Here is a 50,205-nt window from a genome sequence, read left to right as displayed (position 1 = left end):
TGTGTCGATATACGGGAGTGAGGGAAAGACAGAAAATGAAGAGAGTTTTGAGCATCAAGGTTCTTCTCTCAATGCGGATGGCACGATCAACATCACTGCCAAGAAAAAAGATGTGAAAATTGTTGGCTCTGACCTTGCAGGTGAGAATATTAACCTTTCGGCAGCGCATGATGTGAATGTGCTTGTTGGTCATAATAGCCATTCCTCAAGCTCAAAGGAAGAACGTACAGGCTTTGGCATTCAGTTTGAAAAGAGCAACAGCGGTGCTTCTGTAGGTGTTGGAATTGCAAGCGCCAAAGATACGGGCGATCAATGGGAAACCACTTCCACACAATCACACATCACGGCACGCCAAGATGTGCAGATTACTGCTGACAATGATGTGAATTTAAAGCAGCCATTGTTTCGGCGGATCGTGATGTCAACATGGATGCCGGCAATAATATCACCCTATCAGAAAGCTATGATACCTCTAACGCAAAAGAAAAGCATGAAAAGTCTTTTGCTGGTGTGACAACTTCCGTTGATATCGGTGTTCTTGGCACGGTACAAGGCTTAAAAGATTCAGCGGACCGTATGAACAATAAGGATGGCAATAACACCGTTATTAATGGCATACTGACTGGCATGAAAATCAATCACCTCTTTAATAAAGGAGAGAACTTTATTAATTGGCTGACTGGCAATACGGGGGAAAAGGGGAACACAACCAAAGGACTGAGTAGCTCATTAGGAGGATTGGGGGGCTCCACCAAGGATGCTCTTGCCAATATGGCTGGTGCATCTGGCAGTGTAACCGTGGGCTTTAAAACTGAGAAAACAGAAGCCTCTTCTCAAGTCTCCACAGCGGTGACAGATAGCATAGAAGGCGGACGCGCTGTTAACATGCAAGCCCACAAAGGCAGCATTCATGGTGTTGGCGCTGATATTATCGCTGGTACCAATCCAATCTATGTGCTGGAAAATGATGCACAGAGCGGAAAGATCACCATGGAAGCAGGTAAAGATATCATCTTTGAAAGTGCACAAAACACGCAAAGCACACAAAACAGCAGTGAAAGTTCTTCAATGAGTGTTGGCACCGGTTATGGCACGGGTGGCGCAGGGGCAACGGGTAGTGCTTCTTTTAGTCAAGGGGAAGGTTCCAGTGAGGAAGTTCAACACAAAAACAGCCATATTATAGGCACCGGCACTGTTCATACCACGAGTGGGGCAAACACCACATTGGCAGGCGCCGTGGTTTCTGGAGAGCGTGTAGAAATGGAAGTAGGGGGTGATTTTGCCATTACCAGCCGCAGTGATACGGGACAAACTTCCAGCAAGCAAAACTCTGTTTCTGTTGGGTTTGGTGCTGGACAAACGGGTGGTGGGGGCTCCATGAGCGCCTCTTTCCAAAACGATAAATCCTCCAGCGATTATCATAGTGTTGTGGAACAATCAGGCATCAAAGCGGGTGATGGCGGCTTTAATATCATAGTTAAAGACAAAACAACGCTGACCGGAGGCATCATTGCCAGCACCGCGCCGGCAGATAAAAACAGCCTGACCACAGGAAGCATTAGCACCAGTGATATCAGCAACAGTGCCCATGCTAAAGCCAGCAGCCATGGGTTTAGCCTTTCTGGGAATGACACGATAAAAAACATTGCCAAGAATGTTTTAAATCACGGCAAAGCCAAGGATGGAGCAGAAGGGGAAACCAAATCTGCTATCAGCGATGGGACTATCATTCTTACTGATACAACTGGACAGAGGGCGATGGGGCAAGATGCTGGACAAATCATTGGCTCTCTCAACCGCAACACCGCAGCAGCACACCAAGCAGTAGGACAGCTAGATGTCGCATCGCTTGAGGGGGTAGTGCATAATCGCGTAGATATGATCAATGATTTATCGGATGAAGGATTGGGATACTGGGACAAAGTGCGCGAAGTCGCAAATGTTAAAGAACATCCAGTAGGTGAGATTTTGCATGATGAAAATGGCAATGTCCTCTATTTAACCGATGAAAATGGAAAACCTATAAAAGACAGCGATGGAGAATATATTACGCTGTATCACTTTTTAAATGCTGAAGATGAGCAGCATTTACAAGCTGGCTCTGATGGCAACAGGCGTATGTTCTATAATGGTATTTTTAACACACCAGATGAAGCAGCCGGTAATGCTGTCCACTTAGCTGATAATGAACATGAACCCCTTTATTTTACATACCACCCACAAGCTAAAGACAGGCTCGTAGAGTACGGAGTAGCGATTTATGAATATTTTGGGAGATGGAGTAATTCGACCAAGAAGTTACAAGATTTTATCTATCGTTATGGCAATACAGGGGCGATTGTTAGTGCGCATAGCCGTGGTAGTTTGACAGTGGGCAATGGAATGCGTGACTTTGAACAGCGTGGCATTCACGGTATAGCAGAAAAAACAGATATCTATCTTTTTGGACCAGCTGATAACTCTCAATCAATAGCGAATGCACTCTATTATGTGAGTGATGGTAAAAAAGATCATATTTATTTACAAAACCATATATTCGATCCCATTGGTACAGGAATTGGTCACAATCTACCTACTTTTTATAAGGCACCCTTGAGGTTCCCTTATGCAATATTTCCACCAGCAACTCCAATGATAGAGCAAGGGAAAGCTCTAGGCGGCTTTAAATCTAGCACCCATAGGTGTTATGGTAATGCGTCGGCAGCATGTAAACGTGATTATGGAGCACATCATAATGATAATACAAAAATTTATGCACCTTATGCAATTTTAGATAATTTAGGTTTAGGTTATTTATGGAGAAAAAAATGAATACACTGTTTAAATTATTGAGTGGGATAGTTTTATTAAGTATAGCTGGATGTGACATTGAAAACATTGACAAACCTGCTCCAGGGTACGTGAATATGTGGGAGAAGACAGGAGCAGATTCTACTGAGATAGGAAAAGCCTTATTAGAATGTGGAATGCCGAGTCTTATCGATCCTGATTCAGAAAATAAAGAGGTAAACAATAATGGATGGGCAACAATTGATGCCTGTATGGTTCAAGCAGGATTCCACTATAAAGATAAATGGGGAGGAACTTGGTGTCAAAACTATAAAGCCGAAAACTTGCCCATTTGTCAGCCTGGTGCTGTCATCCCGAAGAGAAGTGTCGAAAAGCGCTTAAACAGCCCGTTTTGTAAAAGGTATAAAAATGCATCTGAATGCAAGCCTTAAGTCTTTCTTGTAATGACCAACAATGCGCCATCCTTGCCTTTGCTTGGAATGGCGCGATTGTTTCCTCACGCACATTATTTAACGGATGAAGAACAACAGAATTTACAAAAAGGTTCTGATGGCAAGGTTCATGTTTTTCTCAATGGTATTTTTACAACATCAGATGACGCAGCCCATAATGCGGTTCAGTTGGCTGATAACAAGAATGATCCACACTATTTTCTGATGTTTCCCCATAGCGATTCATTCTTGGTAGATTTGTTCATTGCAGGGTATCAGTATGCTCTAGAAGGTAAGTTGGGTATTTTGACCAATTCGACGAAGAAGTACCAGAATCTGTTGTATAGCCTTGGCAATATAGGATTGCATACTGATGCGCATAGCCGCGGCAGTATGACAGCGGGCAATGGATCGCATGATTTAGAAAAGCATGGTGTTCATGGTATAGCAAAGAAAACAACGATTAATTTCTTTGGACCAGCTTATAATACTCAAAACATGGCAGATACGTTATATATCTTAAGTGATGGAAAGCAGGATTACGTAAACTTGGAAAATCATAAAAATGACTTTGTTGGTACAAAGATTGGCAAAAATCCTTACACTTTTGAGCAAATACCTCCTGGAAGTGGTCCTTGGAAAGAAGCATGGCAAATATTTAAGGGCTACCCCAGTGTCCATGCTTGTTATGGTAATGCAGGTTCAATATGTCGACAGGCTTATGGATTACCTAATCGTACGCCAATTTATTCAAAATATTCAGGAAGAAAAAAATGAAACAAATCTTGAAATTATTAAGTGGTCTCATTCTGTTAAATATTGCTGGATGTAACATCGACAAGCCTCCACCAGGAGTTTTGAGTGCATGGGAGAAACCAGGAGCAGATTTTACTGAGGTAGGAAAAGCATTGTTAGAATGTGGTATGCCAACCCCTTATGATGTTTTTCCAGAAAATAGAAAGCTAAGCATCAATGCAGAGGCTTCCATCGATGCTTGCATGATTCAAGCAGGATTCCGCTACAAATGGGGAGGACCATATTGGTGTTATACTTTTAGAGCTGAAAACCTTCCCATTTGTCGTCCAGGTGCTGTCATACCACAGCGCAGTGTCAAGAAGCGTTTGAACAGCCCTTTTTGTAAAAAGTATAAAAATGCACCTGAATGCCAGCCTTAAGTCTTGCTTCAGCAGAGAAAGCCTTGAATTTACACCAAATAAAGCACCAGGTTGATGAGCTTGAGAAAGCCTTGTCCGTCCTTACGTGACAAGGTTTTCTTTTTATGCCGCGTCGTTATAACGTTGCTGTTTTGCTTGCTCGATGACATTCAAAAGATCCGATTGTAACCAACGGGACAAAAAACCAAATTTTAAAGGTTTTGGGAGAGAGCCATTGGTTACATGACGGCGGAATGTTGAANAAAAGATCCGATTGTAACCAACGGGACAAAAAACCAAATTTTAAAGGTTTTGGGAGAGAGCCATTGGTTACATGACGGCGGAATGTTGAAACACTCATATGAAGCAATTTTGCACTTTCACGGTCTGTTAAAAGAATATCATTTTCTGTCATATTAAAATCCTTTCACTATAAAAATGGTAACAAATCATAACTATTTATTAACCACATTTTGGTTCATTTAGAAAGATGTTTTATTCATAGAAAACAATATTTTATTATACAATTTCTGATGTGATACGTGATGAATCTTATTGAGAAAGAATGAGAGACAAGAGAGCTAAAGTTATCCACAGATAATGGGGTTATTCACCCCATATTTTAGGTTTGACCCGTGACATAAGCCGCCCATTTATCCATATAGACACGGCGCTGTTCTAGATAATCAGTACGACGATAGGCACGCTCTACTTTGCCGCCAACTGTATGACTTAGAATAGTTTCAGCGACCTCATAGGGGGCATCGGTTGTTTCTGCTAGCCAATCGCGTAAACTAGAGCGAAAACCATGGGGGCAAGCTTCAATTTTATTTTTTCTCATATACGCCGCCATCATCGTATGTGAAAGAGGACCACGACCGGTAAGTGAAAAGATGAAATCACTTTTAGAGATACAGCGGGCTTGTTCAATTACTTTTATTGCTTCAGATGATAGGGGCACGCGAAACTCTGTTGTGGCATCACGCTTGCCTTTCATATTCTCAGCAGGGATTGTCCATATATCACCTTCAATCTGATCTTCACGAATATGACGCAAAGGGTTGGTACGAACGCCTGTCAGGATAAGCAGACGCAAAGCTAAATGTTTTATAGTTGTTGTTTTGCAGAGAAATTGGTAAAAAGCCGGCACATCTCTCCAATCCATGGCTGGTAAGCTTTGTTTTTTATGACGTTGTTTGCCTAAGAGAGCGCGTGCTTTTTCTACTGCTTGTAAATCAACATCTAACCCTAATGCAGCCGCATGTTTGAGACAAAGATTAAGACGCATTAGTGCTGTTCGAGCAGTTCCAGCTTTTGTATGCCAAATAGGGGCAAGGGTATCGCGTATCTCTGTTTGGGTAATCTCTGAAACGGGCAGACAGCCTAATTTAGGGAGAATATGGAGGCGTAAATGTAAAAACCAATTACAAGACTCACCATCATTTTTTAATTCAGCTTTACGGCTTTCAAAAGCATCTAGAGCAATATCTTTTAAATAATGGAGATTGCGCATTGCCTCACGCTTTTGTTTGTTGCGTTCTTTAATAGGGTCACGCCCCTCACGTAAAACAGCCCGCCACCTAGTTGCCAATTCACGAGCTTGTTTTAAAGAAACATCTCGCAAGGCACCCAAGCCCATTTCACGGCGCCGACCATGAATGGTATAACGATAAAGCCATTGAGCACCACCATCTTTACGTTTGTGAAGAAGCAAGCCGGCACCATCATTATATTTACCAGCTCCCAATGTTGCTACAGCCCTTGCATTAAGACGATTCATAAGAACCATTTTTACTCCTTTCTTGTACAATTTTTACCCACACATCAACCCCGCTTGTGACGTGCAAGCAAGTGGTTTTGATTGATTCAAGATAAACAGATTTGAAATGAGAGAATCCTACGTTATTCGGGCGTCTAATTCAATATGAACAGAGCTAGATTATCATTATAAATCAATATCTTGTATCGTTAGAGTGTGTAATGAATATTCCTAAGTAAGGTTTGCTTATGACACCTAAAGGAGATTGTGTATTACTTTACGCTTTTGTTTCTTTCGTTCTTTAAGGGGAGAGCGTTCTTCATGCAAAACAAGATCTCCCAAACAAAATACACCTATGTTGTCAATTCATGCGCTTTTCTTAAAGAAATATTTATCAATTCTTCTAAACTTATTTTATGATAGTGCTCGTGAGTGGTATCACGAGAGAGTATCCATGAATAATATAACATCTATTCTGCGCCACTATCTTTATGCTTCATAAATAGAGAAAATTAGCATTATCATACGTTTTGTTAGCCTTTAATGTTTTAATAATTCTTGGCACTTAGGCATTTTCATTCTTTTCTTTAATATTCTTTCATTTACCAATTCTATTTGTGACGCATAAGAAAGCGATTTTGATTGTTTTAAATGTGATGAAGGTAATGAGAAAAAGGTATTTGGAATTGATGATTAAAGTAAAAAAACGATTATTTATCATTGTATATAAATATGTTATCCATAAATACAATCACGTAAAAAGGGGGTAAAACAAGGGGCTAACAAGAAGTTGGATTGTTTACACACGAGAGTTGGTCGGATTCTTCATCTTTTAGGAAAGTCAGTTAAAAAAATTGTTATGTTGTAAAAACGCATGATGAGGATTTTTTTATTATAGAGCAAATAGTATATATGTTATGCAATGCGTTTTTTCATATATTGGGGAGACTTGAGGATAACATGCGTTAAGTATTGTTATTTTATTTGCCTAGCTTCTAATGATGCTACAGCTCTTGTATTTAAAGAGAGTCGTTAAAATGCTTTCTTAAATATTTTTTATCCCTGTGCTAATCTTTTTTTGTGACACGATAAGAAAGTATTTTTTTGATTCAATTATAATGGGTCTTATTCCCTGTTGAATACGATTATAAATCATTATATCGTTTATACGCATGCATAAAAATTCATAAACCTATAAATATCCTTTAGATAAAATATCACTTTTATTTTTGTTTGTGAGAGAAGGCTAGAAATCAAGATCTGCATAGTGAGCACTTGCAACAATTCCGCGGACGCGATCTGTTAAAAGAGAACGAAAAGAAGGGCGTGATTTAATTCTCATATACCAGTCTTTGGCAGCAGGAGATTGTTCCCAGTCAATTTCCCCTAGAAAGTCAAGTACAGAAATAGAGGCTGCTGCTGCTAGATCTGCATAGGACAAGGCAGAACCGACTAAGCTATCGCGAGAGGCACAGAGCCAATTGAGATAGTTCATATGTGGTAAAATATTGGCACGTGCATTGCGTAAAATTTGTGAATTAGGAGCACCACCGCCAATGGCAAGTGGCATTTCACGTTTATGGATTCGTTCTCGTACGATATGGCGCGTTGCTTCATTTTCGAATTTATTTAAGAACCAGTCATTGAGACGGCGTACTTCCGCACGATCTAAAGGATTTTCTGGAAAGAGCTTATTTTCTTGTCGTAAACTTCCATGTGTTTCGTCTAAATATTCGCAGATAACAAGAGGACCTGATAATGGAACCTCGTGTTCATCGAGAAAAACAGGAACATGACCAGCGGGATTGAGGGCTAGAAATTCGTGTCTTCTTGCCCATTCATATTCTTCAATCAGTTGAGTGGTTACACCATATTCCCCAAGAATGAGGCGTATGAAGCGCGAGGCAGAGGATAGGGGAGAGTGAAAAAGTGTCAGCATAATTTACACTATCAAATAGAGTTGAAGAGAATTCTTTCAAGTAATCATTTTTATAAAGATGCTTGACTAGAAGTACAAGATCATTAGTAGCTGCTAGTAATTATAATTAATAAATTGTTAATGACTAGGAATTGTTCTCTTATGCGATGGTTTGCAAAATGGCAGCACGTAATTCTTCTAAACCGATAGCTTTTTCTGAAGAGGTTACAAGAAGCTCAGGATAAGCTGCTGGGCGTTTAAGAAGCTTTGTTTGTGTGCTCATAATTAATTTTTCCAAAGCATTTGATTTGATTTTATCGCTTTTTGTCAAAACAATGTGATAAGAAACAGCTGCTTTATCAAGGAGAGCAAGAACATCTTCATCATTATTTTTGATTCCGTGCCGTGAATCAATCAAGATATATACACGTTTTAACGTTGTGCGCCCCCGTAAATAGCTAAAAATCAAATTTGTCCACGCATCAACAAGATTTTTAGGAGCAGCAGCAAAACCATAACCAGGCATATCTACTAATGCTAGAGGGGGAAGGTCTCCTAGTTGCCCACTGAATCCATCGGGGACAAAATAATTAAGCTCTTGAGTCCGTCCTGGTGTATTTGAGGTACGTGCTAAGCTTTTTTGTTGGACAAGTGCGTTGATTAAAGATGATTTTCCAACATTGGAACGTCCTGCAAATGCAATTTCTGGTGGTCCTTCGGGGGGGAGAAAGCGTATTGCTGGTACACCACGAATAAAAATCCAATTGCGAGAAAAAATTCCAGAAAGGGAAGAATCTCTTGTCATTCATGCACTTCTTTTTTGGGTGATCTTCTCCAGATGGCTTTCAGATTATCAAAAAGCTCAATTTTAACTCCTTGGCGCTTCATCATGATACCTTGCTGAATGATTGATAATATATTGTTCCATGCCCAATAGATGACGAGACCAACAGGGAAAGAGGCGAGCATAAAAGTAAAGACAACAGGCATCCATGTGAATATCATCGCTTGGGTTTGGTCTTGAGGAGCGGGATTCATACGCATTTGTAAAAACATCGTTATTCCCATAATCAAAGGCCATGCACCAATCATAAGAAATGTTGGCGTTGTATATGGCAAGAGACCAAACAAGTTAAAAAGAGAAGTTGGATCGGGTGCCGCTAAATCTTTAATCCAGCCAAAGAAAGGGGCATGGCGCATTTCAATGGTGATATAGAGAACTTTATAAAGAGCAAAGAATATTGGGAATTGAACCAACATCGGCCAACAGCCTGCAAGGGGATTTATTTTTTCGGTTTTATATAGTTCTATTATTGCCTTTTGTTGTTTGGTTTGGTCATCGGGATACTTTTCTTTTATTTCTAGCAACCGCGGTTGTAAAAGCTTCATGCGTGCCATAGATTTATAAGATTTATTGGCTAGAGGGAAAAGAAGAGTTTTTAAGAGCACTGTGACAAGAAGGATGGCGATACCAAAATTCCCTGTTTGTTTATAAAGAATATCAATGAGGGAAAACATTGGTTTGGTGATGAAATCAAACCAGCCCCAATCAATTAAAAGAGCAAACTTTTTGATTTTTAGGTCATTTTGATAACTATTAATAATTTCAACTTGTTTTGCACCAGCAAAAAGACGATTTGTAACAGTTTTTGTTTCATTTGGGGCAATCGTTAAAAGCGACCCTAGCAAGTCAGACTGATAATGTGTTTGCAAACGATCAAAATAAATAAAACGGCTTGTATATTCTTTATTTTGCGGGGGAATAACTGCTACAGCCCAATATTTATCGGTAATACCAATCCAACCTCCTGTTACTTTGGAAAAAGTCACGCTCTTTTGCCCATTATCAGGATTTGGGTCAAGCTCTGCTAAGGTTTTATATTTTTCAGTTTTGAGCGAATCTCCAGCAATACCTATCATACCTTCATGAAGTAAATAGGTTGCATTTGTATGTTCTGGTGGTGCAGCACGTGCAACGCGGGCATAGGACGAGAGATGTATTGGTTGATCACTTTCATTGCTGATAGAATCCTCAATGGTAAACATGAAATGATCATCAACAGAAAGGGTCCGTCGGAAGATTTGTCCCTGTCCATTATTATAAATTAAAGTGATGGGTGTTGAAGGAGTCAGGATTGTATTGTTTCCCTCTATTTGCCATTTTGTATCCGATTGTGGCAAGGCTTTTGCTGGCAAAGACGCACTTGCAAAACCAAATTCAGCAAGGTAGGTTGTTTTGAAACCTTTAGGATTTAGCAAATCGATTTCCGGTGATTTTTTATCGACTGTTAAACGATATTTTTTGAGGTGAAGATCATCAAATTGTGCACCAACAAGATTAATAGAGCCTTCCAGTTCATTGGTTTTGATTGCAATACGCTCTGTTTTGTCCAATACAGCTTTCCGGATTTCAGGTGTCATGGGCTGTTCGATGATAGATGTAGCTTGATACGTTGAGGTATCATCAGAAAAATCTGTCGTGGTAGTAGAAAGGGCTGATTGTTGTTTTGACAATTGCTGTGCGATGACTTGTTGTTTTTGTAACTTTGCTTGTTTGGGAGCAACATGAAGAAATTGCCATGCGATGAGCACTACGAAAGATAAGCCAATAGCGATAAAGAAATTGCGATTATATTCCATCCGTACACCCTTGTTGTTGTTGCTGATGTTTTATTTTTGGTTTTATTCGCCGATTTAATTCACTAATCAAGGATGTAAAAGGTGCATGTAACACATCACGGTACGCTACAATGACATAGTCTGTTCCTGCTTCCATGTGATTTGTTACACCAACTCTCACGGCCTCACGCAAGCGCCTTTTGATACGATTACGTTTCACAGCGTTACCGTTTTTACGGGTAACAGTGAAGCCTACACGTGCAAAAAGAGAATCTTTTCTTTCTGTTGTTTGTTCACGAGATTTAACTTCGAGCAAAAATAAAGGACCACGTCGTTTTTCTCCTGTACGGACAGCCAAAAAGTCTGCTCTTTTGCGAATACGGCAGGGATGTTTTTTCTTCATAAAAGAATATTTCGCAATTTCATTAAATGCCTGCAAGCAGACATTGTAGGTTCATAATAAAAGTTTCACAACGAAGAAACGATGAGCAATCCTCAACGGTTGTGAAAATTTAAATGGTTAAGCAGAAAGCCGCTTACGTCCACGAGCACGTCTTGCAGCAATAATTTTACGTCCTCCAGCTGTGGCCATGCGTGCACGAAACCCATGGCGGCGTTTACGGACAAGTTTAGAGGGTTGGTAAGTACGTTTCATTTATTTAAATACCGCGGAGTGCGGCCCTTCTTAATCTTCGTTTTATGAGTAGTTATGCGCGAGATAAACAATTTTATCCTATCATACGGCTGTTAACCCATAAGGAAAAATATAAAAAAAGTCAATCTTAGATTGTTTTTCTCTCTCTTGAAAGAATACAAAACACCTTATAACTATCTGTAACGCTTTTTTACAATACTGTAGGAGTGTTAGAAAATAACGATTGAAGCTACAGAACATAAATAGCTAGGGCCTTAAAGAATTAAAGAAGGTGTGACTGATTACTGTATGCTCAATTTAAAATATCCTTTAGGATTAAGAGTTTTTTTCAGTTTTTGTTTTTACAAAATTTTTATCAGAATATTCATTAAAGTGGTTGTAGCACAAACGTGATTGATAGGATTTTATAGCAGATTTTATGTTTGAACTTCTTTATTTTAAGGATGGTTTCATATTTTTAAAGAGATAAGAGATGTATACTTTATAATGCTGAGTAAAGTAGAAAATTATCAAGTGATGAACAAAATTATCAGGTGATGAACCTTGTAAGTATTTTTCGTTCTTATGCTTATATTTGCTGGTATTTTTATAGAGAGGAAAGAACATGGATCTTATCACAAGTGAGGCTGTCCGCAACGTATTACGTACAATCAAAGGACCAGATCTTGAAAGCGATATTGTGTCGTTGGGTCTTCTTTCAGAAATATTGATTGCTGATGGTAAGGTTTTCTTTTCCATTACAGTTCCTGATGGAGGTGTGCAAAAATGGGAATCATTGCGTCGTTCTGCTGAAAAGGTGGTATGTGCTTTGGAGGGAGTGAAATCTGCTGTTGTTACACTTACAGCAGAAAAAATAACAAAGACAGCACCTAGTCGGAGAGCAAATCTCTTACCGATCAAAATGCCCATAGAAGGTGTGCGGCATGTGATTGCTGTTGCTTCTGGAAAAGGAGGGGTCGGAAAATCTACGATGGCAATAAATATCGCCTTAGCTTTACAAGATTCTGGTTTCAAAACGGGGGTGATGGATGCTGATATTTATGGTCCTTCGTTGCCACGTTTGACAGGACTTGTTAATCAAAAACCACAGCTTATTGGAGAAAAAAAGATTCAACCTCTTGAAAAATTTGGACTTAAATTGATGTCGATGGGGTTTTTGGTTGAGGAAGAAAAGCCGGTAGTATGGCGTGGTCCTATGGTTATGGCAGCTGTAACGCAATTGTTACGAGATGTTGTATGGGGCCCTATGGACGTTTTAGTCGTGGATATGCCGCCCGGTACAGGGGATGCACAATTAACGCTTGCCCAACAGGTACAATTAACAGGTGCGTTGGTTGTCTCTACGCCCCAAGATCTTGCTTTAGTGGATGCACGTAAAGCAATAGAAATGTTCATGAAAGTTAATGTTCCTATTTTAGGACTCATTGAGAATATGAGTTATTTTATCGCTCCTGATACGGGAAAACGCTATGATATTTTTGGCTATGGTGGTGCACGGGCAGAAGCGGAACGTCGAGAACTCCCTTTCTTAGGGGAAATACCGCTTGATGCAGCTTTACGATTTTCTTCAGATGAGGGAATCCCTATTTTTGTTGCTAAGCCTAGTGAAGAGCATGCTAAACTATATCGTAAAATTGTTGATCAAATAAAAAATCAACTCTTTTGAATGGGGGGGTGTTTAAGAGAGTTTATTAAAACACAATCATGAAAGACATAAAAATAGTCGCTTCTTTGTAAGAGGAAGTTTTAATGTGTGAATGGAATATATAGGTTAAATAAACAAAAAATTATTCATGCGTTTGGATAACCTGAAGGGGAACAAAATTGAAGAGCTAGAGCCGTGAGGTAGAAAAAATATTGGACTTGAGGCAAAAAGAAGAAGACCGAAAATAAAAATAATTTAGAAAAATTGTAAAAGGTTGTAAAAAATATTTTAAAAATCATTTTTTGATACGAATTTTCTTGATATAAATCTTAAAATTTCTTTTTAGAAGCATTCATTTTTTGCAAAGTAGCTTCAAGAGCCATTGTTAAAGCATTCCTTCCTCCTTGTTGAGAAAAGTAATTTGACAAAAATTCATTTGTTCCACCCTTTGTTGAAAACTCTTTTTCAAGCAGTGCAAAATCGAGAGATACAGAACGATCCGTTGCTATAGTTTTACGCATTTCATCTGTAAGATTTCCAAACATCATGGTAAGGAATTCTGCTGATTGTTGTTTTTTTAACCCTTGTGTTATAAACCATTGATGGGCAGTTTTTATAAAATTAAAATATACTCCCATAAGTGAACCAGCTGTCATAAAAAGATTAAACTGCTCTTCCTTATCCAGCACCAATGTGCCCCCCAATGCATCAAATAAAGTGCGCAAAAAGGGATGATTGGGATAGATTGGTGTCAAATTTTTGCATTCTGCAACAAAAGGTAATGGAACAGCACGATAAACTTTATGATTAATCCACTCTTCTATTTCTGCTGCTTTTGCCATAGCAAGTACGGAAATAACCAGCTGTTCTGGACGAAAACAAAGAGAGCGCAAAACGTCTTCTGCAATTTGATTGGGCAAGCAAAGAAAAACACAATCACTAACATCGAGCAACGCTTGGTTATTTTCAGCAATCATAACTTTATCATAAGTGCGTGAAAGGCGCTTTGCTGTTTGTGCATTGCGAGGCGAAACAATAATGGAAGAAACATCAAAGTTGCTTGTCATTAAGCCATTCACCATTGAAGCACTGATTGTACCCGTTCCCAAAAAGCCAAGTCTCATTATCTATTTCTCAGTTTCATATTTTAAAAGGAATTTCAATCAACATCTCAGGTGTTTTAACTAACATAAACGCTAATTGAAGAAGCAACACATAACATAGCAAGAATAATCAAAACCAAATAGATTTTGGGCTTGTCAAAGAGAACGGCAAAAGCAGAAAACCAACCAACAACAGCTGCGGCTAATGCAAATAAAAAACCTGGTTTATTCATAAGCACAATATGCATTGCCATTAAACCACCAATAATTAGCGCTCCAAAAATGATGAGCAAACCTGTTGCAAACTTTTCATAATCATCCATATTTCGCTCCTTATAGCGCTCAATTATTACACACTTTTTAACGCATATGCACATAAAAACGAAATGTTTTTTATTGAATATGGTTAAAACGGGGGGTGCCGTTTATTGATCAGATGTAAAAAATGCAGGGATATGCTGTGGCCAACGCCAAGGTAAAATTGCAATTAAATCAAAGCGTACAGACAAAAGGGCATAATCTTTTTGCCGTGCGAGCCAAATATCGGCAGCTGCCTCAATTCGCTTTTCATTCATTCGGGAAACCGCTTCCATTGCTTCAGCCAACGTTGAACGTGCTTTAACTTCAACGATTAACACAAGATTTCCGCGTCGTGCAATTAAATCAATTTCTCCACATTTTGTTTTAAAACGCCTTTCGGCAATGTGAAACCCTTTGCAACGTAGCCACAAAGCTGCCAATTTTTCTGCACGAACCCCTCGATAAAAAGACTTTTGTCTGCGTTTTTTTTGTATCATTTTACGCATTTTTTAAAAAGATTAATCGCTGAAAAAGTTCCTGCTTTTTAAAACCGGTTTTTTTTGCAACAAAAGCTGCCGCTTGAGCAGCAGAATGTGTCCGTGCGCGTTCTAATAGCATTTCATCAATTTCTTGATCACTTATCACATTTAAAGAAGAAGATGATTCTCCAACAAGGACAACAATTTCCCCACGAATATGTGCTTGTTTTCTGTAATTTTCTAACAAATTTCCCAAATTGGAAACATCTACTGTTTCAAACTTTTTTGTTAATTCACGACAAATGGCAGCAGGTCGATCAGCCGAAAAAAGAGTGACCATATCCTGTAAAGTTTCAACAAGACGATGCGGTGATTCATAAAAAATCAAAGTTGCTGGAATCTCTTTTAATTGTTCCAACCGTTTTCGGCGCTGTAGCTTTCGTGCACTCAAAAAACCTGCAAAAAAAAAGCTATCAGTAGGAAGCCCTGTCGGTATAAGAGCGGCTAAAAGAGCGGATGCTCCAGGAATAGGAATAATTTTATGACCAGCTTTACGGGCCTCTTCCACCAATCGAAATCCAGGATCAGAAATAAGTGGTGTTCCGGCATCTGAAACAAGTGCTACTGTTTTGTTTTCTGCTAAAGCCGCTAAGAGCTTCGGACCCGCTTTTTGCGCATTATATTCATGATAGAGAAAAGGTTTTTTTTGAATACCGTAACGTTCCAACAAAACACGTGTTACTCGCGTATCCTCACACGCTAAAATATCAATTCCTGCAAGTACTTGCAAAGCACGAAGCGTAATATCTGCAAGATTTCCGATAGGTGTTGCCACAAGATAAAGCCCTGATTCTATAACGGGTGCAGAATAAGCATGTGCACCTATAAAATATGCTTTTTCACACATGCTCTTTTCTTTTCATTAAATTCTCCTCACCACAAGATTTTTATCCATACTCATAAGCCATTTTAGCTCATTTTTTACCAGCACATTTTTTATCATTACAAAGGCTTACCTTATTCGAATAATCGATTACACTACAATAAGATAATTTCATATTTAATATCTTAATTTAACATTATTATCTATTTTGATCCGCGTTATTTTTTCCAGTAAAACAAATTCCAAATGTAACCAATATTCTATCTACCCCATGATTTTCTATAAAGTTTTTCCTTCGAGAACCAAAAAACAATTTTACCCAATGTTATAATCTCATGCTTGTTTGTGCTCTTTTAAAAGCTAAGCTTTTTAGATTATTTCCATAACGCCGATTTTTCAAATATTCTATTGATATCCAAACTGTTTTTCTGAGCAAATGTAAACAGCCCCTTTTGAAACACATACAGTTAACTGGCAGCTGACTTGATCAAATATAAGCTCTTATCAGCAAAATACTTTATTTTTTCATATTCTCTACAGCTTTAACAGTATACAGTATAATGAGTACCTTAGAAAAGTTTAAGGCTAAATTTTATCTTAAACATTTGATTTATAATAGAAAATTTATTATTTTGCCTATTAATTAGGAGCTTTAAATATCGTAACATTATCTCAGCTCTTCTTATAGTCAATTAATCAAAATCATTTTTGTGCATCTTGAAACCTCCTTAAAACAAAGATTATCGCCTCATTGGAGATCGCAGAGAAAATAATGCTGTTAGCTTGTACTTTTTATTTCATAAATATGGAACTGTTCGTTCACAGGATTGCGTTATACCTTTTTCGGATAGTGTCGCAAAATTATTGTTTGATATGAGAGCTATCTCTTAAAAACAAGCCCATGACTGAACAACACAAGTCTGCTTTAATTTTGGATACCTTATTTTTTCTGAAGGATATGCTCCCATAAAAAAACGTAAGTAATAAAAGCGGGGACAATACGTTATCTCTTCTTTTTAGAGGATATTGTGATGCTTTTGAAAGTTTTAAAACCGAATGGACAGATGATAGTAAAGAGGAAAACAGTTTTTTCCTTTCAGATTTGATGTTCTTGCTAAATGAAGCTGTATTTTCGTTTCAGAGATTACTCAAATAGAATATGCAATATTTTTGCTCTAGCTACAAAAGCTGGAACGGCGTGCAGAGCTTTCATTCACCTTAATCTTTCTTTTAAATATACCACTTGTGTTCAATTTGGATGTTGATTTACAAGCAATAGCGAAAGCACAAGCTTTATAAAAAAAACAACTCTATAAAACGCGTCATAGAGTGGTCATGAAAGCTATTTTGTTTTTTATCAGGTGTTTTGCTAATAGCGATAGTCTCCATGGCTTGGCATCTGCTTATTCTTACGGTATTTGTACACATTCATTGCAGTATATTGGTAAGGTTAGATGCAAGGCGATTATCCTTGATGCAAAAATAAAAGGTTAATGTGAGATTAAAGATTTTTTCGTGTCATTATCAGTAGAAACATTATAAAGGGCTTGAACAAGCATGCTCTTTATCTCTTTATCTCACAATGTTTTTTCTACATTCATTCGTGGTTTTTCTTGAGTGAGCATTACTTGGCAAGTGTAGGAGAAAAAATAAACTTGAATTGTACCTCCGTAGGTTTTGCTCTTGGCTAGTTAAAACGACTGATGTTTCTTATGAGAGGGCTAAAAGCATTTTGGATCATATGGGAGAGGGGGTAAAGTAGAACGGGCTTATTTTCCTTCAGGTTTTCGAGAACCGCGGCTGTTCCTTTATCGCAGAATTGTCAAGAATATATTTATTATTGTTTTGTCATTTAGATAAAAAATTTTTGATAAAAATATGTTATGTTTTTCTATTGAAAAAATTCATGCGGTGAAGAGAGTATTTTATATGAGAATAGAGTTCTTTTTACATTGTGAAAGAACGTATGCAGGAAGGTGATTGATAGATTTCTGATCTGAGGGAAATATTTTTATCCATTGCGTTTTGTATATTTCAATTTTAGGAAAATGAACAATGATTATACATTGGGGAATTACATATTGGGATAGAAGGGGCCCTCATTGCCTTGCGGACAGATCCAAGTGATATTTTGGTTTGGATCTTTGATATCGCATGTTTTACAATGTATGCAATTTGAAGCGTTTATCATATAAGTCAGATGATCATTATCCTCTAGCCACTCGTAGACAGCGGCGGGACAATAGCGTGTAGAGGGTCCTCCATAGATTGCATATTCAGAGTCCTTTTGCTTTTTTAATGAGGCTATTTTTAAATGACAAGGTTGATTTTCTTCATGATGCGTATTGGAAAGGGCAACACTTGAAAGGCGATCAAAGGTTACAACGCCATCTGGTTTTGGGTAAGAAATGGGTTGAAATTTTTCTGCTGGTTCAAGGCATGCATAATCTTCCTTTCCGTGGGAGAGTGTTTTAAATAAGGAAAATCCGAACAGTTGTTGCCACCACATATCAAAACCAGCAAGTTTAATTCCATATTTTGTCCCATATTTTGCCCAGAGCGGTTTGGCATTTCGCACTTTATAAAGATCTTTGCCAATGAGCCCTTTTCGCCACTGTTCTTCGATTTCTTTAACCTCATCATGGGCACGCCCTTGTGCAAGAGCGGTAGCCATTTTATCGGCAGCTAATATGCCAGATAAGATGGCATTGTGTGATCCTTTGATACGAGGAACATTGACAAATCCAGCAGAGCAGCCAATAAGCGCCCCACCAGGAAAGGTGAGTTTTGGTACAGATTGCCAACCTCCTTCGCTGATAACACGTGCACCATAGGAAAGACGTTTTGCGCCTTTAAAGATTTTATAGAGTTTTGGATGTGTTTTAAAACGTTGAAATTCTTCAAAGGGAGAAAGATAAGGATTTTTGTAATCTAAGTGCACAACAAAACCGACAGAAATGATATTGTTTTCTTGGTGATAAATAAAGCCACCGCCACCGGTATTATTGTCTAGGGGCCAACCAGTGAAATGTTGTACTAAACCGCGTTGGTGTTTGTTGGGGGCAATTTCCCAGAGCTCCTTGAGACCAAGACCAAATTTTTGTGGTTCTCGATTTTTGCTAAGATTAAAATGTTGTATCAGTTGTTTTGCAATTGAGCCGCGTGCTCCTTCCGCAATCAGAGTATATTTTGCTAATAAAGCCATCCCAGGCATATAATTTTTTCCAGGGGTTCCATCTTTGTTAAGCCCCATATCACCGGTGAGAACACCAATGATAGCTCCGTTATCTTTTTGGATGATGGGTTCTGTTGCTGCAAAACCAGGATAGATTTCAACACCCAACGCTTCAGCTTTTTTGCTTAGCCAGCGGCAGACGCTCCCAAGCGAAACGATATAACATCCGTTATTTGATAAGATTTTAGGGTGCAAAATATTGGGAAATACTGTGGACTTTTGAGGCTTTAGAAAAAAAAATTGGTCTTGTGTGACAGGGGTTGTGAAGGGATGGTCGTTATCATTTCGCCATTCTGGTAAGAGTGTGTCGATACCAATGGGGTCAACAACTGCGCCAGAGAGAATATGTGCACCAACTTCGGTTCCTTTTTCAACAATTGTGACAGAAAGCTCAGGATTAATTTGTTTAAAACGAATTGCGGCAGAAAGCCCTGCAGGTCCTGCTCCGACAATGACTATGTCAAACTCCATACTTTCACGTTGGTCATGCAGAGGTGCTTTCATGGCTTATAAAGCTTTCTCCAATTCTGGAATAATTTGGTGGAGATCACCTACAAGGGTGTAATCGGCAATTTGCATGATGGGAGCTTCTTCATCTTTATTAATGGCAACAATAATTTGTGCATCCATTATACCGGCTACATGCTGGATTGCACCGGAAATGCCAACGGCGATATAGAGTTCAGGGGCAACGACTTTTCCTGTTTGTCCAATTTGCCAATCATTGGGAGCATAGCCTGCATCCACTGCTGCGCGGCTGGCACCTAAAGCAGCATTTAATTTGTTTGCAAGAGGAAGAAGCAGGGCCATAAATTTCTCTTGAGAACCAAGACCACGCCCGCCTGATATAATAACACGTGCTGAGGTGAGCTCAGGACGATCACTTTTGTTTGTCTCTGCTTTTACGAAAGAAGAAAGATTTGGATTGGGAGCTGGTGTTATTGTTTTAATGGGAGCAGAATTATTTTGGGAAGGCGTTGGGGTGAAAGAAGCGGTGCGAACTGTTATAATCTTTTTATAATCATTGGTGCGTACAGTTTCAAATGCATTGCCTGCATAAATTGGTCGTTTGAAGGTATTGGGTGAAAGAATGGCGGTAATATCTGAAATTTGCATAAGATCAAGAAGAGCTGCTACGCGCGGCATCACATTTTTCCCAGTACTGCTGGATGCTGCCATGATCACATCATAATCCTTTGCTAACATGAGAATTGTATCTGACATAGGCTCGGCAAGTTGATGGGCTAAATAGTCTGCTTTTGCAATAAGAACTTGCCGCACACCATTAAGTTTAGCACTATTTTCCGCTATCGTTTGAATTTTTTCTCCGCAAACCAGAATATCGATATCATTACTGAGTACGCGTGCAGCGGTGAGTGCTTTTGCTGTTTCTTCTGTATTATGATCGGCCAATAAAAGAATTGCCATAAGTTTTTGCCCTTTTATGTGAGTGTTGCTTTTACTCTAGTGGTGAGAATATTAAATGCAGTTCTTCTGTTTTAAGGCTCTGACAAGTTCTACTACATTTGCCACTTTTATACCGGATTGACGGGGTTTTGGCTCTTCAACGCTTAAAATTATTAAGCGTGCTTTCGTATCGACGCCAAGATCAGTAAGAGATTTTTGTTCAATGATTTTCTTTTTTGCTTTCATGATATTGGGGAGAGAGGTGTAACGCGGTTCATTGAGCCGTAGATCGGCGGTCATAACCATGGGAAGGGGAAGACAAAGGGTTTGTGTTCCATTATCAACTTCACGAGTAACTGTAGCATGCCCATTTTCTATGTTAAGATGTGAGGCAAAAGTTGCTTGTCCCCACCCAAGAAGAGCAGCGAGCATTTGTCCTGTTTGGTTGCTATCGTCATCAATTGCTTGTTTTCCTAAAAAGACCATGTCGGGTTTTTCTTCATCAACAATGGTTTTGAGAATCTTAGCAATTGCTAAGGGTTCAAGTGTTTGATCCGTTGTGACAAGAAGTGCGCGATCAGCTCCCATTGCAAGTCCTGTTCGTAGAGTTTCTTGAGCTGCTTCTGGGCCAATTGAAACAAGAAGAACTTCTGAAATTTTACCGGATTCTTTTTGGCGAATGGCCTCCTCCACGGCTATCTCATCAAAAGGATTCATAGACATTTTTACGTGAGACAGATCAACGCCTGTACTATCGGGTTTGACGCGTATCTTGATGTTATAATCAACAACACGTTTGACAGCGACAATTATCTTCATAATGATCCTCTTTGTTTGTATGTTACAAGTTTATAGCAATACTCATAAGAAACCAAATTGTTTAGAATGAAGTCTCAATTTATAACTTGTGTTCTCTTTCGTATAAGCTTTTTTATGTTTACTTGTACTTTCTCGTCGTCATTTTCAATCTTCATATTTTTGCATTGCCATAATTGCCTTATTTGCTTGAATAAAAAGTAAAAAAATCAAACTGTCTTGTGAGAATATTCTTTTTTAGTTTCTTATGCTTTGTTTATGATGGTGCAATAGGTCCTTTATGCAATGAAAAATTAAGTGAAAAAGATAAAAATGGGGGAATGATTTTGCTCTTCAAATCTTGAAGACAGAAAAATTAAAGATCTTTCTTTCAAATATTTTAGATAAAGATTGGGGAAAATATTTCTAACAAAAAATTTTTGGAAGTTCTTAAAGCTCTATTTACTAAAATAGAGCACACTTTCTCATCATTTGTTGCGATTCTTTTCAAAAAGGTTAATGAGGGGTAGGCGTTTGTGAATACGAAGGGTCATACGATCGACCAGGCGACCAAACAGGTTAGGAACGATAAAGTCTTTTCTTTTGTTGAACAGAAAGAGAGAATGGATACTTCTGTAGAAGTAACGATGTCGGATATTGCTCAAAAATTACGCACCGTTTATGCGCAAATGCAAATGAAGCATTCGCCTCGTTCTTTAATGCAGCAGAATTCGGTAGAAGAGCATTTTAAATCTTATTTAGATGATATTAGTCGGGCCATTTTGGCTGAACATTATATACGTCGTCAAAGAGAAAAAAAGCTTTTCCAGTCTTTAGAGCAGATTAAAACAATTGTTCAAAGTTTGCAGAGTGAAAAAAAAAGCTTAGAAGAAGCAGCGGTAACACGACGGGTGTCTCGTTCAAAATCACCTGATTCTGTTGTACAAAAACTTGCTCACATGGAATGTGAGGGAAATCAAGAACGCTTATTACTTCAAAAGGTGCAAAATTATTCGAAAGAAAACAGCATAATTTCACTCCAAACAAATGTTGAAAATACGTTGCAGCAAGAAAATAGAAGCCCTTTGCCCAGTGATGCTCTGCAATCTTCTTTTAAAAAGGTTGAGGGAGTAGTGAAGCATGCTGTGATAAAAGAAAAGGGGATGATGGGTGCTCAGGCATCTAATCATTGCATTGAGAATGATTTTTCTTCTTTAAGGACGCAGTCTCGGGAACATGTGTCGTTTTTATCTTATTTGCTAAAAAAAGGTGTTCTTTGTTTTTTAACCGTTGCATTTGTGGTAGCGATAACGTTATGTTTTTATAGCTTTTTAAAAGGAGCTCGTTTTTTTTAATTTTTATGATGTTGATGTTAATAGATGTGAAATGTATTGCGCATTCGTGTTTGTGCGGAAGCTATAGCAACTAAAATTATCCTTTTAAACACGCAACAGAGATTATTGGAAAAGAGGATAATTGGAGAAGGATTCTCTAATTGTAAAAAAAACCTCAAATTATCTTGAAGGTTCTGTAAGTGAGTATTTATTTACCAATTGCTGAAATGTCACTCAATATGCTGATCTTGATTGGTATGGGAGTCGTTGCTGGTTTTTTTTCAGGACTTTTTGGAATCGGTGGTGGGTTTCTTATCACGCCGTTATTGATTTTTTATAATATTCCTCCTGCTATTGCTGTTGGAACAGGTGCTAACCAGATGATTGCTTCATCTGTAACAGGAGCAATTACACATTTTAGAAGACGTACGCTCGATATTAAACTTGGTATTCTTTTGGCGATTGGAGGAGGGATTGGTTCTTTAATCGGGATTCAGGTTTTCTCTGTTTTGAAAAAGTTAGGTCAATTAGACTTAATGATTTCGCTTCTTTATGTGATTCTTCTTGGAAGTGTAGGAAGCTTGATGATCGTTGAAAGTTGGTATGATATGATGCGCAAGCGTAAGGCAGGAAAAGCCAATATTCGTCTTGCTGGTCGACATAATTGGATTCATCGCTTACCCTTAAAAATGCGTTTTCGGACATCTATGATATATGTTAGCATTATTCCAGTTTTAGGGATTGGTCTCATTGTGGGGTTGTTGTCTTCTATTATGGGAATTGGTGGGGGGTTCTTTATGATCCCAGCATTGATTTATCTTCTGCGTGTTCCAACCAGTGTGGTGATTGGGACTTCACTTTTTCAGATTACATTTGTGTCTTCTTTCACGACAGTTTTGCAAAGTATGACTAATCAGTCCGTTGATATTGTCTTGGCTTTTTTGTTAATGCTTGGAGGAAGTATTGGTGCGCAATATGGAACACGGGTTGGACGGAAGTTAAAGGCTGAACAATTGCGTATGGCACTTGCATTTTTAGTGTTGATTGTGTGTATGCGTCTTGCTTTTCAATTATTTATACGCCCTGATAATCTTTTCTCTCTGGATATTCTTATGAGATAAAAATGGGTAGATTATTTTCTTTATACATCATTACAGGTTGCTTTTGTTTTATTTCTTTTTCTACATGGTCACATGTTGGGACGCCAGCTACATTCATTGATCAAGTTGACCACGAAACTGTCCAAATTATTGTAACAACGAATACGATTACTGTGGATGCAAATTTTGCTGGTCGTGATCTTTATATTGCTGGTGTTTTAGAAAATATTGATCCGTTATATTCTCGACAGAACCGTTATGATATTGTTGTAAGCTTAGAGGGACAAGATCGGACAATGGTGATGCGAGAAAAAAAACGCAATGCCGGTGTATGGGTCAATACAGATTCTCTTATTTTTAAAAAGGTTCCTCTTTTTTACTCTATGGTCACAACACGTGAAATTGACGATATTACGAGCATTGAAGATTATAAACGCTTAGGGTTAGGATTACTCTATTTGCCATTGCAGACGGATGAACAAGATCAGAAAAAAATACAAACCTTTCGCGATGAACTTATAAAATTGCAAAAAGCTAAAAGCCTTTATTATGAGGAAGTGGGTGGGGTTCGTTTTGGTTCTGACACACTTTTCACAGCGCATTTTCGTTTGCCAGCAAATATCCCGGTTGGACATTATAAAGTTCGTGCTTATCTTTTTCGTGATGGACAGTTTATTGATAGTGCAACAACGACTCTTGAAATTGTTAAAGCACATATCACCTATACAATTTTTTATGCAGCGCACAAGTATCGTTTTTTATACGGTATTGTTGCAGTGATTATTGCTATTACTACAGGATTTTTATGTCGTTTGATTTTTCGAAAAGATTAACGCAAGGAAAATGTTAAGGCTTTTATTTTTTATGAAAAATTCGTAAGATAAGAAAAATAGGCACAACAACAATAGCTCCTGTCATAGTTATATGGAAGAAATTTGTAAGCGTTATAAATCCTGCTTCCCATAGTGATTGAAAAAAATCTACTATTTTTTGTATGAGGTTTCGAGGTGTCCATCCCAAAAAATTCATTACGATGCCAATGAAGAATGAAAGAATAAGCAATTTTAGACTAACGCGGCTTAATTTTTCTCCAAGAAACGCATGAAAAGAATTTAATAATTTTTTTTTCGCTTCATTCTAAGATACTTTCGAAGATCGTGTTTTTTATTGTATTATCATAGTACAGCGATGTTATTATCATAAAGGAAAAACATTTTTTTATTTTTTCTTACTTTTTTGAGTTTATCACCTTAGTCTGGTTAACGGTGCTGGTTTTTGAAATATACACATGTTTTATTGCATTTTTTGCGATATTTTCATGGCGCTTCTTTTGTTAAATGAAGGGATATCCTTTCGTCTCGAGAATTTGTAGAGAAATTTTATAACGTTTCGATGTTTCACATCAGAGTGAGAGTTGTAGTATATTGAAGATTTTGTAACGAACTTATTATTATCGTGTATAGAAATAATATTTCAAGACAGTTTACTTAAAAAAAGACTATCTATTCTAATAAGGGTGTGTTTATATAGGTATTATATTTAGATATTTCAACCTTAGTGCATTGAAAAGATCTTTTTTCTGAAAAAATGTAAGCAATGAATTGAGTGTTGTTAAAGGAGCAAAGATATTAAAAATACGATGTGGAAAAAAGTTTTGTTATGTATGGGTGCGTAAAGGAATATCAGGGGGAGCCCATGCTCCTTTTATTTAGAAATAAAATATAATTTACAAGCTGTTATTTGGCAGAGGATTATGGAAAAATTCAAAATTCCTCTTGTAGGGGGAGGAGGTCATGTCGGTTGATGGGTGAATTTTCCTGTTTTGTTAAAATGTCAAATTGTTAGTAGAGCTCTTTGTTATTAAGGCGCTTAAGCTAACAAAGAAGAGTCTTTTGATGGCATAAAAAGGCGAGAGGAAAGAAGAGACAAGCTTACCCGACAAAAGAGAGAAAATAGTGGTTTTATAGTCTTCAATCGTAGGCGTTATGACATCATGAATAGGCTCTGTTATGGGGGAGCATTCATTGTATGTCAGAGTGTTTGTTGTTGCATGTTTTGGTTTGTCTTGGCTTATAGCCATGGGTAGAAGTCCGTGGTTGGTAAGTGGTGTTGTTTGAAGGTTTTAATAATACTTTGTTTGAGGCGCTTATGGATCATCTAACCTTATTATTAAGCATGTGCTTGTTGTGTGGGAAATTTATATAGTAAACTTTAAAAGGAAAAGTCTATGAACTTGAAGAAAAAAATATTACAAAATAGCAGCTCTCTTGTTTCTGCTTTTATAGCTTTGGCGATGGTTGCACAACAAGTTTCAGCAAAAACACCCGCTGATACCCTTGTGATGGCTTGGAATCTTGATGCAATTAGTACATTTGATCCCGCACAACTTAATGATGTTTATGGAAGTGAAATTGTTCGCAATGTTTGTGATAATTTGGTCAGTACTGCGACAAATGATCCTGCTAAAATGGTTCCCGCTTTAGCAACACATTGGGATGTTTCAGGTGATGATCACAGTACGGTGATTACTTTTCATTTACGTGATGGTTTGAAGTTTAATGATGGTCGATCAGCCAATGCCAATGATCTTCTTTGGAGTATGAAGCGGATTGTCAAATTGAAGATGGGTAATGCGGCAATTTTTAATGAATATGGAATTACAGAGCAAAATGTTGATGATGCTTTGCAAGCCCCAGATAAGAAAACAGTGGTGATGAAATTTGATAAGCCTTATCCAGCAGAGCTCATTCTTAATAATATTGTTGCAAGTCCGGCAACAGCTTTGCTTGATCGTCAGACAATTATGAAGCATGAAAAAGATGGCGATTTTGGAAATCAGTATTTGAAAAGTCATGCTGCTTGTGTTGGTCCTTATCAGTTAAAAAGTTGGCGCTCTGGAGAAGCTCTTTTGTTGCGTGCAAGCTCTCACTATTGGGGACAAGCGCCTAAACTGAAGCAGATTTTAATTCGCCATGTTGCAGAGCCCGGAACACAACGTTTGTTGTTGCAAAAGCACGATATTGATGTTGCTCGTGATTTGACCCCTGAAGATCTTGCAGATCTGCAAAAAACAACAGATGTTAAAATCGAAGAAGTGTTAGAACCATCTATGATGTACTGGGGATTTAACATGACAAATCCTATTTTTGCTAAGGAAAAAGTACGTTTGGCGATGCGTTATCTCATAGATTATGAAGGTCTTGGCAAGAAGCTTCTCAAAGGTGTTGGTGTTCCACGGGCCAGTTTTATTCCTCTTGGCAACTTTGGGGCTTTAGATGAAAAAGAAGGGCAACCCTTTAAACTTGATATTGCAAAAGCCAAGCAGCTTTTAGCAGAAGCTGGTTATCCGAATGGGTTTGAGGCAAATTTTCTCGTATCAAATGCTCCTTATAGGGTGTTGCTTGCTCAGTTACTCCAAGATAGTGCCGCAAAGGCCGGGGTACGTCTTAAAATTGAACGGATGGCCGGTACACAGTTGTTTTCTAAACTTTATGCACGGGCTTTTGATACGATTTTTGTCGGATGGAATAATGATTCTGCGGATCCTCATACTATGGCTTCACGTCTTGTTTATAATCCAGATAATCGGCTTGAGGCAAAAAATACCGCCTATCCTAGTTGGCAATATGGGTATTTGGATGAAACGATGAATCAAAAGGTTCAGGATGCATTGTTTCAAAAAGATCCGCAAAAACGGGCACAACTCTATGCTGATTTACAACGTGAATTGATGCAAAAAGGACCTTATGCGTTTATCTTTCAGAAATATACTGTTATCGCGATGACGCCTGATATCAAAAAGTGGGTTTGGAATAGTGCGCCACATATTTTTTATAGTAAAATTGAAAAATAAGAGTGTCTTCAATGCTGTTCAATAGATAAAGGGCATCGTCATGATATATTCGGCGTATTGTATAAATTTTAAGCTTTGCAATGCGCCGAAGATCATAGGTAATGTGTGATATATTGTTGAATGTCTTTTCAAGACATTCGTTTAAAGATATTTTTCATTCTCATTAGAGGTGTATTTAAGTGGATGTTAAGATCGATATTTCAATTTTTCTGAATTAGAAAGTGGTTAATTTATTTGTTAAAAAACTGAGTATAACATAAAGAAACGAAGTGTAACAAATATCGCCGAATTTAGTGGTGCTAAAGGTGCAAAGGTTTTGCGATGTTGAAGGAAAGTTTTGTTATGGGGGTACACAAGGGATATCAGTTTTTTATGGTGTTTATATTTTCTTTTGCTTTGAAAGATGATGAGATGTCATTTGGAGGGTGTTATTTTACGGGGAGTGATGAAAAAATTAAATTTTCTTTTGAAGAAGGAATAAAAGTCGTTGCATTTGGCAAACTAACGAATTTTTCTGTTTTATCAAATCGTCAAATTGTTATGAAGGCTCGTTGTTATTAAGGTACTTGAGCTAAAAGGGGTAGTGCTTTGATGGTATAGAAAACGCCGGAAGAAATACGAGACAAGCTTGCTTAACAAGATAGAAAAAATACAGGTTTTATAGTCTTCAATAGTAGGCGTTATGATATCGTGATTAAGCTCTGTTGTTGGTGAGCATTCATTGTATATTAGAGTGTTTTCCTTTGTATGTTTTAGTTTGGCTTATAAGTGTAGACAAGAGGAGTCATTGGCAAGAGGTGCTTGTTCTTGAAGATTTTAAAGTTTGGTCTTTAGGAGCCTATCGTTCGTCTAAACTTAAATTAAGCACGTTTTGCTGCATGGAGAATTTATACAATAAACGTTAAAAGGAAAATTCTATGAACGTGAAAAGAAAAATATTGAAAAAGGGCAGTTCTTTTGTTTCTGCTGTTCTTGCAATGGGGATGTTTGTGCAACAAGTTTCAGCAAAAACACCCGCCGATACGCTTGTGATGGCTTGGAATCTCGATCCAATAAATACATTTGACCCTGCACAACTCAATGACCGTTATGGAATTGAAGTGGTTAACAATATTTGTGATAATTTAGTCGTTTCTGCTACAGATGATGCGGCTAAAATGGTTCCCTCGTTAGCGAAGAGCTGGGATGTTTCAAGTGATGATCAGAGTACGGTGATTACTTTTCACTTGCGTGATGGTTTAAAGTTTTATGATGGTCGTCCTGCGAATGCCAATGATCTTGTTTGGGGTATGAAGCGGGTTGTCAAATTGAAATTGTCTAATGCAGCAACATTTAATGAATATGGGATTACAGAACAAAACGTTGATGAGGCTTTTCAAGCACCGGATGACAAAACGGTGGTGATGAAATTTGATAAACCTTATCCAGCAGAGCTCATTCTTAGCAATATTTCCACTAATCGCACTGCTGCCTTGCTGGATCGTGAGACACTCATGAAAAACGAACAAGATGGTGATATGGGAAACCGATATTTGGCCAGTCATTCTGCTTGTGTTGGTCCTTATCAGCTAGAGAGTTGGCGCCCTGGAGAAGGAATTTTGTTGCGTGCAAGCTCCAATTATTGGGGGGAGGTGCCTAAATTGAAGAAGATTTTAATTCGCCATGTCGCGGAGCCTGGAACGCAACGTTTATTATTGGAAAAACACGATATCGATGTTGCACGTAATCTGATGCCAGAGGATTTGGCAGATCTCCAAGCAACAACGGATATTAAAGTTGAAAAAGTTTTGGCGCCCTCCATGATCATATGGGGATTTAATGCGACAAATCCAATTTTTGCCAATGAAAAAGTGCGTTTGGCGATGCGCTATCTTATTGACTATGAAGGACTCGGTAAGACTCTTCTCAAAGATGTTGGTATTCCACGTGCAAGTTTTATTCCTCTTGGTAACCTTGGAGCTTTGGATGAAAAAGAGGGACAACCCTTTAAACTTGATCTCCAAAAAGCAAAGCAACTTTTAACAGAGGCAGGTTATCCGGATGGTTTTGAGGCCAGTATTTTTGCCGGTGCCTCTCCTTATCCTTTTGCTTTGCCTATTGCTCAGTCTCTCCAAGACAATGCAAAAAAAGTTGGAGTACGTTTTAAAATTGAACGTTTTGTAGGTACGCAGTTGTTTTCAAAATTTTATGCGCGTGGTTTTGATACGATTTTTTTCGGATGGAATAATGGCTCTGGGGACCCCCATACAATGGCTTCACGTCTTATTTATAATCCAGATAATCGGCTTGAGGCTAAAAATACAGGCTATGCGAGTTGGTGCCATGGGTATTTGGATGAAACTATGAATCAAAAGGTTCAAGATGCATTGTTTCAAAAAGATCCCAAAAAACGGGCGCAAATGTATGCTGATTTACAACGTGATTTTATGCAGAAAGGGCCTTATGCTTTTATCTATCAGACATATGTTTCTGTAGCGATGACACCTGATGTCAAAAAATGGGTTTGGAATAGTGCACCACGTATTTTTTATAGTGCAATTGAAAAATAAAAAGGTATCAGGTTTATAAAATATAAAAAAACATGGTCATGATATATTTGATGTATTGCAAAGCTCTTTAATACTTTGCAATACGTTGAATTCTATCGGGAATGGATTACCATGTTGTGTAGAGAATTTTGTTTCAAAACATTCTATTGGGAAGAGAGGTTATTTATTTCGATAAATTCTACGTGTATAGATATTAATATTTGATATTTCAATTTATATGTATAAAAAGTAATAAATTTGTTTGTTGCAAAAGACAGGTGTAACGAATAAAGCAAAATTTAGTGTTTCTGAAAAAATGGGGACTTTATAAAATGTTTTGGTGAGAAAAACTGTTGTATGCGGGTACGTGGGGAAACATCAAGCTACTCTTCTCATACCTCAGGTTACATTCCTTATGACTTAAAATATGATAATCTATAGGTTCGAAGCTGTTATTTGATACGGAGTTATAATAAAGTTCGAATTTTCTTCTGAAGAAGGGTGAAAATGGTTACGAAAAAATTTATTCAGGATCATCAAAATATCAAATTGTTTTGAGGCTTTTGAAGCAATTAGAGTAGCGCTTTGATGATACTTTTTAGAAAATCGCAAGAAGAAACTTGAAAAAGAAATCTTTTTAATGAAGCAAGGAAGGATTTTGGTCTGATATGCTCTGAATTATAAGTGCCGTGATGTCGTGTGCTATCGTGCGTGATAGCTTCATTTTAATCAGATCGTTTTGCGTTGCATATGTTCGTTTGTTCTATACGTATTTGGGAGGGAAGGAGCTTTTGAAAAGTGGCTGCTGCTTTTAGAGATTTTGATATTTTACCTCTAGGAGGCGTGTTTTCTAAGCATGATCTTATCATTTTTGCATGTTGTCACATGGGAAGTTATACAATAACCTTAAATCTTAAAAGGAAAATTCTATGAACGGGAAAAGAAAAATATTGAAAAAGGGCAGTTCTTTTGTTTCTGCTGTTCTTGCAATGGGGATGTTTGTGCAACAAGTTTCAGCGAAAACACCTGCCGATACGCTTGTGATGGCTTGGAATCTTGATACAATAAGTACATTTGATCCCGCACAAATCAATGACCGTTATGGTAATGAAGTTCTTGTTAATGTTTGTGATAATTTAGTCGTTTCTGCTACAGATGATGCTGCTAAAATGGTTCCTTCTTTAGCGAAGAGTTGGGATGTTTCAAGTGATGATCAGAGTACGGTGATTACTTTTCACTTGCGTGATGGTTTAAAGTTCAATGATGGTCGTCCTGCGAATGCTAATGATCTTATTTGGAGCATGAAGCGGGTTGTTCAATTGAAGATGGCTACTGCGGCGACATTTAATGAATATGGGATTACAGAACAAAACGTTGATGAGGCTTTTCAAGCACCGGACGACAAAACGGTTGTGATGAAATTTGATAAACCTTATCCAGCAGAGCTCATTCTTAGCCATTTTGCCACTAGTCGTACTCTTGCTTTGCTTGATCGTGAGACACTCATGAAACACGAAAAAAATGGTGATATGGGAAACCGGTATTTGGCAAGCCATTCTGCTTGCGTTGGTCCTTATCAGCTAGAGAGTTGGCGCCCTGGAGAAGGAATTTTGTTGCGTGCAAGCTCCAATTATTGGGGGGAGGCGCCTAAATTGAAGAAGATTTTAATTCGCCATGTTGCGGAACCTGGAACACAACGTTTATTGTTGCAAAAACACGATATCGATGTTGCACGTAATCTGATGCCAGAGGATTTGGCAGATCTCCAAGCAACAACGGATATTAAAGTTGAAAGAGTGTTAGAGCCATCCGTGATCATATGGGGGTTCAATGTGACAAACCCTATTTTTGCCAATGAAAAAGTGCGTTTAGCGATGCGCTATCTTATTGACTATGAAGGACTCGGTAAGACTCTTCTCAAAGATGTTGGTATTCCACGTGCAAGTTTTATTCCTCTTGGTAATCTTGGAGCTTTGGATGAAAAAGAGGGACAACCCTTTAAACTTGATCTCCAAAAAGCAAAGCAACTTTTAACAGAGGCAGGTTATCCGGATGGTTTTGAGGCCAGTATTTTTGCCGGTGCCTCTCCTTATCCTTTTGCTTTGCCTATTGCTCAGTCTCTCCAAGACAATGCAAAAAAGGTGGGGGTACGTTTTAAAATTGAACGCTTCGTAGGCACGCAGTTATTTTCAAAACTATCTGCACGTACTTTTGATACAATTTTTTTCGGATGGAATAATGATTCTGCGGATCCTCATACAATGGCTTCACGTCTTATTTATAATCCAGATAATCGGCTTGAGGCTAAAAATACAGGCTATGCGAGTTGGTGCCATGGGTATTTGGATGAAACTATGAATCAAAAGGTTCAAGATGCATTGTTTCAAAAAGATCCCAAAAAACGGGCGCAAATGTATGCTGATTTACAACGTGATTTTATGCAGAAAGGGCCTTATGCTTTTATCTATCAGACGTATCACACGATAGCGATGACACCTGATGTTAAAAAATGGGTTTGGAATAGTGCACCACGTATTTTTTATAGTGCAATTGAAAAATAAGAAGGTATCAAGTTTATAAAATATAAAAAACAGGGTCATGATATATTTGATGTATTGCAAAGCTCTTTAATACTTTGCAATACATTGAATTCTATCGGGAATGGATTACTATGTTGTGTAGAGAATTTTATTTCAGGAATTCTTATAGAAGATGTGTTTGTTTGGATGTTAGGATTGAATATTTTAACTTCTATTGATACAATTTTCGGATGAAATAATGACTCTAGACATCCCCGTACAACGGCTTCAAGTTTTTTTACAACCCTGATAATCGATTTGAAATTAAAAATATAAACTGTTCTAGCCGGTGTTATGGGTATTTTGATGAAGCTATAAATCAAAAGTTTAAAGATGTGTTGTTTCAAAAAGATTCACAGAAACGGGCGTAAAGAATTGAAAAATGGTAAGTTTGTTTAGTGAAAAAACAGGTGTAACAAATGTGGCAGAATTCACTGTTTCCGAAATAGCAGGGGCTCTAAAGCGTGTTGTTGAAGAAAAGTTTGGTTATGTACGGGTGCGTGGGGAGATATCAGGGTACCGTGGTACTCATGCTTCGGGACATGCTTATTTTGCTTTAAAAGATGATAAGGCACGGTTGGAAGCTGTTATTTGGCGTGGAGTTATGGAAAAGCTCAAATTCCCTCCTGAAGAAGGGATGGAAGTAGTTGCTGTTGGTAAACTTACGACGTATCCAGGGTCATCGAAATATCAAATTGTCATTGAGGCTCTTGAACCAACGGGGGTTGGTGCTTTGATGACACTTCTTGAAAATCGTAAGAAAAAGTTTTTAGAAGAAGGCTTGTTTGATGAAGAAAAGAAAAAACCTTTGCCTTATATGCCTCGAATTTTAGGCGTTGTAACATCACCAACAGGTGCTGTTATTCGTGATATTATTCATCGTATATCCGATCGTTTTCCGTTGCATATTTTGGTTTGGCCTGTACGTGTTCAGGGGGAAACAAGTGGGAGGGAAGTGGCTGTTGCTGTTGAAGGTTTTAATGCTCTTGGTCTAGGTGGACTTATTCCAAAACCTGATCTTATTATTGTTGCACGGGGAGGAGGAAGTTTAGAAGATTTGTGGGGGTTTAATGACGAAGCTGTTGTTCGTGCTGTTTATGAATCTTCTCTTCCTGTTATTTCTGCTATTGGGCATGAAACGGACTGGACCTTGATTGATTATGTGGCTGATTGGCGCGCTCCAACTCCTACCGCCGCAGCAGAACGGGCTGTTCCTGTTAAGCTTGATCTCGAGGTGCTGGTGGCATCGCTTGATGCACGTTTGCGCAAGGGACTCGCGCGTTATTTGGATTTTTATCGACAAAAATTGCGTGCTACTCTACGAGCTCTTCCGACTGCCGATCAACTTTTTGCTTTACCACGGCGTGGTTTGGATGAAACTTCAAGTCGATTGCAGCGTGCTCTTTGTGTAAGCTACGATAAAAAACGTTTTTCTTTTCATGCACTTGGTGTGCGTTTTTCACCGCATTTGTTAAATAGTGAAAAAGCACAACGCAATACAAAGGAATATACGGCACGTCTTCAGCGTGCTTTTGTGCGTAGTGTGGAAAAACAACGTGCTGGGTTAGAGGTAGTATCTAGGCTTTTAAGAAGCACTTCATATCAGAATATTTTGGAGCGCGGTTTTGTTTTGGCTTTGGGGAAAGATCATAAGCCCATTAAACGATTGGTTCAGTTTCCTGAAACAGGGCAAATAAATTTACGCTTTTTTGATGGAGATATCAGTGTTGCAACACAAGAACCTGTTTTTTCTAAACGGTCAAAACACAAGCAGATAAAGTCGCCAAGCGATGATCAAGGAACTCTCTTTTAATACGGTTAATGCCATGCTTGCGGAAGGTCTTCTTAAGGGAGTGGATGAAAAAGTTCGTTGCGCATGGGCTGGAACGGATCCACTTTATTGTGCTTATCATGATACCGAATGGGGAAAGCCTATTTTTGAGGATATTCGTTTGTTTGAGAAAATTTGTCTTGAAGGTTTCCAAGCGGGGCTTTCTTGGTTTACAATTTTAAAAAAACGCTCTTTTTTTCGCGTTGCATTTGATCACTTTGACTTTGAAAAGATTGTTCATTACGATGAGCTAAAGGTGAAAATGTTAATGCAAAATAAAGACATTGTTCGCCATCAAGGAAAAATTCAATCAGTGCTTAATAATGCACTTAGAGCACAAGAAATTATAACAGAGTGGGGAAGTTTGTCCCGCTATTTTTGGTCTTTTCAGCCACCACAATCAGAGCGTTATGAAAAGATAGACTTTCAAACACTGTTGGCTAACCCTATGACACCTGCTTCTCTTCGTCTTTCTCAAGACTTGAAGAGACGTGGCTGGACATTCGTTGGTCCCACAATTTGTTATGCTTTTATGCAGTCCGTAGGGATTGTTAATGATCATCTTGAAGGATGTTTTTGTCGATAAATTGGCAAACTGTCTTTTGTAAGAGTAATGATCAATAGGATAATAATTGAATTATTTAATAAATGTATAGATTATACAATTCCACTGTATAAGATAATTGAAATATACAAACTATACAATATTAATGATTTTCTACTGTTGTTGGCACTAAAAACGATAAAGGTATAATTTTGAGGATGAAAAAACAGATGCCAAAAGAAGTGATACCTTAACTGTTATGTATCTGAAGTGAGATAATGGTAATGTCTTGTATGTTTTAAAGAAACATTTAGTACACCAAAACCCATTTCGCGGTGGCGCCCGTGAATGGTATGACAGTAAATCCATTGTGCACTCCATCTTTACGCTTATGAAGGAGCAAATCGGCACCATCACACACTTTACTAGCTCTCAATGTTGTGCAACAGTCTTTGGCATTTGTAATGGTTGAGAAGAGTTTTTTTTATTTCTGTTAATGACATGACGGTTATAATTAATGAATATTTTATTCATGATTATTGACGAATGCAAAGTGGTTTTTAGATGGGGTGCTGTTGTTGCATTGTTTTACTTTGCTTGTATGACTGTCGGTTTATTTATATGTAGGTCGATTGCTCAATGCTTACCTAGGTAATAAAAATAAAATACAGCGATGAAAAATTGAAGTTAAATGACTCAAGCTGCTTGTGTTAGGTTTTATTATCTGATAACTTTCCTTCACTAGAGAGGAATTTTACTGCGTGTGAGCTCCAGTTTTGGGAGGATACTTAAGCTCAGACAGACTGGTATTCACTGCATTGCTTCGTTGAATCTCTGTATGTTTCCGCTGGAAACGAGAGTTCTATTGCGGTATGTTGTTTTCTGTTCTATTTTTATGGTGGTAAAGCAATGATGCACACTAAAGTTTAGAAGGGTTTATATTCGTTATGTCTTTTGGGGGGGAAGCGTCTAATGAATTTTGTTTTTATCAATGGGGGATGCATTTTAGTGTATATTCTTTTATTGTAAGCTTTATTTCTCAAAAGATAAAGCGTGGAAGGAATGATTCTTCTCATTTTTCCTTTATCTTTGTTAACGCGTTTGGTTTTGTTGGTAAAAACGTAAAACTTTTGACACTTATTTTTCAAAAGATTAAGCAGCTTTTTGTGGGGGATAGCGTTTTAGAAAAGATATTTTCTTATGTCTTTCTGCTGTTCCAGTGTCGTTTTTGTCATGTAGTAAAGATGCGCCGTATCTTGAAACAGTGTTTGAGGGGGATGACTATTTTAAAAGTTTGCATATTTTATTTTAAATGTCGCCTAAAGGAATAGAATAATGAATTCATAAATTTTTGCGTAATGATTTTTTTAAAGCTCACTATTTTTGGGGCGACAAGGCTTATTGATGATTAATAGAGAACTGATATAGTGCATTATCATATGCAAAGAGGTTATGAAAAGAATGTAATACTGGTTAGCAAAACATATATTGCATGTTCGTTATGGTTTATTGAGACGTAAGTCAATGAATTTATCAAGTAGATGACTCTGTGTAGGTGATTAAAAATATAGGCGATTAGAACGTATTTATTCAATGTTATAATTATAAATTTGCTATATTATTTCAGCGTCATTAATTGATAAAAATAAATAAAGGGAAAAGTTTATGAACCTGAAGAAAACAATATTGAAAAGTAGCAGCTCTCTTGTTGCTGCTCTTATGGCTTTGGGCGTAGTTGTACAACAGGTTTCAGCAAAAACACCCGCTGATACCCTTGTGATGGCTTGGAATCTTGATGCAATCAGTACGTTTGATCCCGCACAACTTAATGATGTTTATGGAAGTGAAATTATTTACAATATTTGTGATAATTTGGTCAGTACTGCGACAGATGATCCTGCTAAAATGGTTCCCGCTTTAGCAACACATTGGGATGTTTCAGGTGATGATCACAGTACGGTGATTACTTTTCATTTACGTGATGGTTTGAAGTTTAATGATGGCAGATCAGCCAATGCCAATGATCTTGTTTGGGGTATGAAGCGGATTGTCAAATTGAAGATGGGTAATGCGGCAATTTTTAATGAATATGGAATTACAGAACAAAATGTTGATGATGCTTTGCAAGCTCCCGATGAGAAAACGGTTGTGATGAAATTTGATAAGCCTTATCCAGCAGAGCTCATTCTTAATAATATTGTTGCGAGTCGTGCAACAGCTTTGCTTGATCGTAAGACGATTATGAAACACGAAAAAGATGGCGATTTTGGAAATCAGTATTTGAAAGGTCATGCTGCTTGTGTTGGTCCTTATCAGTTAAAAAGTTGGCGCCCTGGAGAAGCTCTTTTGTTGCGTGCAAGCTCTCACTATTGGGGACAAGCGCCTAAACTGAAGCAGATTTTAATTCGCCATGTTGCAGAGCCCGGAACACAACGTTTGTTGTTGCAAAAACATGATATTGATGTTGCTCGTAATTTGACACCTGAAGATCTTGCAGATCTGCAAAAAACAACAGATGTTAAAGTTGAAAGAGTGTTAGTGCCAACTATGATGTACTGGGGATTCAATACGACGAATCCTATTTTTGCTAAGGAAAAAGTACGTTTGGCGATGCGTTATCTCATAGATTATGAAGGTCTTGGCAAGAAGCTTCTCAAAGGGATTGGTATCCCACGGGCCAGTTTTATTCCTCTTGGCAACTTTGGGGCTTTGGATGAAAAAGAGGGGCAACCCTTTAAACTTGATATTGCAAAAGCCAAGCAGCTTTTAGCAGAAGCTGGTTATCCGAATGGATTTGAGGCAAATTTTCTCGTGTCAAACACTCCTTATACTTTGTTACTTGCTCAGTCACTCCAGGATAGTGCTGCACAGGCGGGCGTACGTCTTAAAATTGAACGTGTAGCAGGTACACAGTTATTTTCAAAAGTGGATGCTCGAGCTTTTGATACGGCTTTTATCGGATGGAATAATGATTCTGCGGATCCTCATACCATGGCTTCACGTCTTATTTTCAATCCAGATAATCGTTTTGAGGCTAGAAATACAGCCTATCCTAGTTGGAAGCATGGGTATTTGGATGAAACGATGAATCAAAAAGTTGAAGAAGCGTTGTTTCAAAAAAATCCGCAAAAACGAGCGCAACTCTATGCTGATTTACAACGTGAATTAATGCAAAAAGGACCTTATGCGTTTATCTTTCAACAATATAGCGTTGTCGCGATGACGCCTGATGTCAAAAAATGGGTTTGGAATAGTGCACCGCGTATTTTTTATAGTAAAATTGAAAAATAAGTGTGTCTTTTTAGTGTTATCAAAGCTAAAAAGAGCTTAATCATAATTGCATGATGAAAATATTCTCCCATATAAAGCTCTTCAGTTTTTTTAGGATGAAACTGTGAGGGATGTTTGTGTAGTAGCAGTATATAATTAAGATCGTTTATAGGGAGCGATGAATATAGAAAGTTATATTGGGGAGGATCTTTGTTTATGGTTATAGATTCTCTGCATCCCGAATATAGACTGATGTATAAGAAAATTATTTTGTAGATGCTTAGTTTGATTAAATGAAATTGATGTCTAATGCTATGCTATTTAAGCAAAATCACAATCACTTTGTGTGAAAAGGTAGAAGAATACAAAAGGAAGAGATAAAATGGGAAAACAAAGAATATTGAAAAAAATTTCTATTTTATTAAGCTCAATCATTTTTTTTAATGGGGCTGTAACAACGGCATTCAGTGCCTCATCTAAAGATATATTGGTAATGGCATGGAATATTGATTCAATTAGTAGTTTTGATCCAGCGCAAACTGTTGAGGTTGTGACGAGTGAGTTATTAACGAATATTTGCAGCGCGTTAGTGCAATATGATGAGCATGATCCTACAAAAATTCGCCCTGCTATGGCAAAATCTTGGGACGTTTTAGACAATGGCAAAAGAATAGTCTTTCATCTTCGTGATGATTTAAAGTTTAATGATGGAAGGATGGCTACAGCGCAAGATTTGGTATGGTCGATGCGACGGATTATTAAATTAGGATTAAGCTATGCTCAATCTTTAATGGATTATGGGTTTACCAAAAACAATATTGAAACAAATATTCAGGCTCTTGATGATAAGACTTTACAATTAAAATTAGATAAACCCTATCCTATTCAGCTCATATTGACTGTTATTGGACAATCTTATGCTTCTGCTTTGCTTGATCGGAAAACAATTGAAGCACAGAGTATTAACGGTGATATGGGGAATAAATATTTAGCAACACATACAGCTTGTGTTGGACCTTATAAATTGGTGAGCTGGTCTCCAGGAGATAAAGTTGTGTTAGAGGCGACACAACATTATTGGGGCGATGTGCCTAAAATTAAGCAGATTGTTGTGCAGCATGTAGCGGATTCATCAAGTCAAAGACTTCTTTTGGAAAAAGGTGATGTGGATATAGTGCGTGATCTTTCTTCAGAGGATATTTTAGATCTTGAAAAAAAAGGAGGCCCAGTCAAAATTAGTCGTGTTTTGCGTCCGCAGATTATTTACTTATCGTTAAATAATAAGAATGCAATTTTTGCGAATGAAAAGGTCAGATTGGCACTTCGTTATTTGGTTGATTATGAAGGTCTTGGAAAAACTGTTTTGAAAGGGATTGCTATTCCTCGGGCAACTTATATGTCTTTAGGTGTTCCAGGTGCTTTAGATGAAAAAGAAGGTTTGCCTTTTCAGTTGGATTTGAAAAAAGCAAAACAACTGATTACTGAAGCTGGTTATCCTAATGGGTTTAAAGCTAATCTTTTAGTTGGAAGCCTTAGTTATATGTCGTCTGTTGCACAGTCTATTCAAGCCAATGCACGCAAAATTGGTGTTGAGCTTACAATTGAAAAAATGGCACAAAATCAATTGTTGAGCCGTGTACGTGGTGGAAATTATGATACTGCTATTATGGGGTGGGGGAGTGCCGATCCTGATGGACATCCTGCTTCATTAAATCACGTGTTTAACCCTGATCCAACATTTACAAAAAAGCACAATATGTATTTAGCTTGGCGCGCTGGGTATTATGATGAAAATATTAATAACATGGTGATGGATGCTTTGTTTGAGAAAGACCCCAATAAGCGTATCATGCAATATCGTACTTTACAGCATTATGTGCTAGAGCATGGTCCTATGGTTTATTTATTTCAGACATATTATACCGTTGGTATGGGGCCTGATGTCAAAAAATGGATTTGGAACAGTTATAGACTTTATTACAATGAAGCAGAAAAATAAAAAGAAGCATGTTATAGAAAAGGATTGTAGAACATGCTTAATAAGAGATTGTTTTGTTATATAAAAAAGTATTTGCTTTATGTTTTGTCGCTACAGAGGGGATTTTTATAATGGTTTTGCCACTTTCAGAGACTGAAAGAGCTGTATCAGAAAAGCAGAAAAAATTATTTTTATGGGATTTTTTATGCAAAGGATTGAAACTTCTTATTTCAGTTTTTATCACATTGCTTGGGTTGGTGACGATCACTTTTTTTCTTGGTCATCTTCTTCCTCTAGATCCGGTTCTGTCTATTCTTGGTGATAATATCAGTCAGGAAGCTTATGATGCAATGTATTATAAGCTGGGTCTTGATAAGCCGTTGATTGTCCAATATTGGAAGTATCTTCATAATGTATTTTTGTTTGACTTTGGAGATGCTTTAACTTCTGGGCGACCTGTTCTAGCCGATATTATGCGTGTGTTTCCTGCAACATTAGAGCTTGCAACCGTTGCTATTGTTATTGGCACAAGTCTTGGAATTCCATTTGGTGTTTTTGCAGCAATGTATCGCGATTCATTTATTGATTATGTTGTCCGTGTTTTTACACTTGTAAGTTATTCTACTCCAACATTTTGGCTCGGATTAATGGCGTTGTTAATATTTTACGCCAAGCTTGGCTGGGTTGGTGGCCCAGGACGACTTGATTTTCTTTATGAATATTCTTTTGAACCAAAAACAGGATTTTTCCTTTGGGATACTGCAAGCCAAGGACAATGGGAGGCTTTTGGTAATGTTTTTAGTCACGTTATTATGCCTGCTTTGATCTTGGCTTTCGGTGCTATGGCTTATATTAGCCGTATGACTCGTGGGTTTATGATTGAGCAGCTTAATCAGGAATATATCATTACTGCACGTGTAAAGGGATTATCGTGGGCGCGAACCGTTTGGGGGCATGCCTTTCGAAATGCTGCTGTTCAAATTATTACCGTTGTTGCACTTTCTTATGCTTTTTTATTAGAAGGGGCTGTTTTAACGGAGACAGTTTTTGCTTGGCCTGGTTTTGGACATTACTTGACAAATGCTCTTTTAGCCGGAGATATGAATGCAGTTGTAGGATGTACTTTACTTGTAGGATTTATCTTTGTCGCCATTAATTTATTTTCTGATTTGCTTTATCGCATTTTTGATCCAAGGACACGTTGAATATGACAGTAAGTAATCATCATAAATCGCAATCATCATCTTCTTTGGGTAGTTGGTTAAACGATCCTGTTCCAAACTCCATAATTCAAGCGAACATACAAAGAATTTATCACGCACTGGCTAAGTTTTTTCATAACTTTTCGGCTGTATTCGGTCTGCTTATTATTTGTATTATTATCATATGTGCATTTTTTGCTCCTTGGATTGCTACGCATGATTTTCTTAGCAATGATCTGGGGCATCGGTTGCAGCCACCCTCTATGGCGCATTATTTTGGAACAGATGAATTGGGACGTGATATTTTTAGTCGCCTTGTTTTTGGTTCCCGTATTACTCTTTATGTTGTTTTTCTTACAACAGTTATTGTAGGTCCAATAGGGCTTATTGTTGGAACTGTATCTGGTTATATGGGCGGATGGGTTGATACTGTGCTCATGCGCATTGTCGATATTTTTCTTGCTTTTCCAGGTTTGATTTTAGCTCTTGCATTTTCAGCCGCATTGGGACCAGGGATTGAAAATGCTTCTATTGCAATTTCAATTGCAGCATGGCCACCAATTGCACGTTTAGCACGTGCTGAGACTTTGACAATACGTTCTTCTGATTATGTTTCTGTAGTTCGCCTGCAAGGGGCCTCTGCTTGGCGAATTATTTTGTTTCATGTTGCGCCCATGTGTATTCCTTCAGTGATTGTACGATTAACTTTGGATATGTCTGGAATTATTTTAACGGCTGCTGGTCTTGGTTTTTTAGGGTTGGGAGCTCAACTTCCAAGTCCTGAATGGGGTGCGATGCTTTCTTCAGGGCGGGAATTTATGATGACAAATTGGTGGTTGGCGGCAATACCAGGCTGTGCAATATTATTTGCAAGTCTTGCTTTCAACCTTTTAGGTGATGGTCTTCGTGATGTATTGGATCCACGCAATGGGTAATAAATTATTAGAAGTAGAAGATTTACGTATTTCTTTTCCTACAACGCGCGGCATTTCAGAAGTTGTGCGTGGCGTTAGTTTTTCTGTTGGAAAAGAAAAAATTGGAATTGTTGGTGAATCCGGATCTGGAAAATCGATGACTGGGCGCGCAATACTAAGATTGAGTCCAAAAGCAGCCATTGTTAAAGCTAAAAAAATGCGCTTTGAGGATGTTGATTTATTGGCCGCAAGTGAACCTCAGATGCGAAAAATCCGTGGGAAACGTATTTCAATGATTTTACAGGATCCCAAATATTCACTTAATCCATTAATACGGATCGGGGAACAGATTATGGAGGCTTACCGTATTCATTACCGTGTTTCAAAAGCTGAAGCGAGGGAGCGCACCATATCTATGTTAGAATCTGTTCATATTCGTGATCCTGAACATGTGATGCGTCTCTTTCCTCATGAAATATCTGGGGGGATGGGGCAGCGCGTGATGATTGCAATGATGCTCATTCCAAAACCTGATTTAATTATTGCTGATGAGCCAACATCTGCACTTGATATTACGGTCAGACGACAAGTTTTATCTGTATTAGATGAACTTGTGACAAAATCTGGAACGGGACTTATTTTCATTAGTCATGATTTAAATATGATTGCTGATTTTTGTGATCGTATTTTGGTGATGTATGCGGGCCGTGTCTTAGAAGAGTTGCCTGCTTCTGATTTGTCTCACGCTTGTCATCCTTATACAAAGGCGTTGCTCGCGAGTTTGCCACGGCTTGATAATCCAGTTGATATTTTGGCTGTTCCTGAGCGTGATCCTGATTGGTTGTATAATCCTACGATTGTTAATGGCGTTGAGGAGGTTCCTCATGACAAATTGTGAGAATATTATTGATGTTTCTAATTTATCTGTAACTTTTGGGCACAGGCATAAGGCAGTAACAGTTGTTAAAAATGTTAATTTTCATATTAAGCGTGGTGAAGCTTATGGTTTGATTGGTGAATCCGGATGTGGAAAGTCAACTATTTTGAATACATTGGTGGGGCTTATTCCAGATTATAGTGGAAAATTCCTTTTTGCTGGACAAGAAGTTGAAAAGAAAAGAAGTAAGGATTTTTTACGCTGTATTCAAATGGTTTTTCAAGATCCTTATGCTTCGCTGCATCCAAGAAAAATGGTCCATACGGTTCTTTCTGAATCGCTCAAAATCCATGGAATGGATAATCAAAGAGAGCGGGTGGAGGATGCTTTAGATTCCGTTGGTTTAGATTCTTCATTTCTTTATCGTTATCCTCATGAGTTGTCTGGAGGGCAGCGTCAGCGTATTGCTCTTGCACGTGCTTTAATTATTGAGCCAGAGGTGTTGTTGCTTGATGAGCCAACATCTGCATTGGATGTGTCGGTACAGGCTGAAATTTTAAACTTGTTGAAATCACTGCGCGTGAGAAAAAAGCTTACTTATTTAATGGTATCCCATGATCTTGCTGTTGTTGCACATATTTGTGAACGTGTTGGAATTATGCATAAAGGGATTATTCTTGAAGAGCTTAGCAATGATGAATTGCGTAATCTACATGCGCAACACGATTATACAAAGGAGTTTTTTGAAGCAAGTATAGAGCCTATTGTCCATAGAGAGCAAAGAGCATGATCAATTTTACAGAAGAGAAAATGCAATTTTATTTGTTTTGAAGTTTCTGGAGATGTTTGGCGGCATTGTTAAGAGGGAAGGGGATAATAGGATTTTTTCAGTATGAATTTTCTGGGCAGTGTTTGAGCTGTAATATTTTAAATCCTATTAGAACTTCCATTTTGAAATATATGAGTGACTTATAACATACATCCCTTTGTTTGATATTATTGCATTATTTTTTACTTATCATTTTATGTTCAAAAGTTTTATTTTGGAATTTTAAGCATTAAATTCGTGAGAAATAACAAACGATAGTAATGTTGTATTTTCTAGAAAAGCTTCTCATTATTTTACAATATCATTTTGTTTTTGGTTGTTCTCTTTTTTACAGTTTTATTCTTTATAAAAAGAATTTTTTGTAAAAAACATCCAATGGTCAATGACTGTCTTCAAATATTTCGCTGTTCTCTATTTAAAAAAGCGCTTAAAAACAGCTTATAATAAACCAAAAAGGCAGCAATATGCTGCCTTTTTGTTAAATTGAATAGGCTATTTTTACAGTCTTGATTTAAAACTGATAGAGTATTCCTCCTGAAAAGCTTGCACCACTTATACCAGTTTTTGAAGCTTTTGTTGATAGCTGACATCACCATGAAGGGAGAGGTTAGCGGACAATTGTGGGCCACCTTCAACGAAACTTCCCGAGGGGTCACATTTATAATACTTATCAATATGGAATGTCTGATCATCACCAAAGGTTTTGATTAAGTTTACTTTTCCATAGAAAGACATAGGACGGCTGTTTTCAGTGGCAATGGTTTTTGTCAAACGTCCACCAACACGGGATTATCCATTGAGAAGGATTTTGCATCTTAATGGTCAGATTATCAGCATCTTTAATGGTATCAAACATCAAATGTTGATAGGCAAGCTGTGCCTGCGGTTCGAATGTTACGCCTTGGATACCCGTTGCAAATTGTTTGCTAACAGTTGTGGAGATCGCCAACATTTTTGCATTTTTCAATTTTGTGGTTGTACTAATGAGGGCATTGGTGATCTTTCTCTTTAGGAATCCATAGGATAAACAGCGTATCAAGATAGAAACCACTGTCACGCTGTTTACTGCCATAGGCGGTGAGTGAAATGACCATTTATTCAATATGCTCTTACTTGCTGTCTTGCATATTCTTTGGAGTGCAAAGAGAGTTGTCCATAGGTTTCTATAAGACCAAAATGTGTTGTAGATATTTTTCCCTTCTAGCGCGACAAAGTTAACACCTCCTTGTAGAGAAGCATAACGAAGATGAGCACTGCTATAACCATATCTACTAGAAGTACTACTTATCAAAAAATAAGCTTCCTGTTTTTCCATAGGTATATAAGAAAAAGCCATTCCGTTTGTCTTATTCTTTCCTTAAGACAAATGTCGCATATTGGTTAACAGTTGCATTTTGCTTAGCCATATTGGTCAATCCAGCGTACAAGAGAGCATTGGGGCTTGATCAAATAGTTTGTATTTATGGCACGATGGTTTTTACTTTTGAGTCGCTATCAAGCAGTACTGGTTGTAAGCGAAAATCCCAGAAATTTTTATTTTCTCCTAAAAGGTTTTGTTCAGCATTTGTTTTACTGTGGTTTGATTTTGGTCCATAAGCTTTCAGTATATATTTATAAGGTGAACCACTTATTGTGATATAGTCCTGTGCAAGTTTGAAAGAGTTTTGATTTACTTTCCCAAAAACTTGAATGAGTGAAAGACCACGTGCACTGGTAAGAGCAGAAGCGTCTGCTTTAATATTGTTCTTTTCTAAATGTCCAGTGATATAAACCAGTGTAGTACCTGAAACATCACCGTGAATCAGAAGATGGTCAGCTTTTTGTTTGTTTATGGCAGCACTATCACTCCATTCGACGTTGAAATGAATTTCTGCTTTTCCTGTAGCATTGTAGACTTTTTTAGTATTTGGTCTGCCAGATCCTATGTGCAACGTGTGATAATGATTTTCAGTTGGCTCTTCAAAAACAATAGAGCTGTTATTGATGTTAAGGACAGAAATATCAGAACGTGCTCTTTGAGCAATATCAAGCAGTTTTTTGTTCTGGCTTTTTTTATTTGTGCTTGTTTTCAATGTCCATTTCGTATTGTTTTGCAAATCAAAGACTGTTTTGAATTTTTTTTCAGTGCTCACTTTGCCGTCTAAGATGGAGCGATCGGCGTTTAGTGTAAAAGTGAAATCATTTTTTTTCGTTGAAGCTTCGGTTACTAATAAAACATTGGCACGGATTTCTGAATTTTTGAGATTGGCTTTACCAATTGATTCATTTGCATTAATTCCAGTACCGTTTTTAATATGAAGTTTTGTATTGGTTAAATTGATTTCTGATGTTCTATTGTTCTTAGACTTTTCAAATGCGATACCTCTATCTTCTGCTGTGGCAGAAACATTTGTTACATCAATATGTCCATTATTATTTACAACAAATGCACTATTTTCGGCAATTATTGTCCCTCCACTCATTTTGATTGTGCTGCCATTTTCTGAATAAAGTCCGATCTCAGCATTTTTAATCGTTGTATGGCCATATAATTCAACTAAACTGCCAACATCTTGGCTTTCCGCACCGAATCCGTTATTATCTGCTGTTATTAGAGTAACATTCGTGGCTTTAATATGTCCGCCGTTTCCGGCAAATAATGCAGTAGTTTTACCTTGTACTGTTCCTCCCGTTATGGTGATGGTGGATTTTGAATCTTTTGCATAGAGCCCACTGTCATCAGATGATGTAATTTGAGCATTGTCAGTTAAAGTAATAGTACTGCCGTTTATAGCAGATACTGCTGCACCTTTTGCGTTAAATGATCCTCCAGAAACTGTTATTTGAGAACCATTATCTGAAATTATGCTATTGATTGCTTGCGGAACGGTTACATTTTCTAAAGTAATGGCACTTCTTCTTGCAATTATTGCATTGATTAGTAGTGCATTATCCTTACGATTTAATATCGTTACATCTTTCAGTTTGTTATTGCTCTTGTTTTTTAACAAGTGAACGCCTGCTTCGGAAGCAGTAATGGTTCCTCCGATCATTTTGATTGTGCTATCGTTTTGCGCATCAATTCCGATTTTAACGTCACTGATCGTTGTATTGCCAAGCAATTCAATCACACTGTTAGAGCCAGAGGCAGCTGCACCAGCAGCTACACCACTGCCATTATTAGTTGCTTTTAAAGCAACATTTGTAACCGTAATATGGCCACCTATGTCTGCTTCTAAGGCTGTATATTTTCCTGTCACGTTTCCTGTTGTCATTGTAATTGTGGATTTTGAGTCTCGTGCATAGAGGCCTGCTTCATCATGTGACGTAATTTGAGCATTGTCCGTTAAGGTGATACTGCTACCGTTTTGAGCACATATTGTTGCATAGCTTGAATCAAATGATCCTCCAGAGATTGTTATGTTAGAACGATTATTTGCAATTACGCTGTTGCCTGTTTGAGTCACTTTTACATTTTTTAAAGTGAGACCACTTTCTTTCTCTAGAAGAATTCCTTTGCCTGAATTTTTATCTTTACCGGTTGATATTATTACATTTTCTAGTTTACTTTCGGCGCTCTTACTGTTCACGAAGCCAACACCAGTTTTAGAAGTTGTAATAGTCCCCCCAATCATTTTAATTACGCCACCGTTACTTGCCACAAGCCCAACACCAGCATTCTTAATCGTTGTATTGCCATATAATTCAATCATACTATTAGCGCTATTGACTCCTGCGCCTATTATAGGAACATCAGTGACCTTGCCCCCATGTTCATTTGTTGTTAGAGCAACATCCGTGACCTTAATATGTCCACCGTTTTCTGCGACCAACGCTAATTCTCCGGTTACTGTTCCTCCCGTCATTGTGATGGTAGAATGTAAACCATTTGTGTAGAGTCCTTTGCTATTCGATGATGTTGATGTAACTTGAACGTTACCTTTTTTATTGCTGGTTAAAGTAATGTTGCTGCCGTTTCCAGCGTATACCCCTACGTTTTTGCCCTCAAATAATCCTCCAGAAACCGTTACTTTAGAATGATTATTTGCAACTATGCCACTTTTTGCCTGCGTAACTGTTACATTTTCTAAAGTGACGTTGCTTTCCTTGTCGGCACCTATTCCTGTGATTTTAGGCTCTTTATGGTTACTGCCCGATATTTTCACATTTTCTAGCTTGTTTCCATTGCTCTTACTATTATAGAAACCAGCGCCGGTTGCAGAAGCTGTAATGGTCCCTCCGATCATTTTAATCATTCCACTGTTTTGTGCATGAAGACCGATTACAGCATTCTTAATTGTTGTATTCCCATGCAATTCAATCACGCTGTTCGGACCGCCGGCGACAACTGTTCCGATTTTATCATTCGTCGCAGTTAACGCAACATCCGTGACCTTGATATGTCCACCGTTTTCTGCAACCAACGCCATTTTTTCTGTGATTACGCTTCCTCCCGTCATTTCGATTGTGGTTTCTGAATCTGTTGCATGGAGTCCAGTGCCATGAGATGATGTAGTTTGAACATTGTTAGTTAGAGTTACGCGACTGCCATTGTAAGCAGATATTGCTGCCTTTGTGGCATCAAATGATCCTCCCAATATCGTGATTTCAGATTTATTATTTGCTGTAACGCTATTCGTTGCCTTAGTCACTTTTACATTTTCTAAAGTGACTTCACTGTCTTTGTCTGCAAATATTGCAAAAGTTAGTGGAGCTTTGCCTTTGCCACTTGATATTATTATATCTTTTAGCTTGTTTTCAGCATTCTTACTGTTCAAGAATTTAGTGCCAGTGTTGGAAACTGTGATAGTTCCCCCAGTCATTTTCAGTGTAGCACCATCCTTTGCTTCAAGACCGAAGAAAATGCTAAAACCAGTTCCTTTAATGGTTGTACCATCCAGTAATTCAATCGCAGTGTTAGAACCTTCAGCTGTTATAGCGTGCGCATTTGTGCCTATGTTGGTGTTTGTTTTTTTGTTTCCGATTATCGTCAAATGCTTGCCGATAATTTGACCACCTTTTTTTGCGTGAATAATTTCGTAGGTTTCGTTGGAAACTTCTTTTTTATTTTCTGAAATTTCAAGATTTTTAGCTTGTGCATTAAGATTGATACCAGAAAGTACAACTGCCACAATTGCTGTGCAGGATAGAAGAAATTTTTTAGGCATCAGTCTACTCCTTTTAAAGCCCCCAACATTCATTTTCCTGCTAACTTCATAAGCAGAAGTGGAAATAGATATTGCTTTTATTTTAATAACACAGCACTTTGATATTTTGTTTTGCTTTTTTTGTCAAATTTAAAGTTGTATTTATGTTTAATTATGTAATATTAAATTTATTTCATAATGTATTTTTATATAATTATATTTTAAAAATAAGTTTTTTATTAATGGTACATATTATTTTATATCAATATTCATTTATTTTAATATTTCTTGATGTATAATTAAAGAAATACAGTTATATAAAATAAAGTAAAAAATATAATATAAATAAGAATAGTAGTGTTTTTAATATTTTATATTTAGTGGAAAAAGGTGAAATTAGAGTGGATATGTGATAATTGATTGTTCTTACCTACATTATGTATCGAATGAGTTTTTGACAGCAAAAATGAGAGAAGGCTTTAATAGAGCGTTGAGGGTTCTTTGAGTGCTCAGTGTCTTCTTTGAACGAATGAAATATAAAAATATACAGAATCCGCTGATAAGCCACAATTTCCGAAAGGCTACATACTATACAAAACTCCGTTGGATGTAGTTTGACATTAGGTTTTGTACTAAGTGGGAAGAGGTGAGATTAGTTAGAAATACGTGATAATTTATTGTTTTTATGGTTATTTTTTACCATTAAATGCGCGTTTTGTAAAATGGCATGGGGCAAGGACCATCCCGTTTTAACAAGCGCCATTATCAAAACCATTGCCGCCCTGATGGCTTTTAACATTGCTCTACGTGTGTTGCGCTTTACCATGACTGGCGCACACGTCTTGGTTTATTTTGGTGCTGATACCACCACCATCACCAAATGGAAAAATATCATTGCTGCTGCTTTTGATTTCTCTCAAACTTGGCAAAAGTTTAAACAAGAGCTTAGCGCTGTTGTCGAGTGGTTTGGCAATTTGTGGGAGGGCGTTAAACAAAGCTTTTCCAACTTTTGGCAATGGTTGAAGAGTTTTTTTACACAGGAAAAGCTCTCGGAGAGTGCCAAGGCT

At 37.7% G+C, this 50,205-nt stretch carries 38 protein-coding genes and 3 pseudogenes; 22 read left to right on the top strand and 19 right to left on the bottom strand.

All coding sequences use genetic code 11. The annotated features are described in order from the left end of the window. From ACFIK4_RS09045 to ACFIK4_RS09030, 4 genes and pseudogenes are all read left to right on the top strand, one after another. Positions 1 to 2,811 (top strand): annotated as a pseudogene (locus tag ACFIK4_RS09045) (hemagglutinin repeat-containing protein); the annotation flags it as partial. Then, positions 2,808 to 3,221, top strand: coding sequence for a hypothetical protein (locus tag ACFIK4_RS09040; protein ID WP_375675788.1), 414 nt, complete (start codon positions 2,808 to 2,810; stop codon positions 3,219 to 3,221). The pseudogene ACFIK4_RS09045 and the gene ACFIK4_RS09040, both read left to right, overlap by 4 nt. Before the next feature lie 12 nt (positions 3,222 to 3,233). Then, positions 3,234 to 3,998 carry a hypothetical protein gene (locus ACFIK4_RS09035; RefSeq protein WP_375675787.1) on the top strand — a complete coding sequence of 255 codons (765 nt, stop codon included), beginning with the start codon at positions 3,234 to 3,236 and terminating at the stop codon, positions 3,996 to 3,998. Continuing rightward, on the top strand, positions 3,995 to 4,396 hold the full coding sequence (locus ACFIK4_RS09030; RefSeq protein WP_375618845.1) for a hypothetical protein: 402 nt from the start codon (positions 3,995 to 3,997) through the stop codon (positions 4,394 to 4,396). The genes ACFIK4_RS09035 and ACFIK4_RS09030 overlap by 4 nt, the downstream gene beginning before the upstream one ends. A 102-nt stretch (positions 4,397 to 4,498) precedes the next feature. Here the strand turns inward: ACFIK4_RS09030 and ACFIK4_RS09025 are convergent. The 7 genes and pseudogenes from ACFIK4_RS09025 to rpmH all read right to left on the bottom strand — a co-directional run bounded on the left by ACFIK4_RS09025 (position 4,499) and on the right by rpmH (position 11,326). Further along, positions 4,499 to 4,790 (bottom strand): annotated as a pseudogene (locus tag ACFIK4_RS09025) (helix-turn-helix transcriptional regulator). A 207-nt stretch (positions 4,791 to 4,997) separates the two neighbouring features. Further along, positions 4,998 to 6,164: a tyrosine-type recombinase/integrase gene (locus tag ACFIK4_RS09020; protein ID WP_375675786.1), complete on the bottom strand. Its 1,167-nt coding sequence runs from the start codon at positions 6,162 to 6,164 to the stop codon at positions 4,998 to 5,000. Between the two features lie 1,216 nt (positions 6,165 to 7,380). Further along, positions 7,381 to 8,073 (bottom strand): glutathione S-transferase family protein, encoded by a 693-nt coding sequence (locus ACFIK4_RS09015; protein WP_375612254.1) that lies wholly within the window; start codon positions 8,071 to 8,073, stop codon positions 7,381 to 7,383. 139 nt (positions 8,074 to 8,212) lie between these two features. After that, positions 8,213 to 8,857, bottom strand: a complete 645-nt coding sequence (gene yihA, locus ACFIK4_RS09010; protein WP_375652905.1) for a ribosome biogenesis GTP-binding protein YihA/YsxC — start codon at positions 8,855 to 8,857, stop codon at positions 8,213 to 8,215. After that, positions 8,854 to 10,692: a membrane protein insertase YidC gene (gene yidC / locus ACFIK4_RS09005; RefSeq protein ID WP_375675785.1), complete on the bottom strand. Its 1,839-nt coding sequence runs from the start codon at positions 10,690 to 10,692 to the stop codon at positions 8,854 to 8,856. Before yidC ends, yihA begins: the two co-directional genes overlap by 4 nt. Next, a complete protein-coding gene (rnpA, locus tag ACFIK4_RS09000; protein ID WP_375612257.1) occupies positions 10,682 to 11,074 on the bottom strand; it encodes a ribonuclease P protein component in 393 nt (130 codons plus the stop codon). Before rnpA ends, yidC begins: the two co-directional genes overlap by 11 nt. A 117-nt stretch (positions 11,075 to 11,191) precedes the next feature. Beyond that, entirely contained in the window at positions 11,192 to 11,326 is a 135-nt protein-coding gene (rpmH, locus tag ACFIK4_RS08995; protein ID WP_375612258.1) for a 50S ribosomal protein L34, read from the bottom strand. Positions 11,327 to 11,930: 604 nt separating this feature from the next. Between rpmH and ACFIK4_RS08990 the strand changes: the two genes are divergently transcribed. Continuing rightward, the gene (locus ACFIK4_RS08990) at positions 11,931 to 12,992 is read left to right on the top strand and encodes an Mrp/NBP35 family ATP-binding protein (protein ID WP_375612259.1); all 1,062 of its coding nucleotides are present in this window, start codon (positions 11,931 to 11,933) and stop codon (positions 12,990 to 12,992) included. Positions 12,993 to 13,300: 308 nt separating this feature from the next. On the opposite strand, the gene ACFIK4_RS08985 is transcribed toward ACFIK4_RS08990, so the two are convergent. From ACFIK4_RS08985 to rsmI, 4 genes are all read right to left on the bottom strand, one after another. Continuing rightward, on the bottom strand, positions 13,301 to 14,095 hold the full coding sequence (locus ACFIK4_RS08985) for a pyrroline-5-carboxylate reductase (protein ID WP_375675784.1): 795 nt from the start codon (positions 14,093 to 14,095) through the stop codon (positions 13,301 to 13,303). A gap of 56 nt (positions 14,096 to 14,151) precedes the next feature. Further along, complete coding sequence (locus tag ACFIK4_RS08980; RefSeq protein ID WP_375612261.1) at positions 14,152 to 14,397, bottom strand: hypothetical protein; 246 nt, start codon at positions 14,395 to 14,397, stop codon at positions 14,152 to 14,154. 102 nt (positions 14,398 to 14,499) lie between these two features. After that, a complete protein-coding gene (locus ACFIK4_RS08975) occupies positions 14,500 to 14,868 on the bottom strand; it encodes a YraN family protein (RefSeq protein ID WP_375613510.1) in 369 nt (122 codons plus the stop codon). 4 nt (positions 14,869 to 14,872) lie between these two features. Beyond that, a complete protein-coding gene (gene rsmI, locus ACFIK4_RS08970; RefSeq protein ID WP_375613498.1) occupies positions 14,873 to 15,760 on the bottom strand; it encodes a 16S rRNA (cytidine(1402)-2'-O)-methyltransferase in 888 nt (295 codons plus the stop codon). A gap of 1,311 nt (positions 15,761 to 17,071) precedes the next feature. Here rsmI and ACFIK4_RS08965 point away from each other — a divergent pair. Further along, positions 17,072 to 17,230 carry a hypothetical protein gene (locus tag ACFIK4_RS08965; protein ID WP_375638534.1) on the top strand — a complete coding sequence of 53 codons (159 nt, stop codon included), beginning with the start codon at positions 17,072 to 17,074 and terminating at the stop codon, positions 17,228 to 17,230. Positions 17,231 to 17,810: 580 nt separating this feature from the next. On the opposite strand, the gene ACFIK4_RS08960 is transcribed toward ACFIK4_RS08965, so the two are convergent. Genes ACFIK4_RS08960 through ACFIK4_RS08950 form a run of 3 tightly spaced genes read right to left on the bottom strand, consistent with a single transcriptional unit; the run spans position 17,811 to position 21,197 of the window. Further along, positions 17,811 to 19,475 carry a 4Fe-4S dicluster domain-containing protein gene (locus ACFIK4_RS08960; protein WP_375638536.1) on the bottom strand — a complete coding sequence of 555 codons (1,665 nt, stop codon included), beginning with the start codon at positions 19,473 to 19,475 and terminating at the stop codon, positions 17,811 to 17,813. Between the two features lie 3 nt (positions 19,476 to 19,478). Continuing rightward, positions 19,479 to 20,399: an electron transfer flavoprotein subunit alpha/FixB family protein gene (locus ACFIK4_RS08955; RefSeq protein ID WP_375613500.1), complete on the bottom strand. Its 921-nt coding sequence runs from the start codon at positions 20,397 to 20,399 to the stop codon at positions 19,479 to 19,481. Positions 20,400 to 20,450: 51 nt separating this feature from the next. Next, positions 20,451 to 21,197 carry an electron transfer flavoprotein subunit beta/FixA family protein gene (locus tag ACFIK4_RS08950; RefSeq protein WP_375628246.1) on the bottom strand — a complete coding sequence of 249 codons (747 nt, stop codon included), beginning with the start codon at positions 21,195 to 21,197 and terminating at the stop codon, positions 20,451 to 20,453. A gap of 512 nt (positions 21,198 to 21,709) precedes the next feature. Here ACFIK4_RS08950 and ACFIK4_RS08945 point away from each other — a divergent pair. The 3 genes from ACFIK4_RS08945 (at position 21,710) to ACFIK4_RS08935 (ending at position 24,440) form a co-directional block, all read left to right on the top strand. Next, positions 21,710 to 22,528, top strand: coding sequence for a hypothetical protein (locus tag ACFIK4_RS08945; protein ID WP_375638539.1), 819 nt, complete (start codon positions 21,710 to 21,712; stop codon positions 22,526 to 22,528). A 179-nt stretch (positions 22,529 to 22,707) separates the two neighbouring features. After that, positions 22,708 to 23,628, top strand: a complete 921-nt coding sequence (locus ACFIK4_RS08940; RefSeq protein WP_375613503.1) for a sulfite exporter TauE/SafE family protein — start codon at positions 22,708 to 22,710, stop codon at positions 23,626 to 23,628. 2 nt (positions 23,629 to 23,630) lie between these two features. Beyond that, positions 23,631 to 24,440: a TIGR02186 family protein gene (locus ACFIK4_RS08935; protein ID WP_375613504.1), complete on the top strand. Its 810-nt coding sequence runs from the start codon at positions 23,631 to 23,633 to the stop codon at positions 24,438 to 24,440. Between the two features lie 22 nt (positions 24,441 to 24,462). Here the strand turns inward: ACFIK4_RS08935 and ACFIK4_RS08930 are convergent, their stop codons facing one another. Together ACFIK4_RS08930 and ACFIK4_RS08925 are read right to left on the bottom strand one after the other, a co-directional pair. Next, positions 24,463 to 24,669, bottom strand: a complete 207-nt coding sequence (locus ACFIK4_RS08930) for a DUF6460 domain-containing protein (protein WP_375664630.1) — start codon at positions 24,667 to 24,669, stop codon at positions 24,463 to 24,465. Between the two features lie 763 nt (positions 24,670 to 25,432). Continuing rightward, positions 25,433 to 25,687: a hypothetical protein gene (locus ACFIK4_RS08925; RefSeq protein ID WP_375613506.1), complete on the bottom strand. Its 255-nt coding sequence runs from the start codon at positions 25,685 to 25,687 to the stop codon at positions 25,433 to 25,435. A gap of 147 nt (positions 25,688 to 25,834) precedes the next feature. Between ACFIK4_RS08925 and ACFIK4_RS08920 the strand changes: the two genes are divergently transcribed. The 12 genes from ACFIK4_RS08920 (at position 25,835) to ACFIK4_RS08865 (ending at position 43,973) form a co-directional block, all read left to right on the top strand. Then, positions 25,835 to 27,460: an ABC transporter substrate-binding protein gene (locus tag ACFIK4_RS08920; protein WP_375675783.1), complete on the top strand. Its 1,626-nt coding sequence runs from the start codon at positions 25,835 to 25,837 to the stop codon at positions 27,458 to 27,460. A 372-nt stretch (positions 27,461 to 27,832) separates the two neighbouring features. Beyond that, positions 27,833 to 28,021 (top strand): hypothetical protein, encoded by a 189-nt coding sequence (locus tag ACFIK4_RS08915; protein ID WP_375613875.1) that lies wholly within the window; start codon positions 27,833 to 27,835, stop codon positions 28,019 to 28,021. Positions 28,022 to 28,377: 356 nt separating this feature from the next. After that, positions 28,378 to 30,009 carry an ABC transporter substrate-binding protein gene (locus ACFIK4_RS08910; protein WP_375675782.1) on the top strand — a complete coding sequence of 544 codons (1,632 nt, stop codon included), beginning with the start codon at positions 28,378 to 28,380 and terminating at the stop codon, positions 30,007 to 30,009. Between the two features lie 908 nt (positions 30,010 to 30,917). After that, on the top strand, positions 30,918 to 32,549 hold the full coding sequence (locus ACFIK4_RS08905; protein ID WP_375638547.1) for an ABC transporter substrate-binding protein: 1,632 nt from the start codon (positions 30,918 to 30,920) through the stop codon (positions 32,547 to 32,549). 400 nt (positions 32,550 to 32,949) lie between these two features. Then, positions 32,950 to 34,380 (top strand): exodeoxyribonuclease VII large subunit, encoded by a 1,431-nt coding sequence (xseA, locus tag ACFIK4_RS08900; protein WP_375675781.1) that lies wholly within the window; start codon positions 32,950 to 32,952, stop codon positions 34,378 to 34,380. Then, positions 34,358 to 34,984, top strand: a complete 627-nt coding sequence (locus ACFIK4_RS08895) for a DNA-3-methyladenine glycosylase I (protein ID WP_375638551.1) — start codon at positions 34,358 to 34,360, stop codon at positions 34,982 to 34,984. The genes xseA and ACFIK4_RS08895 overlap by 23 nt, the downstream gene beginning before the upstream one ends. 1,623 nt (positions 34,985 to 36,607) lie before the next feature. Next, positions 36,608 to 38,233: an ABC transporter substrate-binding protein gene (locus tag ACFIK4_RS08890; protein WP_375675780.1), complete on the top strand. Its 1,626-nt coding sequence runs from the start codon at positions 36,608 to 36,610 to the stop codon at positions 38,231 to 38,233. A 361-nt stretch (positions 38,234 to 38,594) separates the two neighbouring features. Beyond that, positions 38,595 to 40,211 carry an ABC transporter substrate-binding protein gene (locus ACFIK4_RS08885; RefSeq protein WP_375612275.1) on the top strand — a complete coding sequence of 539 codons (1,617 nt, stop codon included), beginning with the start codon at positions 38,595 to 38,597 and terminating at the stop codon, positions 40,209 to 40,211. A gap of 110 nt (positions 40,212 to 40,321) precedes the next feature. After that, positions 40,322 to 41,395: an ABC transporter permease gene (locus tag ACFIK4_RS08880; RefSeq protein ID WP_375613823.1), complete on the top strand. Its 1,074-nt coding sequence runs from the start codon at positions 40,322 to 40,324 to the stop codon at positions 41,393 to 41,395. A 2-nt stretch (positions 41,396 to 41,397) separates the two neighbouring features. Beyond that, positions 41,398 to 42,327: an ABC transporter permease gene (locus tag ACFIK4_RS08875; protein WP_273790732.1), complete on the top strand. Its 930-nt coding sequence runs from the start codon at positions 41,398 to 41,400 to the stop codon at positions 42,325 to 42,327. Then, positions 42,320 to 43,204 carry an ABC transporter ATP-binding protein gene (locus ACFIK4_RS08870; protein WP_273790733.1) on the top strand — a complete coding sequence of 295 codons (885 nt, stop codon included), beginning with the start codon at positions 42,320 to 42,322 and terminating at the stop codon, positions 43,202 to 43,204. Before ACFIK4_RS08875 ends, ACFIK4_RS08870 begins: the two co-directional genes overlap by 8 nt. Then, positions 43,191 to 43,973: an ABC transporter ATP-binding protein gene (locus ACFIK4_RS08865; protein WP_273790734.1), complete on the top strand. Its 783-nt coding sequence runs from the start codon at positions 43,191 to 43,193 to the stop codon at positions 43,971 to 43,973. Before ACFIK4_RS08870 ends, ACFIK4_RS08865 begins: the two co-directional genes overlap by 14 nt. 591 nt (positions 43,974 to 44,564) lie before the next feature. Here the strand turns inward: ACFIK4_RS08865 and ACFIK4_RS08860 are convergent. From ACFIK4_RS08860 to ACFIK4_RS08850, 3 genes are all read right to left on the bottom strand, one after another. After that, positions 44,565 to 44,783, bottom strand: a complete 219-nt coding sequence (locus ACFIK4_RS08860; protein WP_375612277.1) for a hypothetical protein — start codon at positions 44,781 to 44,783, stop codon at positions 44,565 to 44,567. Next, positions 44,761 to 45,348: an autotransporter outer membrane beta-barrel domain-containing protein gene (locus tag ACFIK4_RS08855; protein ID WP_375628227.1), complete on the bottom strand. Its 588-nt coding sequence runs from the start codon at positions 45,346 to 45,348 to the stop codon at positions 44,761 to 44,763. Before ACFIK4_RS08855 ends, ACFIK4_RS08860 begins: the two co-directional genes overlap by 23 nt. A 124-nt stretch (positions 45,349 to 45,472) precedes the next feature. Next, positions 45,473 to 49,159: a right-handed parallel beta-helix repeat-containing protein gene (locus ACFIK4_RS08850; protein ID WP_375675779.1), complete on the bottom strand. Its 3,687-nt coding sequence runs from the start codon at positions 49,157 to 49,159 to the stop codon at positions 45,473 to 45,475. A gap of 701 nt (positions 49,160 to 49,860) precedes the next feature. On the opposite strand from ACFIK4_RS08850, the pseudogene ACFIK4_RS08845 reads away from it, so the two are divergent. Beyond that, positions 49,861 to 50,205: pseudogene (locus ACFIK4_RS08845) on the top strand (hypothetical protein); the annotation flags it as partial.

Origin of the sequence: Bartonella sp. AP9QHHD (assembly GCF_042195625.1) — a bacterium.
In the GTDB taxonomy this organism is placed as follows: domain Bacteria; phylum Pseudomonadota; class Alphaproteobacteria; order Rhizobiales; family Rhizobiaceae; genus Bartonella.
The sequence above is the reverse complement of the archived record's forward strand: the minus strand, read 5'-3'. Positions and strand labels throughout refer to the sequence as shown.

Excerpts from the sequence above, each read along its gene's own strand:
- ACFIK4_RS09040 (WP_375675788.1), top strand. The coding sequence starts at position 2,808 with ATGAATACACTGTTTAAATTATTGAGTGGGATAGTTTTATTAAGTATA.
- ACFIK4_RS09035 (WP_375675787.1), top strand. The coding sequence starts at position 3,234 with ATGACCAACAATGCGCCATCCTTGCCTTTGCTTGGAATGGCGCGATTG.
- ACFIK4_RS09030 (WP_375618845.1), top strand. The coding sequence starts at position 3,995 with ATGAAACAAATCTTGAAATTATTAAGTGGTCTCATTCTGTTAAATATT.
- ACFIK4_RS09020 (WP_375675786.1), bottom strand. The coding sequence starts at position 6,164 with ATGGTTCTTATGAATCGTCTTAATGCAAGGGCTGTAGCAACATTGGGA.
- ACFIK4_RS09015 (WP_375612254.1), bottom strand. The coding sequence starts at position 8,073 with ATGCTGACACTTTTTCACTCTCCCCTATCCTCTGCCTCGCGCTTCATA.
- yihA (WP_375652905.1), bottom strand. The coding sequence starts at position 8,857 with ATGACAAGAGATTCTTCCCTTTCTGGAATTTTTTCTCGCAATTGGATT.
- yidC (WP_375675785.1), bottom strand. The coding sequence starts at position 10,692 with ATGGAATATAATCGCAATTTCTTTATCGCTATTGGCTTATCTTTCGTA.
- rnpA (WP_375612257.1), bottom strand. The coding sequence starts at position 11,074 with ATGAAGAAAAAACATCCCTGCCGTATTCGCAAAAGAGCAGACTTTTTG.
- rpmH (WP_375612258.1), bottom strand. The coding sequence starts at position 11,326 with ATGAAACGTACTTACCAACCCTCTAAACTTGTCCGTAAACGCCGCCAT.
- ACFIK4_RS08990 (WP_375612259.1), top strand. The coding sequence starts at position 11,931 with ATGGATCTTATCACAAGTGAGGCTGTCCGCAACGTATTACGTACAATC.
- ACFIK4_RS08985 (WP_375675784.1), bottom strand. The coding sequence starts at position 14,095 with ATGAGACTTGGCTTTTTGGGAACGGGTACAATCAGTGCTTCAATGGTG.
- ACFIK4_RS08980 (WP_375612261.1), bottom strand. The coding sequence starts at position 14,397 with ATGGATGATTATGAAAAGTTTGCAACAGGTTTGCTCATCATTTTTGGA.
- rsmI (WP_375613498.1), bottom strand. The coding sequence starts at position 15,760 with ATGTGTGAAAAAGCATATTTTATAGGTGCACATGCTTATTCTGCACCC.
- ACFIK4_RS08965 (WP_375638534.1), top strand. The coding sequence starts at position 17,072 with ATGAAAGCTATTTTGTTTTTTATCAGGTGTTTTGCTAATAGCGATAGT.
- ACFIK4_RS08960 (WP_375638536.1), bottom strand. The coding sequence starts at position 19,475 with ATGAAAGCACCTCTGCATGACCAACGTGAAAGTATGGAGTTTGACATA.
- ACFIK4_RS08955 (WP_375613500.1), bottom strand. The coding sequence starts at position 20,399 with ATGGCAATTCTTTTATTGGCCGATCATAATACAGAAGAAACAGCAAAA.
- ACFIK4_RS08950 (WP_375628246.1), bottom strand. The coding sequence starts at position 21,197 with ATGAAGATAATTGTCGCTGTCAAACGTGTTGTTGATTATAACATCAAG.
- ACFIK4_RS08935 (WP_375613504.1), top strand. The coding sequence starts at position 23,631 with ATGGGTAGATTATTTTCTTTATACATCATTACAGGTTGCTTTTGTTTT.
- ACFIK4_RS08925 (WP_375613506.1), bottom strand. The coding sequence starts at position 25,687 with ATGGCTATAAGCCAAGACAAACCAAAACATGCAACAACAAACACTCTG.
- ACFIK4_RS08920 (WP_375675783.1), top strand. The coding sequence starts at position 25,835 with ATGAACTTGAAGAAAAAAATATTACAAAATAGCAGCTCTCTTGTTTCT.
- ACFIK4_RS08915 (WP_375613875.1), top strand. The coding sequence starts at position 27,833 with ATGGTGTTTATATTTTCTTTTGCTTTGAAAGATGATGAGATGTCATTT.
- ACFIK4_RS08910 (WP_375675782.1), top strand. The coding sequence starts at position 28,378 with ATGAACGTGAAAAGAAAAATATTGAAAAAGGGCAGTTCTTTTGTTTCT.
- ACFIK4_RS08905 (WP_375638547.1), top strand. The coding sequence starts at position 30,918 with ATGAACGGGAAAAGAAAAATATTGAAAAAGGGCAGTTCTTTTGTTTCT.
- xseA (WP_375675781.1), top strand. The coding sequence starts at position 32,950 with ATGGTAAGTTTGTTTAGTGAAAAAACAGGTGTAACAAATGTGGCAGAA.
- ACFIK4_RS08895 (WP_375638551.1), top strand. The coding sequence starts at position 34,358 with ATGATCAAGGAACTCTCTTTTAATACGGTTAATGCCATGCTTGCGGAA.
- ACFIK4_RS08890 (WP_375675780.1), top strand. The coding sequence starts at position 36,608 with ATGAACCTGAAGAAAACAATATTGAAAAGTAGCAGCTCTCTTGTTGCT.
- ACFIK4_RS08885 (WP_375612275.1), top strand. The coding sequence starts at position 38,595 with ATGGGAAAACAAAGAATATTGAAAAAAATTTCTATTTTATTAAGCTCA.
- ACFIK4_RS08880 (WP_375613823.1), top strand. The coding sequence starts at position 40,322 with ATGGTTTTGCCACTTTCAGAGACTGAAAGAGCTGTATCAGAAAAGCAG.
- ACFIK4_RS08875 (WP_273790732.1), top strand. The coding sequence starts at position 41,398 with ATGACAGTAAGTAATCATCATAAATCGCAATCATCATCTTCTTTGGGT.
- ACFIK4_RS08870 (WP_273790733.1), top strand. The coding sequence starts at position 42,320 with ATGGGTAATAAATTATTAGAAGTAGAAGATTTACGTATTTCTTTTCCT.
- ACFIK4_RS08865 (WP_273790734.1), top strand. The coding sequence starts at position 43,191 with ATGACAAATTGTGAGAATATTATTGATGTTTCTAATTTATCTGTAACT.
- ACFIK4_RS08855 (WP_375628227.1), bottom strand. The coding sequence starts at position 45,348 with ATGGCTTTTTCTTATATACCTATGGAAAAACAGGAAGCTTATTTTTTG.
- ACFIK4_RS08850 (WP_375675779.1), bottom strand. The coding sequence starts at position 49,159 with ATGCCTAAAAAATTTCTTCTATCCTGCACAGCAATTGTGGCAGTTGTA.